The 56,975-nt window shown below is 52.7% G+C and carries 53 protein-coding genes and 2 pseudogenes; 37 read left to right on the top strand and 18 right to left on the bottom strand.

Going from position 1 to position 56,975, the window contains the following annotated elements; translation table 11 throughout:
- Nucleotides 1-92: 92 nt before the first annotated feature.
- Nucleotides 93-425 (top strand): DUF2790 domain-containing protein, encoded by a 333-nt coding sequence (locus QMX91_RS03330; RefSeq protein WP_032872197.1) that lies wholly within the window; start codon nt 93-95, stop codon nt 423-425.
- Nucleotides 426-730: 305 nt separating this feature from the next.
- On the opposite strand, the gene QMX91_RS03325 is transcribed toward QMX91_RS03330, so the two are convergent.
- From QMX91_RS03325 to QMX91_RS03300, 6 genes and pseudogenes are all read right to left on the bottom strand, one after another.
- Nucleotides 731-1,198 (bottom strand): DUF411 domain-containing protein, encoded by a 468-nt coding sequence (locus QMX91_RS03325; protein ID WP_032872163.1) that lies wholly within the window; start codon nt 1,196-1,198, stop codon nt 731-733.
- Nucleotides 1,188-1,991: pseudogene (locus QMX91_RS03320) on the bottom strand (cytochrome c). Before QMX91_RS03320 ends, QMX91_RS03325 begins: the two are co-directional and overlap by 11 nt.
- Nucleotides 1,992-2,000: 9 nt before the next feature.
- Nucleotides 2,001-2,942, bottom strand: coding sequence for a copper resistance protein B (locus QMX91_RS03315; protein WP_081376980.1), 942 nt, complete (start codon nt 2,940-2,942; stop codon nt 2,001-2,003).
- Nucleotides 2,943-2,946: 4 nt separating this feature from the next.
- Nucleotides 2,947-3,195, bottom strand: coding sequence for a hypothetical protein (locus QMX91_RS03310; protein ID WP_131670796.1), 249 nt, complete (start codon nt 3,193-3,195; stop codon nt 2,947-2,949).
- Between the two features lie 12 nt (nt 3,196-3,207).
- Nucleotides 3,208-5,184, bottom strand: a complete 1,977-nt coding sequence (locus QMX91_RS03305; protein WP_158830531.1) for a copper resistance system multicopper oxidase — start codon at nt 5,182-5,184, stop codon at nt 3,208-3,210.
- A gap of 177 nt (nt 5,185-5,361) precedes the next feature.
- On the bottom strand, nt 5,362-5,568 hold the full coding sequence (locus QMX91_RS03300; RefSeq protein WP_019816895.1) for a co-regulatory protein PtrA N-terminal domain-containing protein: 207 nt from the start codon (nt 5,566-5,568) through the stop codon (nt 5,362-5,364).
- 383 nt (nt 5,569-5,951) lie between these two features.
- On the opposite strand from QMX91_RS03300, the gene flgB reads away from it, so the two are divergent.
- Nucleotides 5,952-6,365 carry a flagellar basal body rod protein FlgB gene (flgB, locus tag QMX91_RS03295; RefSeq protein ID WP_019816894.1) on the top strand — a complete coding sequence of 138 codons (414 nt, stop codon included), beginning with the start codon at nt 5,952-5,954 and terminating at the stop codon, nt 6,363-6,365.
- A gap of 110 nt (nt 6,366-6,475) precedes the next feature.
- Here the strand turns inward: flgB and QMX91_RS03290 are convergent, their stop codons facing one another.
- Nucleotides 6,476-6,676, bottom strand: a complete 201-nt coding sequence (locus QMX91_RS03290; protein ID WP_019816893.1) for a heavy-metal-associated domain-containing protein — start codon at nt 6,674-6,676, stop codon at nt 6,476-6,478.
- A 361-nt stretch (nt 6,677-7,037) separates the two neighbouring features.
- Between QMX91_RS03290 and QMX91_RS03285 the strand changes: the two genes are divergently transcribed.
- The 4 genes from QMX91_RS03285 to QMX91_RS03270 are packed head-to-tail and all read left to right on the top strand — an operon-like array spanning nt 7,038 to nt 8,886.
- Nucleotides 7,038-7,313 carry a metal/formaldehyde-sensitive transcriptional repressor gene (locus tag QMX91_RS03285; protein ID WP_019816892.1) on the top strand — a complete coding sequence of 92 codons (276 nt, stop codon included), beginning with the start codon at nt 7,038-7,040 and terminating at the stop codon, nt 7,311-7,313.
- A gap of 20 nt (nt 7,314-7,333) precedes the next feature.
- Nucleotides 7,334-8,272 (top strand): CDF family Co(II)/Ni(II) efflux transporter DmeF, encoded by a 939-nt coding sequence (gene dmeF, locus QMX91_RS03280; protein ID WP_282412215.1) that lies wholly within the window; start codon nt 7,334-7,336, stop codon nt 8,270-8,272.
- 39 nt (nt 8,273-8,311) lie between these two features.
- Nucleotides 8,312-8,683 (top strand): hypothetical protein, encoded by a 372-nt coding sequence (locus QMX91_RS03275; protein ID WP_045061253.1) that lies wholly within the window; start codon nt 8,312-8,314, stop codon nt 8,681-8,683.
- 2 nt (nt 8,684-8,685) lie between these two features.
- Nucleotides 8,686-8,886 (top strand): DUF1289 domain-containing protein, encoded by a 201-nt coding sequence (locus QMX91_RS03270; RefSeq protein WP_282412214.1) that lies wholly within the window; start codon nt 8,686-8,688, stop codon nt 8,884-8,886.
- Between the two features lie 20 nt (nt 8,887-8,906).
- Here the strand turns inward: QMX91_RS03270 and QMX91_RS03265 are convergent, their stop codons facing one another.
- The 3 genes from QMX91_RS03265 to QMX91_RS03255 all read right to left on the bottom strand — a co-directional run bounded on the left by QMX91_RS03265 (nt 8,907) and on the right by QMX91_RS03255 (nt 12,490).
- Complete coding sequence (locus QMX91_RS03265) at nt 8,907-11,264, bottom strand: heavy metal translocating P-type ATPase (protein WP_166495143.1); 2,358 nt, start codon at nt 11,262-11,264, stop codon at nt 8,907-8,909.
- Nucleotides 11,265-11,445: 181 nt separating this feature from the next.
- Complete coding sequence (locus QMX91_RS03260; RefSeq protein WP_019816982.1) at nt 11,446-11,979, bottom strand: plastocyanin/azurin family copper-binding protein; 534 nt, start codon at nt 11,977-11,979, stop codon at nt 11,446-11,448.
- A gap of 157 nt (nt 11,980-12,136) precedes the next feature.
- A complete protein-coding gene (locus tag QMX91_RS03255) occupies nt 12,137-12,490 on the bottom strand; it encodes a co-regulatory protein PtrA N-terminal domain-containing protein (RefSeq protein ID WP_024616841.1) in 354 nt (117 codons plus the stop codon).
- Between the two features lie 204 nt (nt 12,491-12,694).
- On the opposite strand from QMX91_RS03255, the gene QMX91_RS03250 reads away from it, so the two are divergent.
- The 12 genes from QMX91_RS03250 (at nt 12,695) to QMX91_RS03195 (ending at nt 27,865) form a co-directional block, all read left to right on the top strand.
- The gene (locus tag QMX91_RS03250; protein ID WP_019816984.1) at nt 12,695-13,381 is read left to right on the top strand and encodes a heavy metal response regulator transcription factor; all 687 of its coding nucleotides are present in this window, start codon (nt 12,695-12,697) and stop codon (nt 13,379-13,381) included.
- Complete coding sequence (locus QMX91_RS03245) at nt 13,381-14,769, top strand: heavy metal sensor histidine kinase (RefSeq protein WP_070411942.1); 1,389 nt, start codon at nt 13,381-13,383, stop codon at nt 14,767-14,769. The genes QMX91_RS03250 and QMX91_RS03245 overlap by 1 nt, the downstream gene beginning before the upstream one ends.
- A gap of 360 nt (nt 14,770-15,129) precedes the next feature.
- On the top strand, nt 15,130-15,513 hold the full coding sequence (gene copC / locus QMX91_RS03240; RefSeq protein ID WP_074759363.1) for a copper homeostasis periplasmic binding protein CopC: 384 nt from the start codon (nt 15,130-15,132) through the stop codon (nt 15,511-15,513).
- Between the two features lie 3 nt (nt 15,514-15,516).
- Nucleotides 15,517-16,455 carry a copper homeostasis membrane protein CopD gene (gene copD, locus QMX91_RS03235; RefSeq protein WP_158830534.1) on the top strand — a complete coding sequence of 313 codons (939 nt, stop codon included), beginning with the start codon at nt 15,517-15,519 and terminating at the stop codon, nt 16,453-16,455.
- A 73-nt stretch (nt 16,456-16,528) separates the two neighbouring features.
- Entirely contained in the window at nt 16,529-16,870 is a 342-nt protein-coding gene (locus QMX91_RS03230) for a hypothetical protein (protein WP_074759366.1), read from the top strand.
- A 100-nt stretch (nt 16,871-16,970) separates the two neighbouring features.
- Complete coding sequence (locus QMX91_RS03225; protein ID WP_034115515.1) at nt 16,971-18,227, top strand: TolC family protein; 1,257 nt, start codon at nt 16,971-16,973, stop codon at nt 18,225-18,227.
- Nucleotides 18,224-19,708, top strand: a complete 1,485-nt coding sequence (locus tag QMX91_RS03220) for an efflux RND transporter periplasmic adaptor subunit (protein WP_034115514.1) — start codon at nt 18,224-18,226, stop codon at nt 19,706-19,708. Before QMX91_RS03225 ends, QMX91_RS03220 begins: the two co-directional genes overlap by 4 nt.
- The gene (locus tag QMX91_RS03215) at nt 19,705-22,848 is read left to right on the top strand and encodes an efflux RND transporter permease subunit (RefSeq protein ID WP_034115513.1); all 3,144 of its coding nucleotides are present in this window, start codon (nt 19,705-19,707) and stop codon (nt 22,846-22,848) included. Before QMX91_RS03220 ends, QMX91_RS03215 begins: the two co-directional genes overlap by 4 nt.
- Nucleotides 22,849-23,200: 352 nt before the next feature.
- The gene (locus QMX91_RS03210) at nt 23,201-24,367 is read left to right on the top strand and encodes an SAVED domain-containing protein (RefSeq protein ID WP_060480363.1); all 1,167 of its coding nucleotides are present in this window, start codon (nt 23,201-23,203) and stop codon (nt 24,365-24,367) included.
- Nucleotides 24,368-25,618, top strand: a complete 1,251-nt coding sequence (locus tag QMX91_RS03205; RefSeq protein ID WP_158830535.1) for a nucleotidyltransferase — start codon at nt 24,368-24,370, stop codon at nt 25,616-25,618.
- The gene (locus tag QMX91_RS03200) at nt 25,602-27,386 is read left to right on the top strand and encodes a ThiF family adenylyltransferase (RefSeq protein ID WP_086794037.1); all 1,785 of its coding nucleotides are present in this window, start codon (nt 25,602-25,604) and stop codon (nt 27,384-27,386) included. The genes QMX91_RS03205 and QMX91_RS03200 overlap by 17 nt, the downstream gene beginning before the upstream one ends.
- On the top strand, nt 27,383-27,865 hold the full coding sequence (locus QMX91_RS03195; RefSeq protein ID WP_034115605.1) for a Mov34/MPN/PAD-1 family protein: 483 nt from the start codon (nt 27,383-27,385) through the stop codon (nt 27,863-27,865). Before QMX91_RS03200 ends, QMX91_RS03195 begins: the two co-directional genes overlap by 4 nt.
- A 28-nt stretch (nt 27,866-27,893) precedes the next feature.
- On the opposite strand, the gene QMX91_RS03190 is transcribed toward QMX91_RS03195, so the two are convergent.
- Nucleotides 27,894-28,442, bottom strand: coding sequence for a 3'-5' exonuclease (locus QMX91_RS03190; protein WP_158830536.1), 549 nt, complete (start codon nt 28,440-28,442; stop codon nt 27,894-27,896).
- A 227-nt stretch (nt 28,443-28,669) separates the two neighbouring features.
- Between QMX91_RS03190 and QMX91_RS03185 the strand changes: the two genes are divergently transcribed.
- Nucleotides 28,670-29,302: an antitoxin Xre/MbcA/ParS toxin-binding domain-containing protein gene (locus QMX91_RS03185; RefSeq protein WP_080963325.1), complete on the top strand. Its 633-nt coding sequence runs from the start codon at nt 28,670-28,672 to the stop codon at nt 29,300-29,302.
- Nucleotides 29,303-29,590: 288 nt separating this feature from the next.
- Here QMX91_RS03185 and QMX91_RS03180 read toward each other — a convergent pair whose 3' ends face one another.
- Complete coding sequence (locus QMX91_RS03180) at nt 29,591-29,998, bottom strand: helix-turn-helix domain-containing protein (RefSeq protein ID WP_042562261.1); 408 nt, start codon at nt 29,996-29,998, stop codon at nt 29,591-29,593.
- Between the two features lie 95 nt (nt 29,999-30,093).
- Between QMX91_RS03180 and QMX91_RS03175 the strand changes: the two genes are divergently transcribed.
- Nucleotides 30,094-30,534 (top strand): disulfide bond formation protein B, encoded by a 441-nt coding sequence (locus QMX91_RS03175; protein WP_042561910.1) that lies wholly within the window; start codon nt 30,094-30,096, stop codon nt 30,532-30,534.
- The gene (locus QMX91_RS03170) at nt 30,531-31,175 is read left to right on the top strand and encodes a thioredoxin domain-containing protein (protein WP_042561909.1); all 645 of its coding nucleotides are present in this window, start codon (nt 30,531-30,533) and stop codon (nt 31,173-31,175) included. Before QMX91_RS03175 ends, QMX91_RS03170 begins: the two co-directional genes overlap by 4 nt.
- Nucleotides 31,176-31,256: 81 nt before the next feature.
- Here the strand turns inward: QMX91_RS03170 and QMX91_RS03165 are convergent, their stop codons facing one another.
- A complete protein-coding gene (locus QMX91_RS03165) occupies nt 31,257-31,781 on the bottom strand; it encodes a hypothetical protein (protein ID WP_162184570.1) in 525 nt (174 codons plus the stop codon).
- On the opposite strand from QMX91_RS03165, the gene QMX91_RS03160 reads away from it, so the two are divergent.
- From QMX91_RS03160 to QMX91_RS03145, 4 genes are all read left to right on the top strand, one after another.
- Nucleotides 31,723-33,816 (top strand): heavy metal translocating P-type ATPase, encoded by a 2,094-nt coding sequence (locus QMX91_RS03160; RefSeq protein WP_158830574.1) that lies wholly within the window; start codon nt 31,723-31,725, stop codon nt 33,814-33,816. The genes QMX91_RS03165 and QMX91_RS03160 overlap by 59 nt on opposite strands.
- A 177-nt stretch (nt 33,817-33,993) precedes the next feature.
- Nucleotides 33,994-34,371, top strand: a complete 378-nt coding sequence (locus QMX91_RS03155; RefSeq protein ID WP_208101337.1) for a zf-TFIIB domain-containing protein — start codon at nt 33,994-33,996, stop codon at nt 34,369-34,371.
- 136 nt (nt 34,372-34,507) lie between these two features.
- Nucleotides 34,508-35,422 (top strand): cation diffusion facilitator family transporter, encoded by a 915-nt coding sequence (locus QMX91_RS03150; RefSeq protein ID WP_042561907.1) that lies wholly within the window; start codon nt 34,508-34,510, stop codon nt 35,420-35,422.
- A gap of 61 nt (nt 35,423-35,483) precedes the next feature.
- A complete protein-coding gene (locus tag QMX91_RS03145) occupies nt 35,484-35,999 on the top strand; it encodes an ATP-dependent zinc protease (RefSeq protein WP_155401179.1) in 516 nt (171 codons plus the stop codon).
- A 239-nt stretch (nt 36,000-36,238) separates the two neighbouring features.
- Here the strand turns inward: QMX91_RS03145 and QMX91_RS03140 are convergent, their stop codons facing one another.
- Both QMX91_RS03140 and QMX91_RS03135 read right to left on the bottom strand, forming a co-directional pair.
- Nucleotides 36,239-37,924, bottom strand: a complete 1,686-nt coding sequence (locus tag QMX91_RS03140; protein WP_158830538.1) for a phosphoethanolamine--lipid A transferase — start codon at nt 37,922-37,924, stop codon at nt 36,239-36,241.
- Nucleotides 37,925-37,980: 56 nt separating this feature from the next.
- Nucleotides 37,981-38,124, bottom strand: coding sequence for a hypothetical protein (locus QMX91_RS03135; protein ID WP_155401178.1), 144 nt, complete (start codon nt 38,122-38,124; stop codon nt 37,981-37,983).
- 952 nt (nt 38,125-39,076) lie between these two features.
- On the opposite strand from QMX91_RS03135, the gene QMX91_RS03130 reads away from it, so the two are divergent.
- Complete coding sequence (locus tag QMX91_RS03130; protein WP_047297377.1) at nt 39,077-39,754, top strand: heavy metal response regulator transcription factor; 678 nt, start codon at nt 39,077-39,079, stop codon at nt 39,752-39,754.
- Between the two features lie 596 nt (nt 39,755-40,350).
- Here QMX91_RS03130 and QMX91_RS03125 read toward each other — a convergent pair.
- Together QMX91_RS03125 and QMX91_RS03120 are read right to left on the bottom strand one after the other, a co-directional pair.
- Nucleotides 40,351-41,790 (bottom strand): heavy metal sensor histidine kinase, encoded by a 1,440-nt coding sequence (locus QMX91_RS03125; RefSeq protein ID WP_042561904.1) that lies wholly within the window; start codon nt 41,788-41,790, stop codon nt 40,351-40,353.
- On the bottom strand, nt 41,787-42,461 hold the full coding sequence (locus tag QMX91_RS03120; RefSeq protein WP_080896080.1) for a heavy metal response regulator transcription factor: 675 nt from the start codon (nt 42,459-42,461) through the stop codon (nt 41,787-41,789). The genes QMX91_RS03125 and QMX91_RS03120 overlap by 4 nt, the downstream gene beginning before the upstream one ends.
- Nucleotides 42,462-42,870: 409 nt before the next feature.
- Here QMX91_RS03120 and QMX91_RS03115 point away from each other — a divergent pair, with 409 nt between their 5' ends.
- The 5 genes from QMX91_RS03115 (at nt 42,871) to QMX91_RS03095 (ending at nt 49,430) form a co-directional block, all read left to right on the top strand.
- On the top strand, nt 42,871-44,100 hold the full coding sequence (locus tag QMX91_RS03115; RefSeq protein ID WP_225138954.1) for a TolC family protein: 1,230 nt from the start codon (nt 42,871-42,873) through the stop codon (nt 44,098-44,100).
- 88 nt (nt 44,101-44,188) lie between these two features.
- Entirely contained in the window at nt 44,189-45,412 is a 1,224-nt protein-coding gene (locus QMX91_RS03110) for an efflux RND transporter periplasmic adaptor subunit (RefSeq protein ID WP_042561903.1), read from the top strand.
- A 26-nt stretch (nt 45,413-45,438) separates the two neighbouring features.
- Nucleotides 45,439-48,606 carry a CusA/CzcA family heavy metal efflux RND transporter gene (locus QMX91_RS03105; protein WP_158830539.1) on the top strand — a complete coding sequence of 1,056 codons (3,168 nt, stop codon included), beginning with the start codon at nt 45,439-45,441 and terminating at the stop codon, nt 48,604-48,606.
- 142 nt (nt 48,607-48,748) lie between these two features.
- Nucleotides 48,749-48,946 carry a co-regulatory protein PtrA N-terminal domain-containing protein gene (locus tag QMX91_RS03100; RefSeq protein WP_042561901.1) on the top strand — a complete coding sequence of 66 codons (198 nt, stop codon included), beginning with the start codon at nt 48,749-48,751 and terminating at the stop codon, nt 48,944-48,946.
- Nucleotides 48,947-49,097: 151 nt separating this feature from the next.
- Nucleotides 49,098-49,430, top strand: a complete 333-nt coding sequence (locus QMX91_RS03095; RefSeq protein ID WP_042561900.1) for a DUF2790 domain-containing protein — start codon at nt 49,098-49,100, stop codon at nt 49,428-49,430.
- 373 nt (nt 49,431-49,803) lie between these two features.
- Here QMX91_RS03095 and QMX91_RS03090 read toward each other — a convergent pair whose 3' ends face one another.
- The gene (locus QMX91_RS03090) at nt 49,804-51,129 is read right to left on the bottom strand and encodes an OprD family porin (RefSeq protein ID WP_042561899.1); all 1,326 of its coding nucleotides are present in this window, start codon (nt 51,127-51,129) and stop codon (nt 49,804-49,806) included.
- A 327-nt stretch (nt 51,130-51,456) separates the two neighbouring features.
- Here QMX91_RS03090 and QMX91_RS03085 point away from each other — a divergent pair, with 327 nt between their 5' ends.
- The 6 genes and pseudogenes from QMX91_RS03085 to QMX91_RS03060 all read left to right on the top strand — a co-directional run bounded on the left by QMX91_RS03085 (nt 51,457) and on the right by QMX91_RS03060 (nt 56,830).
- Nucleotides 51,457-51,630, top strand: a complete 174-nt coding sequence (locus QMX91_RS03085) for a hypothetical protein (protein WP_230679402.1) — start codon at nt 51,457-51,459, stop codon at nt 51,628-51,630.
- A gap of 141 nt (nt 51,631-51,771) precedes the next feature.
- A pseudogene (locus QMX91_RS03080) lies at nt 51,772-52,331 on the top strand (arsinothricin resistance N-acetyltransferase ArsN1 family B).
- 107 nt (nt 52,332-52,438) lie between these two features.
- Complete coding sequence (locus QMX91_RS03075; RefSeq protein ID WP_140396033.1) at nt 52,439-52,831, top strand: hypothetical protein; 393 nt, start codon at nt 52,439-52,441, stop codon at nt 52,829-52,831.
- A 252-nt stretch (nt 52,832-53,083) separates the two neighbouring features.
- On the top strand, nt 53,084-54,010 hold the full coding sequence (locus QMX91_RS03070) for a LysR family transcriptional regulator (RefSeq protein ID WP_223007071.1): 927 nt from the start codon (nt 53,084-53,086) through the stop codon (nt 54,008-54,010).
- A 102-nt stretch (nt 54,011-54,112) separates the two neighbouring features.
- Nucleotides 54,113-54,739, top strand: coding sequence for a glutathione S-transferase (locus tag QMX91_RS03065; protein WP_210556242.1), 627 nt, complete (start codon nt 54,113-54,115; stop codon nt 54,737-54,739).
- A 60-nt stretch (nt 54,740-54,799) separates the two neighbouring features.
- Nucleotides 54,800-56,830, top strand: a complete 2,031-nt coding sequence (locus QMX91_RS03060; RefSeq protein ID WP_223007070.1) for a pyridoxamine 5'-phosphate oxidase family protein — start codon at nt 54,800-54,802, stop codon at nt 56,828-56,830.
- Nucleotides 56,831-56,975 lie beyond the last annotated feature (145 nt).

Here is a 56,975-nt window from a genome sequence, read left to right as displayed (position 1 = left end):
ACATTAGTAACCTTCGCGGCAGCTTTCTGAAAGCTTTCACTTGTTACTCTTTAACTCAGTAAATTGAGCTTTAGGAGAAAATCATGAAAGCAATGACAGCAGTGAAAGCGTTTTGCGCCGCTTCGATTTTGACCTTATCTTCATTAGCCATGGCTGAAGGTGGCGGTGACCGCGTGTATGGTCGAATGATGCAAGAGAACCAACAAGCAATGGAGCAATATGCCTCAAGGAACGGCAAGACTCCTCCTGAAGTTGTTCATTATGAATATGGTATGAACCTCGATATCCACAAGGTCGTCAGTGTCACGCAAGCCAATAAAACCTGTGGGGTTGCTCCTTCGCGCATGACCTATGAAGACTCTACGGGCAAGCTTAACACCGTGGAATATAAGGTCATGGCCGACAACTGCCCCCATGGAAGCTAGACAATGAAAATTATTTAAGAACTGCATAATTCTCCTTTGTCCGAAACTAGCTTACTGCTCGCTGACGTAGAAGTAATTTTCAGGAAAGGCTGAAGTTATCCATTTTATGAAATCATGTCCGTCAGTTGAAGTGTTTCTAACGTACAGTAAACAATTGCTCGACCACCTGATACATCCCGCCTCCTTGTTTTTCCTTTGGTTTGGGAGGTGGTTTAGGCGCCCTAGTGGCGCCTTTTTTACGTTCGAAATGAGCTATGTCCTCTGCACGGCCATGACCTTCACCATGCAGGAGTGAGATTAGAAGATCAGTTTTCGGGGTATTCAGCAACGACGTGGTCTGTGCCTGCCTTTGACAAGCCGATTACGTTATACGCGTCATGTTTCCCGTCCACTTCCATTCCTGGGGAGCCGGCCGGCATGCCTGGAACGGCAATCCCGAGCAGGTCATCACGTTTGCTCATCGCAATGATTTGCTCGGCGGGCACGTGACCTTCAACAAACTTTCCGTTGATGGTTGCTGTGTGACAGGACGAGAGCTCAGGAGAAATCCCGAGACCGCGCTTGATCGCGCTCATGTTGGTTTCCACGTGATCAACGACGGTAAAGCCGCTGGCTTCAAGGTGCTGGACCCATTTCTTGCAGCATCCGCAATTAGCGTCGCGATGTACATCGATCGTCAATGGCTCTGCTGCGTGACTGGCTGAACTGATGAACAGAGCCACGAGAGCAGCGAGACGAAGTGCCCGTCTGCGACGAAGAGAATTATTTCGCATGGGTATGTTCCTTCCCATCAGTATGTGTATGTGATTTGGGCTGTACGGTTGGAGTCGGGGCCGCGTCATCTGAAGCTTCCCTACCCTTATGATCGGCGTGGTCCGCAGGCTCCTTTGCAGACGGCGCTGCGGAGGGGCCATGGGCATGTGCCGTGTTTTTCTCGTCATCATTAGCGCGGACTTCCGCCCTTTGGTTGGCAGCACCTGCGCCACTTTGCCCCTGGGTCGTTCCATGTTGACCCTCATGGTTGTGCATCACGCTTTCGCCACCACCGTGTTGATGGCCACCGCTACTCGTGATCAGGGCTTTGTATTGCTCTGTATCAAGTGACGGAAGCTGCTGGAGAAATGCGACCATCCCCTATATGTACGGATCGGCCATGCTTTTGCCCCACGCGGGCATGCCGGTGGATTTGATGCCGTGCTTGATGATCCAAAAAGCTGCGGCTGGGTGCCCATCGACGCCCAGTTTTGAAAGGTTCGGAGGTGCGGGGTAAAGGCTGTTACTCAGTTCGGTGCCTGTAAGGCCCGGAGCCAAATGGCAACCGACACACATCGAGTTGTAGTTGCCAGCACCTTCACGGATGAGGGCTTCTTGGCTCAGGTCGGGGACCTGAATGTCGCGCGAGCGCACTTCGATCGAGCGATCCCGAGCAATAGAAAGTAGCGCGTAGACAGGGGCAGAGTGGGGATCATCCGCCCCGACATTGATCACGCCGAAATATACCACGCCGGCAGCCGCTGCTACGGTGGCCAGACCAGCAGCTATCAGTGCCTTCAGTGTAATCTTCATGCCCGGTTCTCAGAACCACATCCGGATACCGGCGACAAAGCGTGCCTCGCTGGCATCTTCACCTTCCTCACGTGCAAAGTCTGCCGTATTGCCATAGGAACGGCTCCAACTCACCCCGATATAAGGGGCAAATTGGCGGACAATCTCATAACGCAATCGGAGCCCCACTTCGGTGTTGGCTAATCCGGACCCGATGCCGCGCTGAGGGTCATTCTTCCCATAAAAATTGACCTCGGCCGTCGGCTGCAAGATCAATCGATTCGTCAGCAGAATGTCGTAATCGCCTTCCAGTCGAGCAGCCGATTGACCGTTCTCACCGATGTAGGCAGTCGCTTCGGCCTCGAAGTTGTAGAGGGCCATGCCCTGAATGCCGAGTGCGGCCCAGGTTTGAGGAGACCCTGGTTTGAAATCCTGTCGTACACCGGTGACGACGTCCCACCACGGTCCGATGGAGTGCCCCCAGAGCGCGGATAATTCAGCACTTTCCGTCACGCCATTGGTACGTTCGCCTTCCGAGCGCAACCACAGTCGATCAATGTCACCGCCGATCCATCCTTTCGCATCCCAAGCCAACGCACTACCGTTGTCAGCATCCTGGTATTCAAACTTATCCAGCAGCATGAAAGAGTTGATTGTTTTGTCGTGGACACCATGACCAGCGACATCTGGAAAGGCGGCTGCACGGTCAGCATCGGTAAGTACGGGGACAGGGGTTCGACTGGTTGTCGTCGTCCCTTCATCCATACTTTCCATGCCGGTCATTTGACCGTCGTCCATTTTCATCTTGCTGTGGTCCATAGCCCCCATGTTGCTATGGTCCATCGCTCCCATGGAGCCATGGTTCATCTTCGAGTGATCCATCTCTTCAGCGGCGTGAGCCACGGCAAAGAAGACAGGACTCGTAGAAACTGCCAATACCATCAACGTTGGGCGTAAAAAATTCTTGGTCATGATCTCAATCCGCCTTCTTGTTTTCATGGTCATGATCCATCGACTCATGGCGCATCTTGGTATGAGGTATCGTCGCGTGATTCGGCGTTGCCTCGTTTGACGTGGTCGCAGTCTTGTTCGGCGCATCCGCAGAAGTAGCAGGTGAAGGATCACCACGTTCTTCGACTGCCAATGCTACGCAGGAGAATCCACCCATCAGGCCAAAAGCAAAGAGGCAACCGATCAGCGATTTACGATTTAGGTGTGTGCTCACAGATCGTCTCCTTTACTCATCAACCCGTACTTCACGGAACATGCCCATTTCCATATGGAAAAGCAGGTGGCAGTGATAGGCCCAGCGACCTAAAGCATCGGCGGTTACTCGATAGCTGCGCTTGGTACCCGGTGGCATGTCGATTGTGTGCTTACGTACCATGAACTTGCCGTTTTCATCTTCAAGGTCGCTCCACATTCCATGAAGGTGGATGGGGTGCGTCATCATGGTGTCGTTTACCAAGGTGATGCGAAGACGCTCCCCGTACTTGAGACGAAGGGGCTCAGCATCAGAAAATTTGATGCCGTTGAAGGACCAGGAAAACTTTTCCATGTGACCGGTCAGATGCAGCTCAATGGTGCGATTGGGCTCTCGGCCATCAGGGTCCTGGAAAGTGCTCTTCAGATCTGAGTAAGTGAGCACCCGTCGACCGTTGTTCCGCAAACCGATACCTGGATCGTTCAGTTTTGGCGTTGGGTTCATGGCCTGCATGTCAACCAACGGGTTGTTGGTTTCGGACGCTGGGTGAGATTGCATCTCGCCTCCCATACCGCCCATCCCTGCCATCTGGCTGTGGTCCATGCCGGCCATGTCGGACATGTCGCCTTTGTCCATCCCCGCCATCTTGCTGTGGTCCATGCCGGCCATGTTGGACATGTCACCTTTGTCCATCCCTGCCATCTTGCTATGGTCCATGCCGGCCATGTTGGTCATGTCACCGCTGCCCATGCCGGTCATCCCGGTCATGTCACCTTGGTCCATTCCCTGCATCTTGCTGTGATCCATGCCAGCCATACCTGACATGTCACCCTGTTTCATATCGCCGCCGCCCATGCCAGCCATGCTGCCATGGTCCATGCCAGCCATACCGCCCATGCCCATGTCATCCATGGTCAACAGCGGACGCGGATCGATCGCCGGTACCGGTGTTTTCAGTCCTTCACGAACTGCCAAGGTCCCCCGCGCATAGCCGGTTCTATCCATGGACTGGGCAAAGATTGTGTAAGCCTCCTCGGTGGCAGGCTCAACAATCACATCATAGGTTTCTGCCACGGCGATTCGGAATTCATCGACACTGACTGGTTGGACATATTGGCCGTCGGCCGCCACCACGGTCATTTTCAAACCAGGAATGCGAACATCGAAATAGCTCATCGCTGAGCCATTGATAAAGCGCAGGCGTAGCTTCTCGCCAGGCTTAAAAATACCGGTCCAGTTGCCGTTCGGCGCTTGGCCATTCATGAGGTAGGTGTAGGTATCCCCGCTGACGTCTGCCAGATCAGTTGGGTTCATTTTCATTTCGGCCCACATTTTCCGGTCGGCGACGGCAGCAGACCAACCTTGCTTGCTGACGTCGTCGATGAAGTCGCCCACGGTACGTTTGTGGTGGTTGTAGTAGTCCGATTGTTTCTTGAGTTTGGCCATGACGCGCCCAGGATCCTCATCGGTCCAGTCAGTCAGCATCACCACATAGTCGCGATTGTATTGAAACGGCTCAGGCTCTTTCGAATCGATGACTATTGGCCCGTAAACACCTGCCTGCTCTTGCAACCCAGAATGGCTGTGGTACCAGTACGTGCCGTTTTGATGCACCTTGAACTTGTATTCGTACATGCCGTCGGGCGCGATGCCGTGGAAGCTCAAACCCGGTACGCCATCCATGTTGGCAGGCAAAATAATGCCGTGCCAGTGGATGGAGGTGTCTTGATCCAGACGGTTCTTCACGCGCAGAGTGACCGTCTCCCCTTCGCGCCAACGCAGCAAAGGCCCCGGCAACGAGCCATTGATGGTCATGGCTGTGCGCGGCGAGCCAGTGATGTTTACCGGCGTTTCACCAATAAACAGATCAAATTCGTTGCCGGTGAGGACGCTCGGCAGGCCGGGACTGGTCACTGCCCATACAGGAGTGCGCCACAGACCAAGGCCGCCAAGGATGCCGCCGGCGGCCAGGCCTTTAACGAATGTCCGTCTAGAGGTTTTGGAATGCATGCCGTTTATTTCCAATCAGTCAAAAGGGAGCCGTTCAAATCAACCCGTGAGTTGGCAAGATGAGCTTCGCGTACCGAAAAAAAGACGAATTTTTCATTGCAAGCGAGCTCAGAAATTGCCACATCTAAACCACCTTCGTGATTACATTTCTGTCAGCTTGGCCGCGTGCCTGATCGTTCAGCAGTTTTTATGGTCCATCGCTTTGGCTTTGCTTTCAGCGACAGGCGGTTGAGCGCTCTGCGTTTGAGCTACCTGGTACGATTCCATCGAATTCGTCCTGGCCACTTCCATACGTGCGAAAGTCCGGTCACCACCGCCTTCAGCCATGGCCAGAGTGGAAACAGTCAGCGCTGCGACGACGAACAAGGTTTTGATGGTGTTCATATGGGCTACCTCAGATGTGTGAAAATATCCCCTCTGAATCACATCATGGATTGGACTCTTTGGGGGTGAGCAAAAGACTCAGTTGGACTATAAGAGACACCCCCTGTCAGGAAGCTTAGGCCAATATTACAGTTGTGTCAGTTTGGAATATTTTTCTTGAAGTACACGCTATTTAATACGTATGGTCTCCATCTTTTCGCATTGCGCGACTTTTATTGAATATAAGATTGAAGTGTAATCATTGCTTTGGGTTCCATTAATTCTCACGGAGGCGATGTTCTAGGTCTCTGCATTAAAATTAATAGGAGACTTGAATGCTCTGCTGCAACAGCTGGGTGTTCAATGATCAAAGAAGATAGTAATGCCACCGAGGGTGATTAATTGTGAGTATTAATTTTGAGAAAGCATTAGGCTCCGCAGAAAGAGCGTTAGTTTATCGTGGCCAAAGAGCTGAGATCTTAAGTAACAATATCGCGAACGCTGACACTCCGAACTTCAAAGCCCAAGACTTGGATTTTTCTACTGTGCTCGCCAGCCAAACCAAAGAACCTGCTACCACTGCGTTTTCTTTGAAAACAACAAACGCAAAGCATTTTCTTAAGAAAGAATCGGCGGTGGCTATATACGGGCGCGACTTGCTTTACAGCACGCCGGCTCAGCCTGCCTTGGACCAAAATACTGTCGATCAGCAGGTCGAGGTCGCGAAATACACGGAAAACGCGATACGTTTCGATGCCGCTTTTACTCGGCTAAATGGAGCATTCAAGGGTTTGCTCAAAGCTCTGCGCGGTGACTAGCAGCATAGGCGCATGCGAGCCAACTTTGGCCGATACAGCGGCTCAGGTACTTTCGGATTCAAAGGTATTCACCATCAGACGACGCTCTACTCAGGAGCAGGCGTCTCCATTCAATGGCTGATCTTGGAAGGAAAACCAACAGCCTCCACAGCTTTACGGAGCTGTTCAGCGTTTTCGCTACTTTCAACACTCACCTTACCGGTTGATCGATCGACGGAGACCGTAGCGTTGTCGTCCAGTGCCTGGATCGCTCTGGTGATTTTGCCGACGCAGCTGCCGCAACCAATGCCTGATACATCTAAGACGACCATGTGAATTACCCTCGTGCTGAGCGGTGTCTTTTCCCCGCAGCGACAGCATCGACGTTGACACCATGGCAAGGTCAACGATTATCTAATCAAAGCCGTGAGCGCAGATTTCGAGAAGTTTTACGGGACTTGACCACTCGGCTGCTAATTAGCTCGCTACCATTTGAACGGTTTCCAGGAGTGCGCCCTATTGTTCTCGTCGGTAAAGGTCGGCTAACGGCAACATTGCGGCTCTCTCGCTTGATCCAACGATTTTGTATGCCTCTCGTTTCGTCAACGGCTTTGATCTGTCCTCCCGCGAACCTTGCATAGGTATAGGGGGGAGGCCTATCATGCGACCCTATATAGGTAGGGGGGGTATAGCGTGGGTCATATCGCATCACACAAAGACGATCTTCTTAAACGTGTAAAACGTATTGCCGGGCAAATTCAAGCTGTTGAACGAGCATTGGAATCGGACTTCGACTGCGCCAAGACACTACATCTTGTTGCGGCCACTCGGGGTGCCATCAACGGGCTGATGGAGGAGATCATCGAGGATCACGCACGAGCACATGTCGCGAACCCCGCGCTCAGCGAAGAAGAGCGTAACAAGGGCGTCGAAGAGCTTCTTGAAGCTATCCGCCGGTACTCCAAGTGAATGCATCCAGGTAAACACGTATGAGCAGGACCGACATCGATTACACACACGACCACGTGTTTCTAGGCTCAGCGCACGATGAGAATGCCAAGCGTACGCTTTGGGTTGTAGCACTCACGGTGGTAATGATGATCGGGGAGATCACCGCCGGCTATATCACGGGTTCGATGGCGTTACTGGCCGATGGCTTCCACATGGCAACCCATGCCGGCGCATTGGGCATCGCGGCGGCCGCTTACGGATACGCAAAACGCCACGCTACCAGCCAGCGCTACAGTTTCGGTACAGGAAAGGTTGGAGACTTGGGCGGGTTCGCCTCGGCGCTGATTCTTGGCATGATTTCGTTGGGCATTGGCGTTGAATCGTTCATGCGTTTGTTGCAGCCAACACCGGTTCAGTTTGGCACCGCGACCCTCATCGCCGTTGTCGGTTTGCTCGTCAACATTGTCAGTGCCCTGCTGCTGGGTCATGGGCATGGGCATGGGCATGGACATGGACATGGACATGGGCACGACCACGATCACCCTCATGCCTACAACGGAAACGACAACAACTTGAGGTCCGCCTATGTCCACGTCGTTGCAGACGCGCTGACGTCGATTCTGGCCATCGCTGCCTTGCTTGCCGGTCGATATCTGGGTTGGGTGTGGCTCGACCCGGTCATGGGTATCGTCGGCGCTATCGTTATCGCGCGTTGGGCCTGGACCTTGATGGGGGTAACTGCGGGCGTGTTGCTCGATCAGACCGACGCGCACGTTGCCGAGGAAATCCGCGAACTCGTTGAGAAACCTGGTGGCGCTACCATTACAGACTTGCACGTTTGGAGGGTGGGACCTCAAGCGTGCGCGGCGATCGTCAGCGTTCTAGGTGAAGCCACTGTGAACGCCGAGAGCATTCGTGAGCGTCTCAAAACAGTTCACGAAGTCAGCCACCTGACCGTCGAGTTCCGGCAGACATGACTCAGCGCCTGTCCAGCACAACCTCTATAGGACACACCGATGCCGCCCGGTAAACGTGAACTGGCTCGGATCGAGCGCCAGTTGATCGTCACGCTCACCGACGCGTGCGAAACAGCAAAGGACGAGATAAAGGGGTTTATTTGGCTCACTCACACCGCTGACCTAAGTGCGTTGGCTGAAACCCTGAAGGTCATCTGGGTGTTCGAAACCCTGGCTGACAGGAAGCGGGCCGAGATTGACGCGAAGGCCCGCATCTTTGAGTTGACGGCGATCGCCTTGAAAGAGGCCAATCTTGACCTGCCTGTTTCAGACCGCAATGTCCGCTTTGACTCGGAGCAAGAGTGCCAACGCACGCACATAGGCGACTGGAAACGTCGCGTGGCTCAACTACATAAAGCTAAGGGGGACTGACCATGGCAAAAGAAATCGAGAATCCTTGTATCTCGGTTTGCCAACTCAGTGGTGATCTGTGTGTGAGCTGCGGGCGGAATAAGGAAGACATCAGAAAGTGGAAGCGCATGAAGCGGCCCGAAAAAATGGCCGCAATGCAAAGGGCGAATGCGCGCTTAAAGGGATTGAAGAAAGCACATGGATCGCCATTCCCCCCGAGTTAAAACCGCTGCAATTTTGAAGGTCAGTCAACTCGGGTATTCCTCAGCCTCAATGCATTGAAAACTACCGACGCGGAACTGACGCTCATGGCTATGGCAGCGATCATTGGCGACAGGAGGTGCCCCGTCAATGGATAGAGCAAACCAGCGGCAAGAGGTATACCCATTGAGTTGTAGAGAAAAGCAAAGCCCAAATTCTGGCGCATGTTTTTAACTGTGGCGACCGAAAGAGCTCGTGCTCGTAAGATCCCCATCAGGTCACCTTTGACCAGCGTGAGTTGCGCGCTATTCATCGCCACGTCAGTCCCCGTTCCCATGGCTATCCCCACATCTGCTCGCGCCAGGGCCGGAGCATCGTTGATACCGTCACCTGCCATGGCCACTTTTCGCCCGTGTTGCTGTAGGTCTGCCACCAGACGTTCCTTGTCTTGGGGTTTGACTTCACCGTGGACCTCTTCAATCCCCATCTCCCTGGCGACAGCCCGAGCGGTAGTAAGCCCGTCCCCAGTAGCCATGATGATTTTCACGTTGTGAGCCTTAAGCTTGGTGACGGCCTCTTTTGAGGTTGGCTTGATCGGATCTGATACGGCCAACAAACCTGCCAATGCGCCGTCGACGGCGAGGTAGATAATACTGATGCCGTCAAGTCGCAACACCTCAGCGCGCTCTTGTAGGGAGTTGGTGCTCACGCCTGCGGCTTCCATCAACGCTGTGTTCCCCAGCTGGAGCTTCTTGCCATCGACAACGCCACTGACGCCGATACCCGAATCCGACTCAAAGGATTCGGGCTTGGTGAGCTTTATGTTCTCGGCTCGGGCGTGATCGACGATCGCATGTGCTAAAGGATGCTCACTGCCCTGATCAAGGCTGGCAGCCAGGTGAAGGACGTCGTCGGGATTGAAGGTGGGAGTGGCCTCCACGCTGTGAAACACGGGCCGTCCCTCTGTCAGGGTGCCTGTCTTGTCGACAATCAGCGTGTCGATTCTGCAAAGGCTTTCAATTGCACTGGCATCTCTGAACAAAACACCCATGCTGGCTGCTTTACCTGTCGACACCATGATCGACATAGGCGTAGCAAGTCCCAACGCACAGGGACAAGCGATGATCAGCACGGCGACAGCGTTGATTAGACCAAACACCCAACTGGGCTCAGGGCCGAAAAGCCCCCAACCGATAAATGTCATTATCGCAATCGCGATAACACCCATCACGAAGTAGCCGGCAATCGAGTCGGCCATTCGTTGCATCGGCGCCTTGGAACGCTGAGCTCTCGCGACCATCTGTACGATCTGGGACAGCATGGTTTCGGCACCGACCTTCTGGGCCTCCATCACCAGGCTCCCATGCGTATTCAGCGTGGCGCCGATCAGGCTATCTCCAGCTTTCTTCATTACCGGGACTGGCTCGCCAGTGAGCATCGACTCATCCACCGCACTTTCACCCTCAAGTACCGAACCATCAACTGGCACCTTTTCACCCGGTCTGACCCGTAAGTGGTCTCCCAGGTGCACATGTGTGAGAGGAATGTCTTCCTCCTGGCCATCGGCATTGATCCGGCGTGCAGTTTTGGGCGAAAGGCCGAGAAGAGACTTAATGGCGGCGGAAGTTTGTGATCGGGCTTTGAGCTCAAGGATCTGGCCAAGCAACGTGAGCGAGATGATGACCGCTGCCGCTTCGAAGTAAACGCCGATACGTCCATCTTGCATGAAATTGGAGGGAAAACTTTGGGGGAAGAGCGTTGCTATGACGCTGTACAGATAAGCTGCGGCGGTGCCCAACCCAATCAGAGTCCACATGTTGGGACTGCGATTTTTAACCGAGGCCAGTCCCCTTACAAAAAAAGGCCATCCTGCCCATAAGGTCACGGGTGTCGCCAGAGCGAACTCGATCCAGTTTTGAGCTGAACCATGAAGAAGTTGTAACGAGTGACCCGCCATCGCGAGCACGGTTACGACCACGGTTAAGGGCAGCGACCACCAGAAGCGGCGATTGAAATCCCGGAGTTCAGGATTTTCTTCTTCATCAAGCGCCGGCATGACAGGCTCTAGTGCCATGCCACATTTAGGACAGTTACCGGGTCCGGTCTGCCGTATTTCAGGATGCATCGGGCACGTAAATTCAGCGCCCGTTTGTACCGCAGACTCCGGCGTTGTGCTGCCTGACTCGTCGCGCACCACGTGGCCACTGTAGCGCTCAGGGTCCGCTCGAAACTTCTCCTGGCATTTCAGGCTACAGAACCGATACGTCTGTCCCTGGTAAGTCTCAGCAAATTTACTCGACGAAGTGACTGCCATTCCACACACCGGGTCATGTAGATCAGCATCATCCCGGGAAGCAGCATGGGTGTGATTATGGTCGTGATGGCCAGAGGTGGTAGGCATGTCTATTCCCCTTGTAAGGTGCTACTAGAAATGAGCATATTCAGTACAACGATTATTTGCGGCTCCACAGTGGTGCGGTGATGTTTCCGCACGGACCCCGGCTGAGTAAGCGTTGCTATGTTACTTGCGACTTAGCGTAGCCAACTCTTGCGTCGGGCCGGCAGAAATAGCCGACTCCGGTTTATTTCAGATCAAACTCGCCGACCATTCCCGATTGGTAATGCCCCGGCACGTTGCAGGCAAACTGAAGCCCTGCACTGTCGTTGAAGGTCCAGATCAGCTCTTGGGTTGAGCCAGGCTCAATCAGGACACTGTTAGGGTCGTCATGCTCCATTGCGACCATCTTCATTCCGCCCATGCCGTGGCTCATGCCGCTCATCTTCCCGGTACCGGTAGGGCTTAGTGTTCCGTTCTTGAACATGCTTGCCATTTCTTTCTGGTGTGCTGCATGAGCAGCGGCTTTGCCGATGTTGAACTCATGCAGCAGCGAACCCTCGTTGCGAAGGACAAAGCGGATTGTTTCACCAGGTTTTACGTCGATGCTTTTAGGCTTGAAAAAAATGTCGCCCATCTCGACCTCAACCGTGCGGGTAACGTCAGAGGCCACACCAGGCTGGCCTATGTCGTCTTGTCCATGCCCTGCATTAGCCATAGCCGTGGCAGCGAAAAACAGGGTCATTGCTGCGATGAACGGAGTAGCGAGCGTAGTTTTCATGGTGACCTCAGGAATACGTGGGAACATTGGCTATGCTAATGATGCTCAGCTGCCAGCTAACTGACTTGGGCATTACTTCTTTGTCAGTTTTCTAAATAGATACGGCGTCCAATTGACGCCGCAACAAGATGCTGACAAGAACTTATCCAGGGGGCGTTTATTGATGGTTTTCTGAAAGCATCAATTTGTGCTCGCGCTGCATCTGGCGCAAAACGTCATCAACGATTTTGTCGTGCTTCTCCATCCAGGCTAGATGCTCTTGGGGTGACATTGAGGCATCTGGGTGATCGTTGTGGAGCTGGCTCATGATGTCCCCAAGCATCTTCATGTGTTCTGCCATGTGGACGTGACGCTCTCCTTCAGGGGCTTGTTCAGCTTTCATCAACGTGGCTTCGGCCTTGTCGCGCAAACCTTCCATACGCTCAATGACTCGATCTCCGCCGCTTTCAGCCCACACAGAAGCCGAGACCAGTATCGAGCTTACAAAAAACAGCATTTTCAGGCGGTTCATAGGGGTAGCTCCTCATGAGGGAATCCGACTTCCATACGATTCATCGCTCAGAGGTCGGTCGAGCACCAATAAAGTACTCATGTCTGAACCCTAGCCAGCACTCGCTGACATCTACCTGAAGCCAAGATTACTTTTCTGTCAGTTGCTGGTTGGCTGCCAGTTTTCGTTGCAGACTCCGCTTAACCATTATCTGAGAACGACCTCATGAGACTTCTTGTCGCTGAAGACGAACCAAAAATAGGTATCTATTTGCAGCAAGGGCTCAACGAGGCCGGGTTCAATGTCGACCGTTTCACGAATGGAAAAGAGGCGCTTCAGCACGCTTTGAGCGAAGCCTATGATCTGCTGATTCTCGACGTCATGATGCCGGGTTTGGATGGCTGGGAAGTCCTGCAGAAGGTTCGCGCTTCCGGGAAAGACGTCCCGGTGCTTTTTCTCACCGCCAGAGACCGCGTTGAAGACCGAGTGAAGGGACTTGAACTCGGTGCGGATGACTATCTGATCAAACCCTTCGCGTTTTCTGAATTGCTTGCTCGAGTCAGAACGTTGCTGCGTCGCGGTAGCAGCGCACCTTCGCAAACCTTTATGAAACTGGCTGACCTTGAAGTGGACCTGCTCAAGCGTCGAGCCATCCGAGGAGGCAAACGCATAGACCTTACGGCCAAAGAGTTTGCGTTGCTTGAGCTTCTGCTGCGTCGTCGAGGGGAGGTGCTGCCAAAGTCTCTTATCGCCTCCCAGGTTTGGGATATGAACTTCGACAGCGATACCAACGTTATCGAGGTTGCAGTGAGACGGCTCAGGGCCAAGATAGACGACGATTTTGAGGTCAAGTTGATTCATACCTCAAGGGGAATGGGTTACATGCTCGATGCACCAGATTCGGAGTCGTGATGAACCGGATGTCCCTGACGACTCGTATGAGTCTGATGTTTATGCTCGCGGTAACGGCTGTGCTCACGGTCGCCGGACTCAGTTTCAATAACCTCAGCCGGCATCATTTTAAGATGCTGGATCAGCAGGCATTGTACGAAAAACTCCACTCGACTCAGCGGATCTTGTCCGGGCTGAGCAACATCGATCAATTCAGCGAGGCTAAACCGGAGTTAGAAGCGCTGCTGGGCGCACACCGTGATTTGACTGCGCTTATCATCGATGGCGACGGCAAGGTGCTGTTTGCGGATCCCGGCCCGGTCGACGTTCCGAAGGCGTTTCGCACAACCACAAACACAACCGTCTGGGAATGGCGGGAGCAAGAGCAGATGTTCCGTGGTGTGACTGCCCAATCCGTAGTGACGGGACAAGAAAGGCCATTAACTGTCATGTTGATTTTTGACGTTACTCAGCATATGTCCTTTTTCGAGACGCTCGAACGATGGTTTTGGATAGGGTTGGTGATCAGCGCATTGGTCAGTGCTGCACTCGGCTGGATGGTAGCTAGCAGTGGCATGCGGCCTATCCGCCAGGTCACACGGGTAGCTGCCTCCATGTCAGCAAAATCACTCAAGGAGCGTATTCCCCTGGCACCCGTTCCGAAAGAGCTTCAACAGATGGTGTTGTCGTTCAACGCCATGTTATCCAGGCTCGACGATGCATTTGTCCGGTTATCCAACTTTTCGGCAGACATTGCCCACGAACTACGGACCCCCGTGAGCAACTTGATGACCCACACTGAAGTGGTGCTTTCGAGAAAAAGAAACATCGAGGACTACGAAGACAATTTGTACTCCAATCTTGATGACTTGAAGCGCATGAGCCGGATGATTGATGACATGCTTTTTCTGGCGAAATCTGACAATGGTCTAATTACGCACGAGAACAAGCCAATAGACCTGGTGGCTGTCGTGGAAAAATTGCTTGAGTACTACCGCCTGTTGGCTGATGAACGAGGGATCGAGCTTAAGGTTTCAGGACGGGGGAGCGTGCGAGGTGATGTCCTTATGCTCCACCGAGCGATTTCCAATCTACTCTCAAATGCGCTGCGCTACACCTATGAAGGGACGTCAATCAGTGTCGATATTCAGCACAAGGACGCGTCGGTAACGGTTGTCGTGGAAAACCATGGTGAGCCCATTGCCCCCGAACATCTTGAAAAGCTGTTTGATCGTTTTTATCGCGTGGACCCAGCGCGGCGAGAAGGAAGTCCGAGCAACGCAGGGCTAGGTCTGTCGATTACCCGATCAATTGTCGAAGCGCACAATGGCAAGATCTGGTGTACGTCAGGCGACGGGAAAACGGCTTTTCATCTTGAGTTTCCGGCCGTCGATTCCACGGTTAGCTGAGCGAGGAAACATTTGTGATCAACGGCGTCTTGGCGTTCTGCGGTTAGCTACGCCTCTGCGAATTTGCGGAGTGATTGAACTCCCCGGTCCTGCGGTACGCCGTCTCTTCTCCAGGCCTTGCTACGCTCAACGATTAGATGCCAAACATCGTATCAAGCTGACTGAAATGTAATCGAACAGTTTGTGATCGTGTGGCATCGTGTTCTCGCACTGTGACGTTAGGGCTAGCGAGTTTCTCCTGTTCAACTTGGCGAAGAGGACGGGGGCTCCGAGTTAATCAACAGTGGTTTTTAACGAAATTAAAAACTAGTTCCTCCCAAAAAACCTCGAATCAACAGCGCTTGCTGTGAGGAGTCTTGCATGTCATTCCTTAAAACTACGTCCGTGGCGGTTGCAATCACTGCTGGTTTGCTTCTGAGTGCAGTGGCCCAGGCACATCCAAAACTTCTTGCTTCCACTCCGGCAGAAGGCTCGGATGCGGCGGCTCCGTCGAAAATCGAACTGCATTTTTCTGAGAATCTCACCACTCAGTTCTCCGGTGCAAAGCTGATCATGACCGACATGCCTGGCATGCCTAACTCACCAATGGGTGTAAAGGCCGCCGTCGCTGCTGGTGGTGATCCGAAAACTATGGTGATTACGCCGGCTGCACCGCTGACCACCGGCACCTACAAAGTTGAATGGCGTGCAGTGTCCTCGGATACTCACCCGATCACCGGCAACTTTTCATTCAAAGTGAAATGATCCATGAGCGACTCATTAAATATCGTGGTTCGCTTTACTCTCTATTTTGACCTGATGTTGTTATTTGGACTGGCCATATTTGGCTTGTACAGCCTCAAGGGAAAGGAAAGGGTATCGGGCACGGTCTTGAACTTTGAGTCGCTTCTTTACGGTACCTCTGTTGCAGGTGTAGCTCTGTCCCTTGCTGCGATGTTGTTGCTTGCAAAAGCAATGAGCGGTGTATCGGAGCTTATGGAGCTACATCATCACATTTTTGAAATGGTCATCATGGGCACCGATGTTGGGTTGACCTGGATGGTTCGGATAGCCGCCTTGGTGGGGGCAATTCTGGGCGTCGCGTTGAATAAACGATTTCCGACACCCAGCCTCTGGATCGTCACCGTCTGTGGAGCAATCGCGTTGGCCACGCTAGCCTGGACAGGGCATGGTGCCATGGACGAAGGCAGCCGCCGCTACTGGCATTTTCTCAGCGATATTTTCCATTTATTAGCGGCGGGTGGCTGGTTGGGTGCTCTAGCGGCCTTCGCCCTACTGCTGCGGTTGAAATCACTGAAGGGTGAAGAGGAAGCACGAATTCTTGCCCGCGTGCTGACTGGCTTTGAGTCGGCCGGCGGTGTGGTCGTTGCGATCATAAGCGTAACGGGAGTAGTAAATTACCTTTTCATCGTCGGTCCCAACCTTGATGAGGTCATGCTGAGTACCTATGGTCAGTTGCTGTTTTTGAAGATCCTGCTCTTTGCTGGAATGATCGTTTTAGCCACGCTGAACCGCTTTCACTTAAGCCCGCTATTGGAGCGCTCAGTTCGCAATGGTCAATACTCTGTAGCGGTCAATGCCTTGCGCCGCAGCATGAAATTCGAATTCCTGATGGCAATCCTCATCATCTGTCTTGTCGCATGGTTAGGCACGCTAAGTCCTGAAATGGAAATGAGCGCGGAATAGAGGTGTCTGGCACCTAACCAAGAAGCCTGGAACGTGATTGTTAGCACCATTTCTACTGGCTACACTTCAGCACATGACACGCTATCTACGGCTTTGCTTGATTTTACTGATTAGCCTTGCGCTTCCCCTCAGCGGGATGGCGGGTGTTCAGGCGCCGACAGAGCCGTGCCCCATGCAAACCATGGGCATGGCAATGATGGACGGCATGGGCCAAGACTGCTGCCATGACATGAAAAGTCCCACCGAGCACGGAAAACCCTGTAAGCCGGGCCAGGAGTGCAAGACCGGCGGCATGCTGCAAGTCTCCATCGTCAAGCCTCCGGTGACCCTATCTAGCCCCCTCGAAGCGTCCATCTCCATAGATTCCCATCCTGTGCAAACCCCATCAGGGGTATGGCGACCTCCCCGCATTTGATTCCTGTACCACACTGAGCCTCATTCCGCGTCATGCGGGATGGCATATCTGCGCGCATGTCTCATGAGGCGCGCGGTGGATCATCACAGGAATCGTGACCATGAAATCCAAGTGCTATTGCACAGGGTGGCCCCTCGTGACCATCTTGGCGGCAAGCGTACTGGCCTTGCCGAGTCTCGCTGCTGCATTGACACTCGATGAAGCTTTGCAGCTTGCTGAAAACAATGCGCCGTCGCTGACTGCACAAGACGCGAAAATTCAGGCTGCCAGTAGTGCGGCCATCCCCGCTGGTGAACTACCCGATCCCAAGTTGCTGCTAGGCGTACAGAACTACCCCATTGGGGGCCCGGATCGTTGGAGCATCGACCAGGACTTCATGACTATGCGAATGGTCGGAGTCAGTCAGGAGATGCCCAACAGCGCCAAGCGCAAAGCCCGAGTCGAGGTCGCTGATGCGGCCATTGACCGCGCAGCCGCTGAGCGCCGGGTCGAACGTCTAAAGGTTCGTCAGGCCACGGCGTTGGCCTGGATCAACAGCTACTCGGTTGAGCGCAAAGACACGCTGTTTCAGGACTTCTACAAAGAAAACCGTCTGCTGGCCGATACCGTCCGGGCACAAATTGCCGGCGGCGGCGCTCAACCTGCTGATGCAGTAACGCCCAAACAGGAAGCGGCACAACTGGAAGAGCAGCAGGACGATCTGATTCGCCAGAGAGCGCAGGCCCGAGCGGCCCTGAAGCGCTGGATTGGACCGGCCGCCAACGACAAACCTGTGGGTAGCTTGCCTGAATGGCCTGTCGACGCATCTGGTTACTCTCATAAGCTGCAACATCACCCAGAATTGGCAGCGTTTGAACCAATGACCCGCGAAGCGCAAGCCAAGGTCCGTGAAGCCGAAGCGGAAAAACAGTCGGATTGGAGCTGGGAAGTCGACTATCAGAATCGCGGCCGAGAGTTCGGCGACATGGTCAGCGTGCAATTTTCATGGGATCTACCGCTGTTTCCTGACTCACGACAAAACCCCAAAATTGCAGCCAAGCACGCGGAACTCAACCAGCTTGAGGCTGAGCGTGAAGTCCTTTCACGCGAGCACACCCAGCAACTAGAAGATCAGGTGGCCGACTATGAGCGCCTGAATCGCGCCGTCCATCGATCCCAGAGCAGTCTGCTCCCTTTGGCTAAAGAAAAGGTCGAGCTCACTATGGCTAGCTATCGCGCCGGCAAGGGCGATTTGAACTCCGTCGTGGCCGCTCGGCGCGAGCTTATCGAAGCCCGACTCAAGCAGATTGATGTTGAAGAGCAGCGTGCTCTCACCAGCGCTCGCCTGTATTTCGCCTATGGGGAGTCCGCTCAATGATCTCTCGAACATGGAAAGGGGTTTTTGTTGTCAGCATCTCAATTGCTTTGGGAGTCGCCGGTGGTTACTGGTTGGCCCAACCGAGGGTGAGCGCAGTACCGGATGCAGCATCGGAGCAGAAGCCGAAGCCATCAGTCGATCGCAAGGTTCTGTATTGGTACGACCCCATGTACCCACAACAGAAATTCGATAAGCCGGGTAAGTCGCCCTTCATGGACATGGAGATGGTCCCTCAGTACGCGGATAGCAAGGGGGACAGCGCCACTGTTCGCATTGATCCAAGCCTGACCCAGAATCTTGGCGTGCGACTGGCTACTGTCAGTCGAGGTGTGTTTGATTCGAGTCTGGATGTTGTGGGTGTATTGACCTTCAACGAGCGCGACGTTGCCGTCATCCAGGCCCGTACGGCGGGTTTCGTCGAGCGTGTGTATGCCCGCGCTCCTGGCGATGTGATTAAAGCCAACGCCGCTTTGGCGGATATTCTTGTCCCGGAGTGGTCTGCGGCTCAGGAGGAGTTTCTCGCACTCAAGCGTAGTGGCGATGCGGGCTTGCTGGCAGCGGCTCGCCAGCGTTTGCGGCTCACCGGGATGCCGGCGGCATCGATTGCTCAAGTAGAGCGCAGTGGCAAAGTCCAACCAAACCTGACCCTCACCAGCCCCATCAGTGGGGTGTTGCAAGAACTCGATGTGCGCGAAGGTATGACAGTTGCTGCCGGCGAAACACTGGCACGCGTGAATGGTTTGAGTAACGTCTGGCTGGCTCTGGCGGTCCCGGAGACTGAATCGGGGTCGATTCAGCTGGGGCAAGTGGCTGAGGCGCGTTTGCCCGCGTTCCCAGGCGTCGTGCTCAATGGCGTGGTAAGCGCGATTCTTCCAGAAACCAATCCCGATAGTCGCACCCTTCGCGTGCGCGTCGAATTACCTAACCCAGAAGGCCGTCTAAGGCCGGGTATGACTGCACGAGTGAGCCTCAATCGCTCAACGGAGCAAAGTGTGCTGTGGGTGCCGAGCGAGGCGGTCATTCGCACCGGTCGACGTGCCCTAGTGATGCTCGCTGAAGGCGCCGGTCGCTATCGTCCCGTGGAGGTGCAACTTGGGCAGGAAGGCGATGGCAAGACGGCCATATTGAAAGGGTTGGAAGAGGGCCAGAAAGTGGTTAGCTCTGGCCAGTTCCTGCTCGACTCGGAGGCCAGTCTTAAGGGCATCGTGGCCAAATCAGAGGAACCTTCACCCACCAGTGCAGCTGCCGCGGGTTTGCATGAAGCGGATGGGCAAATCGTTGAGATCAACGATAAGGAAGTCACTCTCGCTCACGGCCCTTTCAAGACGCTGGGCATGCCTGGCATGACGATGACGTTCCCGCTCGCCAATCCCGCTCTGATGCAGGGCCTTAAAACGGGCGACAAGGTCCGGATAGGCGTGAATCAGACCGACGACGGATTGCGTGTTGAGCGTCTGGACAAATCAGGGGGCCAGCCATGATTGCTGCCCTTATTCGTTGGTCAGTAACCAACCGATTCCTGGTGCTACTGGCGACGCTGTTTATCACGGCCTGGGGCCTTTGGTCGGTGCAGAGCACGCCCATTGATGCGCTACCAGACTTGTCCGATGTGCAGGTGATCATCCGCACCCCTTATCCGGGACAAGCACCCCAGATTGTCGAGAACCAGGTCACCTATCCGTTGGCCACCACCATGCTCTCAGTACCAGGTGCCAAGACGGTGCGTGGTTATTCCTTTTTCGGTGACAGCTTTGTCTATGTGCTTTTCGAAGACGGCACTGACTTGTACTGGGCTCGCTCGCGGGTGTTGGAGTATTTGAGCCAAGTACAAAGCCGCTTGCCGGCCAGCGCCAAGCCGGCGTTGGGGCCAGATGCGACAGGCGTAGGATGGATCTTCCAGTACGCGCTGGTGGATCGCAGTGGCGGGCATGATCTGGCACAGCTACGCGCCCTTCAGGACTGGTTTCTCAAGTTTGAACTCAAGACCCTGCCCAATGTGGCGGAAGTGGCCACTGTGGGCGGCATGGTCAAGCAGTACCAGGTACAGCTAGATCCGCTCAAATTGGCCAGCCTTCGTATTACGCAGGCCGAGGTGAGCGAAGCGATCGGCAAGGCTAACCAGGAAACTGGTGGTGCAGTGCTGGAGATGGCAGAGACCGAGTTCATTGTGCGGGCTTCCGGCTACTTGAAAACGCTCAATGATTTTCGGGCGATCCCACTCAAGCTGGGATCGGGCGGTGTGCCGGTGAACTTGGGCGATGTCGCCACGATCCAGTTGGGGCCGGAGATGCGCCGTGGCATCACCGAACTCGACGGCGAAGGCGAGACGGTTGGCGGCGTGGTGATTTTGCGCAGCGGTAAGAATGCTCGCGAGACCATTGCGGCGGTCAAAACCAAACTCGACGAACTGAAAAGCAGCCTGCCGGCCGGGGTGGAAATCGTCACCACCTACGATCGCAGCAAGCTGATCGACCGTGCTGTGGAAAATCTCAGCCACAAGCTCATCGAAGAGTTCATCGTTGTCGCATTGGTTTGCGGGATCTTTCTTTGGCACCTGCGCTCGTCCCTGGTGGCGATCATTTCCCTGCCGGTCGGTGTGCTGATGGCCTTTATTGTCATGCGCTACCAAGGGATTAACGCGAACATCATGTCCTTGGGCGGGATAGCCATCGCCATCGGCGCCATGGTCGATGCTGCTGTGGTAATGATCGAAAACGCACACAAGAAGATTGAGGCCTGGCACGTCGCCAATCCTGGTGAGGAACTGAAGGGTGAGCGTCATTGGCATGTAATGACCGAAGCAGCGGCTGAAGTTGGACCAGCTCTATTCTTCTGTTTGTTGATCATCACCCTTTCGTTCATTCCGGTGTTCACCCTGCAAGCGCAAGAGGGGCGGTTGTTCGGCCCGCTGGCTTTCACAAAAACCTACGCCATGGCCGCCGCAGCAGGATTGTCAGTGACCTTGGTGCCGGTATTGATGGGCTATTGGATTCGAGGACGGATTCCTAGTGAAAAAAACAATCCGCTGAACCGCTGGCTCATTCGGATCTACCAGCCGGCTCTGGATGCAGTGCTGCGGCGACCGAGGATCACGCTGCTGGTGGCAGCGTTGGTGTTTTTTAGTGCGCTTTGGCCAATGTCGCGCTTAGGTGGCGAGTTTCTTCCGCCTTTGAATGAAGGCGACCTGCTCTATATGCCTTCGGCTCTGCCTGGATTGTCCGCACAGAAAGCGGCCCAACTGCTGCAACAGACCGACCGCCTCATCAAAACCGTGCCGGAGGTCGAACATGTCTTCGGTAAAGCGGGACGTGCCGAAACTGCCACCGACCCGGCGCCGCTGGAGATGTTCGAAACCACTATCCAGTTCAAGCCACAGGAGCAATGGCGCCCAGGCATGACTCAGGAAAAACTGGTGGAAGAGCTGGACCGAGTCGTGCGAGTTCCTGGGTTGACCAATATCTGGATACCACCGATTCGCAACCGAATCGATATGCTGGCTACGGGGATCAAAAGCCCCATTGGTGTAAAGATTGCCGGCACCAATCTGACGGAGATTGATTCCGCGACTCAGGCGGTCGAGCGAGTGGCCAAGAGCGTACCCGGTGTCAGTTCGGCGCTGGCCGAGCGATTGACCGGTGGACGTTACATCGACGTGGATATCGACCGAAAAGCCGCCGCCCGATATGGACTGAATATCGCCGATGTGCAGTCGATCGTGTCCGGCGCTATCGGCGGTGAAAATGTCGGCGAGACCATTGAAGGGCTTGCACGCTTCCCAATCAACGTCCGTTACCCTCGGGAATGGCGGGATTCGCTTGGCGCTTTGGAGCAGTTGCCAATCTACACCCCGCTAGGCAGCCAGATCACCCTTGGCACAGTGGCGAAGATCAAGGTCAACGACGGGCCGCCGATGCTCAAAAGTGAAAACGCACGGCCTTCAGGCTGGGTGTACATCGACGTGCGCGGCCGGGATATTGCCTCCGTAGTCGCCGATTTGCGCCGGCTCGTCAGCGAGCAGGTCAAGTTGCAGCCCGGCATGAGCCTGAGCTACTCAGGTCAGTTCGAATTTCTTGAGAGGGCCAACGCACGACTAAAACTGGTGGTCCCTGCCACGCTGCTGATCATCTTCGTCCTGCTTTACCTGACATTTGCCCGCTTCGACGAGGCCCTGCTGATTATGGCCACGCTGCCATTTGCCCTCACGGGCGGTGCATGGTTTCTTTATCTGTTGGGATTCAACCTGTCGGTTGCCACCGGGGTTGGCTTTATCGCCTTGGCCGGCGTTTCTGCCGAATTTGGCGTGATCATGCTGCTCTACCTGAAAAATGCCTGGGCCGAGCGTCAAGACCTCGGTGACAACACAGAACGCGGGTTAATGGCCGCGATTCGTGAAGGCGCTGTGCAGCGCGTTCGCCCCAAGGCCATGACCGTGGCGGTGATTATCGCTGGTTTGTTACCTATACTTTTGGGAAGCGGTACCGGCAGCGAGGTAATGAGCCGCATTGCCGCCCCGATGATTGGCGGTATGGTCACGGCGCCTTTGCTGTCGCTGTTTGTGATTCCGGCTGCCTATCAGCTCATGCGCCGTCGAAACCTATCCGCTGAGCTTGGCAGGGACTGACGCGGAGAAAATGCACAAAAGGGGCTGCTCTTGCAGCCTCGTTTGAGCTGCACAGCTCGTTTTCATCAGGCCTGTGCGCGATGTGTATTGAAATTAGCGAGTTTATGTCTTTTGCATAAACTCGCTAATTTCGATACATACGCTGTGGTCAGTGCCATTAACCCACCAGCACTTGCCAGAAAACGAACGCTGCCACCACTGCGTTTCGATGGGCCAAGAGCATTCTGGCTCAAAGCCGACTCAGCATTCGTCACCCTCATATCTCTCTTGAAATTGAGGCAAATGACCTTAATATGATCTTATCTTGCCATCATCGTTTTCAATCATGGATGTTTCTCGGGGGTAGGTCGGAATGGCAGAACAAGAAGACGCTAAGCCCGCAAGCGGGCGCTTCAACACAAATGATGAGACGAAGCGGATCGTATGGACACAGACCGCTGGTCATTGTGAACTGTGCGGTACGGATCTGACGTTCGACTATCGTGCCGGCAAGCCAATGAGATGGGGCGAAGTGGCGCATATTCTGCCCGCCAGTCCCAAAGGCCCTCGGGGACGCGCGGATCATGATGCTGAGGCGCACACAAACGATACCGCTAATCTGATGCTCCTGTGCCCAGGTTGTCATGACAAAATTGATCGTGACGCAGATGGGTATCCTGAAAATGATTTGAGTGGTTTACACCAAGCGTACCTGGAACGCATCCGACTCGCCGCAACGACCCCCGATGGTGGTAGAGCCATTCCTCTCATCGTCCAAAGTCAGCATTTTCAGACAATCAACGATATTCCCGTTCGCGATCTGTTGACTGCGATGTCCGCCGAGGGATTAACCGCCTTCGATCAAGGCATCAAAATCACTTTCCCTGCGCCAGGACCACGCGGCCGCGACACTACCTATTGGCTGAACGTCAAAGACAGCATCCAGTATGAGCTGGAACAGCAACTCAAGCGTCGCGGCGGTACCTACGGCGACTCGCCCGCGCTGGCAGTAGTCGGCTTGGCCGACATCCCGGCTTTGATGATGCTGGGCCAGAGTATCGGCGACCGTTCCAAGCGCTTGATCTTCTCCTTTCACCGCGAACATCGTTTGCGCTGGCCCGATCAGTCCGCTGAGCCGCCCGTTTTTTTGTTTACACCTCCCCCCGAAGGCGACGGGCCACTGGCGCTGGTGCTCTCCATTTCTGCGCAAGTCCCAGTTCGCGACGTGACCGACGCTCTGCCGGGTGCACGTATTGCAGAGCTGTCGATCCCAGAACCAAGCTATGCGATGGTACAGAACCGTCGAGTGATTCATGCCTTTCGCGACGCACTTCAAATACGACTGAGTCAGCTTGAAGCTCTGACTCCTGACCCTATCCACGTCTTCGCCGCTATTCCTGCGGCATTGGCCATCGAGTTTGGCGCGTTGCTCACAACGCAGCATCAACATACGTACCTGATCTTCGATCGGGACAAAGAAAACCAGGATCGGTTTACGCAAACACTGCAATTGGGCTCGGTGGCCCAGGAGGCTAGGTAAATGCTATTGAGCAACGAACAGACCAAGCGCAGCAGTTGGGAATATTTTCTGCTTCGCGCCGCGCGGGAAATCTCGCTGTCGGAAGCGCAGTACGAAAAAATAAATGACCGCTACTCCCAACTGGAAAAAATCCTCTCGGCTTCCGACAACCCGCTGCTCGCTGAGGCCCATATCTTCGTTCAAGGCTCGATGCGGCTGAAAACGACCATCAAGCCAATCCCCGGCGCGCCTGCGGATCTGGACACCATTGATGCGGACGCGATTATCTGGCTCCCTCACGCTCAAGGCGCTAGTGCGAAGGAAGTTCTAGAGGCGATTGAGCAGCGTTTTAGGGAAGGCTCCCGCGTTCAGGAAGAAGTTAAACAATTACGTCGGGGCATCCGCATCGTTTATGCCGACGAAAATCCAGGCTTCCACATCGACGTCACACCTGCACGCGCGATCAACGGAAATGGCGAAGCAAACGGCGAGGGTAAGCTGGAGGTTCCGGATCGGGTCACAGGGTGGAAAGCAAGCAGCCCTATTCCTTACTCGAATTGGTTGCAGGTCGCTTCCGCCCAGGAAATCTTTCTGGAAAGCTTGGTGATTGCCAAAAGCCAGAGAATGCTTGATGCCGCGACACAAGATCCTTTGCCGCACTATCAGGATTACATCGATCAAGATCCCCTGCGCGCGACCATAAAGCTGCTGAAGCGGCATCGCGATGAATGGGCTATCAAGACAAAAAGCGCTGATACTCGCCCAATTTCTGCGGTCATTACGACCCTGGCCACTCACGCATACCTGGATGTCGTGAAAGAGTCCCAGTCAAAGCCATTGGCACCGCTCGATGCAATTTTGGAAATCGTTCGCAGAATACCGCAGCACATTGCGTATAGAGGTAGCGATTGCTTTGTCTGCAACCCTGCCGATAACGGCGAAAACTTTGCAGAGAAGTGGAATCGACCGGGTGAGGGGCAAGGCTATCGTCAAGCATTTTCCAAATGGCATGCGGACGCCAGTGCTTCTGTGTCATTAGGTTTGGAAAGTTTTGAATCCAATGATTCTTTTGCCGAGGCAGTGAAAAAGAACTTCGGTATTGCGCCGGCGTTCATCACAACAGTAAACAATGAAATCCCTGCGAATTGGACGATGCCTGGCCGACCGGATGGCACTACTCGAAACTCTGCTTCGATGGGTTCGCTCTTCGGAGGGGCCAGCGGTGGCGGAACCTCTCAGTCGAGCGTAAAGCCAGTTGGACGCCTTGGCTGATCCTCTTAAGACGCCATTGCAGCGCGGAATCGCCGCACTGCGAGATACCCTAGGTCAGGATGCAGCTGATGCATTGCTCCAGCCCGCACCCATGCGGGCTGACGAAGCGGCGTGCTTTCACTTCCCCTTGCCCATCGATTACACGGGGCAGGAGCGGCGACTGCGTATTGGTTTCCCCTCCAACTTTCCCCGTGGGCTCTTGCGGCTGAACGTCGAACCTTCTCCATGGCTGGTTTGGCCGCATGCCACTAAGTCGGGGCTTTGCCTTCATGGCTTTCAGGAACGCCCCATTATGGGCTCCCCGGAGGTCGTGGTAGAGGACAGCCTTGCTCGCTTGGCCCAGATCGTTTCGTTGTCCAAGATGGGATCAAGTCAGGCAGCGCGCGATATCGAATTTCAGAATGAGATCACTACCTACTGGTCTTTTCAGCACGGACAGTCGTACCAGAACCTTTTACTTTTGGATCGACCTCAGGCTGCCTCGCAGTTGTTTGCTCTCAGCGATCCGCGCCGGGCTGTGCCATCCGGTCAGGAAACGGTTTGGCTAGCATCGAACATAGCTGCACTCAAAGGGCATTACCGACGGGTTGTCGGGCGCTCCGCTGTCATTCGCGCGGCCGAAACTCCTGGTTTTTACGTTAAGCTTCAGACTTATCCGGATATCCGCACCCCGGATCCAGAAGATTTATTGCTGTGGCTCACGCCACACCTTCAACCAGACGATGCCGAGCAATTGCTGGCATGGTTTGAGCTGCATGGAACGTTGGCGAGTCGATGGATTGTCCTGGAGCTTCCTGGGGGGACGGATGCTCCAACTTATTGCCTCAATGTGCGCTCGCTTGGCGTACAGCAAGAGCGGGGGGCAAAGTTTGGCTTGCGCACAGCGCGCCGCCGGCCAGCCATCGCAAATGCACATCCTCCGGCACTTGTCCGCGCAACTGCCCTAGACGTGCTTGATCGTGCGTCCATTCTGTCCCGCGATATAAGCGGCACTGCAAAGCACCTTGAAAATGCTCGGGTCGTTTGTGTTGGCGTTGGCTCGTTAGGCAGTGCGGTGGCAATACAACTGGCACGCTCCGGTGTCGGCCACCTTACCCTCATCGACCCTGACACTCTGGTGTCAGCCAATCTGGGTAGGCACGTTCTGGGAGCGGATAGCCTAGGGAGGCTGAAAGCCTCAGCGTTGAGGGACAAGATTCTGTTAGATCTTCCGACTACAGAATGCACCGCTTATTCGACTTTCGCCGAAGTAGTTATGAGCAGCAAACCAGAAGTGTTCGATAACGCAGATCTTGTGGTGATTACGACAGCGGACTGGCAGTCGGAGGTCACTGTATGGCGAGCCAAATCCAGCGGCGTTTCTTGGGGACTTTTACAAGCCTGGAGCGAACCGTATACCCAGGTAGGCCACGCGCTATTCGCACCAGCCGGTACCTTTGATGGCCGTCATTTATTCACGGACATCGGCGATTTTCTTCATAAGTTTACCGAGTGGCCGGGAGGAGGTGTGGTTCCACTGCCCGCTTGTGGGGAGAGCTTTATTCCAGGCGGATCGCTGGGGATGACCAATATCGCCTCTATGGTGTCGCACACGGCTTTACGTGCATTGACCTGCAACATCACCACTGCATCTTGGGTCAGCAGTATCTACAGGCCTGAAGATGTGCCGAGCCTAGGAGGCCAATACCATGGGCCCAAACTTCCAGAGGGGGCGCAGCAACTCCTACTCGAGCGCGGATGGCCGGAACATAAGGATGAAATGGTATGACGGATATCGCATGGCGCTGGCGATGGCCGGAGGTGAATACCGAGCTATTGGTGTCCCAAGCTGTCGCGAACATCTTCGATAGTCATCGGCAGGGCCTTTTTGGCGTGGAGCGAGGGGGACAGTTATTCGTCAATCCGGTTGATCCGAAAGGTCTGCTGTTGGCCTTGGCCACGGTGCCTCATCGCGCCGATCGGTCAGGTTGGTCTTGGCTAGAGTTGGATGCGGAGCGGTGCCGTCAGGAGATCAGGGCTGCCAACGAACAAGGGTTACGTCTGGTGGGCTACTGGCATACACACCCCCAATCCGTTCCGGTGATCTCTCCGGCAGATATCGGAAGTTTCTCCAAATTTGCTGCACGTTACACGCAGGATTTGCCGCACCCGATAGCCGTTATTGTCGGCAAGTCCGAAAAACCTGAAGGTATCAAGGCGTGGTCGTTCAGGGACGGCCGATATGTTGAGGCAGCCTGGGTCAGATGAGCTTTAAGTCCGTGAGGTGGAAGGCAGGTCAGCGTTTATCTTTACCCGCTAGCATCAGGGCGAAGAGCTCTGCCTGAAAGCGGGCATCATCCAATGCGTTATGGTTCGGCTCGCTGAGTGGCTTCAGCGCAGCGGTCATCTTGGATGATTTTGTTTCCTGCCAGCTGCAACCTAAAGCGCCCATAAAGTAGGCCTTCATGTCGATGGCGGTAAAACCAAAGGGGTTGGTTTCCAGGTATTTGTGGAAGTAGTAATTGACGAATGACCAGTCAAACGGCGCATTGAGTCCTACGAAAATGACCTTTTGCCCCGTTTGGCAGGACGATTTCAGCCATTCACCAAATGTCAGCATCGCCTGTTGCGGAGTGAGTCCTTCGCGCTCCAGCTTCTCCAGACTCAGCCCCGATACTGCCAGTGCTTCTGGGTCGTGTTTTGGACTGTCAGGTCGTAGTTCAAGATAGATGGACGTGGCAGGTTGATCTACAAGGCAAGCTCCAATGGAAAGCAGGCTGTATTCGCCTGGTATAGGTCCAGAAGTCTCGACGTCGACGGAAACATAAAGCTCATCAGGGTTCATGTCATATCCTTTTCGTGTAGTTGCCAGATCACGCTCAAGCTCGTAACCATGTGACGGTGGAAAGGCGGCAAAGCCATTGCCCCATTTTTTGCTGTTGCACTCGCTATCCGGCGTTCGAGCAGCGGCAGTGCATGTCTACTGGAGGAGTGCACGTTCCTTTGGTCAGCTCTGCGCCCGAGCATAATGATGTGTGTCATTCTCTAGTCGCGGATGAGGGCCGGACAATCATGAGCGAGCATTGGATAGTCAAGTGCCAGAATACTGAGGACGGTACTGGCGACATCATCATTGACCTACCTCCAGAGTTGCTTGACCAAATGGGGTTAGGTGTTGGTGATCATTTAGAGCTAACGATAGCGAATGGCACATTAGTGCTGACGCCCATGAACAGTGCAATATCAGTACGGCCGATGTTTGCTGGAGTCCTGCGTGAGGATGCCTATCATGCTTACCGCAAGCGGTTGGCTGCGTATCTCCATATCCCTTCCAACGCTTCGGATCAAGACATTCACGACATGATAGTAGCTGGCTTTTCGGCCGGCCTGATTTCATCGCTTTGTGCTGATGGCACCGTAAATCCGCAAGAACGCGACATAATCATTCACCCCAAAACGCTCAAAACAAAATTGGCAAGCGATCAGCTTTTAACGTCGGATGAGAGCGATCGCCTGTTCCGGTTCGCACACATTACCGCCATGGCCGAGATCATGTTCGGGGACGAAGGGAAGGCCAAACAATGGCTTTCCAAACCCAAAGCCCGTTTTTTGGGAAAAAGCCCACTGGCAATGGTCACTACGTCTCACGGCACACATCTAGTTGAAGAAATGCTGATTCAGGTGTCTGAAGGCATGTCATTTTAATCCTGCCACAGTTAACAGTGTGGACGGAAATAACGGGCAGCAGCATGCCCACTTCTATGACTATCACTGAATCTGAGAGTCAATCACTATGATCAACGCAAACGCTCTAGCCGGTATAGGCATCAAAGCCCAAGCGTTGGTTCATCCCTCAACGGCGTGCGTTACGTCATTGCACCTGCGACTCTTGATACCGCCAAGACGGAGTCGAAACCACCACATAGTCGATATAAATGATCAGTTCATTCAACAGGACTCCCGCCAAAATTGTGGGGTGGCCGGTTAGCATCCTTAACGGGGATTGGACATCGACTCGATAATACGGCACTGCTCGATCACGCCGCCCTCGCAACAAGCAATCAAACGCTCCAACTCCACCTCCAAGCCTTGCAGGTCTCGGATGCGCATTCGAACCTGCTCTAACTGCCCCTCGATTTTTGCGTCCACCCTGGCGCAGGAAGCGTCGCGGTTATCCGCAAAGCCCAGCAACTCTCGAACATCGTCAAGGCTGAAGCCCAGTGTGCGGCTACGTCGGATGAACAATAGACGGTCGCGCTCCTCGTCGGTGTAGAAGCGATAGCCTGATGCTGAACGCCCTGCAGAAGGCAGGAGGCCGACCTGCTCGTAATAGCGGATGGTCACCGCTTTGGTATCAGTCGCCTTCGCCAGATCACCGACTGTGTATTTGGTCGAACTCATTTCGCTTGACCTTATAGTTGCTAGAATCTTCATTCTACGCGCCTTAGGCGATAAGCAAATCTGCGTGCGCTCAATAGAAAAGTGGACTGAATCCTATGGAAGCCCCCTTAAAACAACATCAATCCGGAGCTTGGGCGCTGTTGCTCTGTGCCTGGTTGCTTGCTCTGGTATCAACAATCGCCGTGCTATTCGTTGGTGAAGTCATGGGGCAACTGCCCTGTGTGCTCTGTTGGTTTCAACGAGCCTTCATGTTTCCACTCGTCCTGGTATTGGGCGTCGCCTGCTGTTTATCGGACACCGGTGTTTGGCGCTATGCACTGCCATTAGCAGTCATGGGTTGGCTCATCGCTCTGTATCACAACCTGCTTTATTTCGGACTGATTCCTGAAAGCATCAAACCTTGCGGGGCCGGCCCTTCCTGCTCCGGTGCCGACATGACCATCCTCAGTGGTGTTCCGCTGCCACTTTTATCGCTGGGCGTGTTCAGCCTGCTGATCATTTTTCTCGTTCTTATCCGTCGGAGATTTACCGTATGAGCAGACGCGCCGTCGTCCTCTCCATCAGCGTGCTAGCCATCGTAGGCTTTGCCGTCGCAGCATTTTTCTACAATCGTGCTGCCACTGTGCCCCAGGCTACAGCACCTGTACCGCAAACCAGCGCGCTAGTGCGGTTTAACTCACCAAGCTTCGGCCCTGCCGACGCCCCGGTGACAATCGTAGAATTCTTCGATCCATCTTGTGAAAGCTGCCGTGCCTTCTACCCTATCGTCAAAAAGATGATGTCACAACACCCAGGCGATGTTCGCTTAGTGCTGCGCTATGTGAAGCTTCACGTAGGGTCTGAAGAAGCCATACGTCTGCTCGAGGCTTCACGTAAGCAGGGTGTTTTTGTGCCGGTACTTGAAGCTGTCCTCGCTGCTCAACCGCAGTGGCATGACGATGCGAAAGCATCAGCAGCTTGGGACGTAGCGGCCCAAGCGGGCTTGGACGTGGCTAAGGCTCGTGAGGACATGATGTCGCCGGAGATCACCGCCACGATAGAAAGAGATGCCGCTGATGCCAAAACTGTAGGTGTGAAGGGAACACCGACATTTTTCGTTAACGGTAAACCCCTGACTAACTTCGGCGCTCAACAGCTCTACGATCTGATTTGGAGCGAAATCAACCAAGCTCGTTAATAAGGGCGCGTGCGGAATGCGGAATGAAAAAAGCTCACCGGGCTCGACAATCCGCTTGACCTTATAGTGGCTATAGGGTGTTCACTCTTCACAATAAATTGTGGAGAGTGCCTTTATGAAAAGCTGTTGCGGTGATGAACAAACACCGAAAAGTGACGCCGCCGTTGAGGTATTTGACCCGGCAGCACCGACCGGCTGCTGTGCACCTGCCGCGACTATGTGTAATACAACTACAGCACAGTCCAACAGTAGTTGCTGCTCCGCGAAAACTTTGGACGTCAGCTCAGCGCCTTCTTCAGTAAAGGGCGCGGGTTGCTGCTCCCCCGGCTCCGATATCAGTAAATCGAACTGCGCTGTCGTAGCACCGCCATCTGCCCTGTACAGCCTTGCCGAGCCGAGCCAGCCTGCTGCTACGGTTGATAATGACCTTTTTATCGATGCTTGCTGCCCACCATCTGCTGCGGGTAGTCCCAAAGTCGGCATCGAAAACGTGTCTCCCACCAATACCGACGAAGCGACTCGTTTCAGCAGTTTCAGGATTGGGCAGATGTGCTGTCCTTCCGAGCAGACCATGATCGAGGACAAGCTCGCGAAGATGAGCGGCATTCAAAAGCTCGAGTTCAACATGATGAACCGCACGATGGCTGTCTGGCACGAGCTACCCGACACCTTGGGTATCGAGGCAGCAGTGCTATCGCTGGGCATGCACGCCGAACCTTTGACGGCTAATGGCAATGCAACCAGCGCAGATACGCCAGAAGTCCTTCCCCAGGCGGAATCACCTAAGAGCACATGGTGGCCATTAGCGCTTTCCGGTGTCGCTGCCGTGGGTGCTGAAGTCCTGCACTTCACTAACTCCGCGCCTGAATGGGTGATAGCGGTCATAGCCTTGTTCGCCATCGTGCTCTGCGGGCCTACGACCTACAAGAAGGGTTTGATCTCGATCAAACACCTCAACCTGAACATCAACGCGCTGATGAGCATCGCGGTTACCGGAGCGGTGTTGATCGGACAGTGGCCAGAAGCCGCGATGGTCATGTTTCTCTTCACCGTTGCGGAAATGGTCGAAGCGAAATCGCTGGATCGTGCGCGCAATGCGATCAAGGGGCTGATGGACTTGACCCCTGAACGAGCTACCGTGCGCCAACCCAACGGTAGTTGGCTGGAAGTCGATGTAAAAACGGTCGAGATTGGGGCCTTGGTTCGTGTCCGCCCCGGCGAACGAATTGGCCTGGATGGTAAAGTCTCTTCTGGTAACTCTACTGTTAACCAAGCGCCCATCACGGGCGAGAGCTTGCCCATCGAAAAAGATGTCGATGATCCTGTCTATGCCGGCTCCATTAACGAATCCGGCTCCTTCGAGTATCGAGTGACAGCTGAGGCCAACAATACGACCCTTGCTCGAATCATTCACGCGGTTGAAGAAGCCCAAAGTTCGCGAGCTCCAACCCAGCGGTTCGTTGATAAGTTTGCCAAAATTTATACGCCAGGGGTGTTCTTTTTCGCCGTCGCGATTGCGGTATTCCCACCACTGTTTATGGGCGGATTGTGGACTGACTGGATCTATCGTGCACTGGTGCTTCTGGTGGTTGCTTGCCCTTGTGCGCTGGTCATTTCCACTCCGGTGTCCATCGTCAGTGGTCTGGCGGCAGCGGCTCGCAAAGGCATTTTGGTTAAAGGCGGCATCTACCTGGAAATAGGCGCCAAGCTGAGTTTCGTCGCGCTCGATAAAACCGGCACCATTACCCATGGGAAACCGGTTCAGACAGACTACATTCCGGTAGCCGAAGACTCAGAGGTACATCCTCAGATTGTTGCCGCCAGCCTCAGTGCACGCTCGGATCACCCCGTATCACAGGCAATTGCCAAGTACGAAGGCTCGGACGCATCAACGTTCCTGCAAGTGGAGAGTTTTGAGGCCCTTCCCGGTCGCGGGGTAAAGGGGATGATTGAAGGCCAGCTCTTCTACCTGGGCAATCACCGACTGATCCAGGAGTTGGGGCTCGGTACTTCGCAGTTGGACGAATCTCTGACTAGCCTGGAGCGCCAAGGCAAAACAGTCGTAGCCTTGACCAGCGCCAGTCAGGTTTTTGCGTTGTTTGCTGTAGCCGATACCGTAAAGGACTCAAGCCAGACAGCGATCAAGGAGCTGCATGCATTGGGTATCAAGACCATGATGCTTACAGGCGACAATTCGTACACGGCTGATGCGATTGCCAAACGAGTTGGGATAGATGAGGCGCGGGGAAACTTGTTGCCCAGCGACAAGCTTTCAGTAATTGATCAATTGAAGGGCCGTAAGCACGTGGTGGGGATGGTCGGTGATGGGATAAACGATGCACCTGCATTGGCCAAGTCTCAGATCGGATTCGCCATGGCCGCGGCTGGCACGGGAACCGCTATTGAAACGGCTGACGTTGCTTTAATGGATGATGATCTGCGCAAGATTCCGGCCTTCGTCCGCCTGTCACGCGAGACAGCTGTGATTCTTAAGCAAAACATTTTGTTCGCCTTAGGTATTAAGGCCATTTTCCTTGTGTTCATCCTCATGGGTTTGGCCACCATGTGGATGGCTGTTTTTGCAGACGTTGGAGTGAGCATACTTGTCGTGCTCAATGGACTTCGATTGCTAAAGAAGTAGATCGCGAGGTGAGGATGAAAGATAAAAGCGTCTTCGCCCGGCCAAGCAACTTTGTGGATGGCTCTTTTCGCCGATATGGGGACGAGCCCGCTTGTGGTATTCAATGGACCACAACTATTGCGGTATTGATTCGAAAGCTACATTGTCAAAATTGATTACTCACATAAGGAATTAAATATGCAATGTCCTATCTGCAAAGATATAGCTTTAGTAATGACTGAGCGCCAGAGCATAGAAATTGACTATTGCCGCAATGCCGCGGTGTCTGGCTTGACCGAGGTGAACTCGACAAGATTATTGAGCGTAGTCAGCGACAAGAGACCGTTAGATTGCTTCCACAGAACCTCACATCACCTGTCCAAAGTTCGACGCCAGCAGAACAACCTGGTTACAACCAGTACGGGAATAAGCATGGTCATGGAGATCGAGGGAGCCACAGCGGTGGATGGAAAGAAGGTGGCCATCAAAGTCAAAGTGGGCATCAGGGACAACCGAGTCGCAAAAAATCGTTTTTGCAGGAACTATTTGATTAAGATGGCGATTTCTCGCTTATGATCTGAATACTACATCAAACCAGTATCCACCTTTGAATGATTGGTTTGATGATATGGAACGGTTTGGGTGCTAGTAGGTCTTTATATTCTACAGTCCACTCGTTGGATCTTCATTAGGCTACATTTGGGGAAAAATCATGAGTTCAGGGCACAGTCACGGTCAAGTACGTGCGGGTCATGAAAAGATGTTATGGATCGCACTCGCCCTGACGACAAGTTTTATGATTGCTGAGGTCATCGGAGCCTTTGTCACGGGCAGCCTAGCCTTACTGTCGGATGCTGCGCATATGCTGACAGACGTTGTGGCTTTGGCAATATCCTTGCTGGCTATTCATATTGCCAAACGCTCTGCTGACAGGAAGCGCACGTTCGGGTATGCACGATTCGAAATACTTGCAGCCACATTCAATGCTGTCTTGTTGTTTTTAGTCGCTATATACATTGTCTATGAAGCGTATCTTCGACTTAACGCCCCCGCAGAAATTCAGTCGACGGGCATGTTAGTAATTGCAGTGATGGGACTGATAGTTAACCTCATTTCAATGCGTCTGTTGAGTGCCGCTAGTGGGGAAAGTCTCAATGTGAAGGGCGCTTATTTAGAGGTTTGGAGCGATATGGTGGGGTCTATTGGCGTCATCATTGCAGCGCTTGTAATCCGCTTCACCGGTTGGAGTTGGGTTGATTCACTTGTTGCAGCAGGTATCGGATTCTGGGTGCTGCCTAGGACTTGGTCACTGCTCAAGGAAAGCATGAATATATTACTGCAGGGCGTTCCAGAGGGCATCGATATTCAAAAGGTGGAGGCGAAAATATACGGAATCGTAGGAGTAAAAAATGTGCACGATTTGCATATATGGGCTTTAACCAGTGGTAAGAGTGTAATGAGCGTTCACCTGGTCGCTGACTATACCTCCCGCAGTGAACAAGATATTTTAACTGAAGTCACGTCGCTTATGAGTGAAGAGTTTCAGATCAGTCATACTACTGTACAAATGGAAAAAGCAGATTTCCATAGCCAATTAGTTGACGATTATGAAGGCAAGGTCCACTAATTGAGTTCCATTTTTAAGACAAGTTGTTATTTCGGGGATCCACCCCAGAGGGCTAGTTAAAATGAAAAAAATTATTTTAAATTGTGCTCTGCTGATAATGCTTTTGTCTCTAACAGTAGAGCCGGTTTTGTCGAGCCCGGCTAGACCAGAAAAGGTATTCGGGTGGATTGAAGAAGGGATACTTTTACCAGAAAATATCGCCGTGAAAATAAAGTTGGATACTGGGGCTCTTACGTCATCCATGGATGCGAAGGACTTAAAAAGATTCCAAAAAGATGGAGAAGAATGGATTCGGTTTAACGTTAAAGTCAAAGACACCAAAACTAAGAAGGTGAGTAGCGCACTCTTCGAACGACGGATTGAACGAAATGTAAAAGTTAGAGGTGCCGGCGGCGCTGAACATCGTCCAGTCGTCATGATGACGATGTGCATAGGAGATAAAATTTATAAAGAGGAATTTTCTCTGAAAGATCGAGGCGAGATGAACTATCCCGTACTGATAGGACGCCGAACATTGGAAGCTTTGGGAGCGGTCGATGTTTCGCGCAAATTCACCGAGGAACCCCACTGCAGTTAATTTTAAATATATTTATATTATAGTTTTAGAGTTACTTTATTTGCAAAGCACCTGGAAGGCATACTCGTATTGAGTGTTGCAAAGGCCGACTGAATCGTCAAATAAAAAGACGGACAGTCGGTCGCAGTTTTTTTAGATGCTTGAAAACTTACCATTCTAATATGAATGGCTCTGAGTGGAGTGTGCGTTAATTTTAATGATGATCTTTAGACTTCATTCTTGCCACTAGTTGGCTGCTATTACTGCTGCTGGCCAGTCATTGAAGTAAGTTTTAATGAGGCCAAGGCTTTGGATTGACATGCGCTAAACAGATCAAGCTCAGGTCGATATGCCGAAGTTTGGATATTCATCAATCCTAATATCGAATGGAATAAGTTGTCATGGGATAGTGATGCGCCTCGCTGTTCCCTCAAGCATTGAACGTCTAGTTTTTGACGAGATTGCATGTTTTTGGAGATCCAGAGAACCATGGGAATGCTAGTCTGCTCTTTGGGCGCCATAGCATAAGGCAGTCCGTGCAAGTATATCCCGTTCTCGCCGAGAGACTCACCGTGATCAGAGACGTAAAGCATAGCCGTATCAAAGCGCTCAGCGTTGCGCTTTAGCAAGTCAATCGTTTGTCCAAGTACATAGTCTGTATAGACGATACTGTTATCATAGGCACTGACTATGCTCTCGCGCGTACATCGCTCTAGTTGGTTATTATCACAAACGGGACCAAATCGCTCGAATTCGCGTGGGTAGCGCTTGTAGTAGGATGGGCCGTGACTACCTTTCATGTGGAGAACCACGACTGAATCACCCTGTTGTTGATCCAAGTAAGCTTGCAGGTCTTGCAATAAGACTTCGTCGTAACACTCGCCTGCTCTGCATAATCCTGATGTTTTCTGATTGTTCAATTTCTCATTTTTTACTCGGTCACAAATACCTTTACAACCCGAATTGTTATCTCTCCAAAGTACCGATACTCCGGCCCGCTGCAACACGTCTAATAAGCCTTCTCTCCGTAACGCCATACCGTCTTTATAGCCTTGTTTACCCGCATCCAAGAACATGCAAGGTAAGGAGATTGCCGTAGCTGTTCCACATGAACTGACATTGGCAAAACTTAAGACACCACGCCGAGTCAATTCCGGATTGGTATCGCGTGTGTAGCCATTAAGCGAGAAGTTCGCGGACCTAGCGGTTTCACCCACAATTAACAACGTCAGGCGTGATTTTTTTACACTCGCAGTAGTTTCTCCTTGGCGGGCATCAGCACCAATGATTTTTAGTTCTGTGGGCTGTGCTAGCTGGCGACGCATATACCCATGGATTGCCGAAACCACATTCGAAGGAACTAACATCAATCTGAGTTCGCGATGGTTACGTACGAGCGATGCATAAGATTGGTAAAGCGTAAATACGATGATTGCCAAACAGGTAAGTGCTACCGCCAGCCCCATCAATCGATGAGCAAGCGCGCGGGTGCGCGATCGTTGTATCAAACGGACTCGGGTGATAAGCAGCACCGGTAGAACACCAAAACCCAGCATCCATCGCAGTAACTCCCAGTTCAGCAGGTCCGTGGTCTCAGAGATGTCTGTTTGAATAACATTCGTTAGCATGCTGTAGTCAATTACAATGCCGTAGCTATTCATAAAGTAACTCGCTGCTGCCGCAACCAACAGAACAATGGCTAGCACAGGCTTTATGAAGCGTCCCCAAGCCATCGCGCTGAGTAACACGTACAGCCACATCAACACGAACCAAGGCAGGCTAAGCACAAATAAGATGCTTCCGTCTTGTAGGCCTCCCACGCTTTTCCAAACAACTCGCCAAAATGGCCAGTTACTGAACAACAGAAGCCAAGTTGAAACTGCAATAATTAATTGATTGCTACTGAGTATAATTTTCGTACTCAGAATTGGTATTTTTTTATTCATGGGTATCTCGGAATATCTCGACATGATCGTGCGCGCAAACTGTCACTGGACTGCCGCTACGTTTTAGGGAAGAAAAAATCAGCAACAGAGCGATGTAATTCATGGATGCACCAGTGACCCTCAACGCTTTCCTCGGTTGGTTGAAGCTCCACGATTAGCCAAACCGCCAAAACGCCAAAACCGATGAGGATTTTTTTCATGAGATGCCCCCCAAGTAAGTGTTGTACTGATAGATCCGCTCGACTTGACTTAAAAAACAATTTTTTTTGGAGCGAAATGATGGTGGTTGGGTCGCGGGGGTATGGTTTTCTTGCTGACGTTGCGCATCTGTCTTAGTATCGAAGGCATAGGTGATGACGTTGTTTAGATCACTATTCTGATAGGCGCGACTAGTTGTCTAAAAAGGAATTCTAGTTGCGGATGAGAGACCAAAGCGGTCTTGATGCGCTTACCAAGTTCACCACTTTCGAATGCCGATAATCCTCATTGCGCGAAACATCGCCGTACTCGCATAACGCACACTCCTCGGAGTCAGGCGACGCCTTGCAGTTGATTTCAAATATTCGTTGAAAGCTTTGGCAGCCGTTTTTAGTACGGCATCGGGGTTCAAACTCTGTTAAAGCCTGGCTGCGCTATTCTGTATTTCCCGCTCGGCGTCTGCGAGTCTTGGCTCATTTGATAATACGGGTTGGTGACTGTTCCTCGTCTTACATTGGCTGGCTCATGCGCGGTCGTCATCAATGATTCCCGAGGCAGGGAATCAGCCGACCACAACATTTTTCTAATGCGAGATGGCATCACAAAATTTTCGCCCCCAAGGCGCGCCGTTTTCATCGTTTAACAGTAGGGACATCTGCAGCGTCTAGAGTGTTTAGATATATTGCATGCTCAATGTACTGCATAAGAGTTATCGCGAGGGTGACTGAAGAATTACAAATTTGTAATAAGACCATCTATCGTCATCAAGTAGTCTAAAATCTATTTGCCGTATGGTCGTGTGTCTCAATTCACTCATTTAACAGAAACTGAAAAAATGCGCGATATTCTGTAATGGCTTAACTCATCCAGTTGAGATGCTAAAGTGAACCGGTGAGTAAAGTTGCCTAAATGAGTGTGGTGGTATTTTCAATTAGTATCGAGACTTTATAATAAATGCGTATCTTGATAATAGAAGACGATCCGAAAACCGCTCATTATTTGCGCCAGGGTCTGACTGAAAGCGGCTTTATCGTTGATTGCATACAAAACGGAATCGATGGCATAAACTTAGTCTCCCAACAGGCTTATGACCTTGTAGTACTAGACGTAAACCCCCCGCAAAGTGACGACTGGGATCTACTTGTAAGTATTCGCGAGGTAATTATTACCCCGATCATGATGCTTACCGAGAAAGGTAGTGTTGAGGATAAAGTCTTGGGTTTTGATCTAGGCGCTGACGATTACATGGTCAAACCAATTGAGTTTCCTGAGTTGTTAGCTAGAGTCCGTACTTTAATGCGTCGAACTGGGTCGTCGGCATCGCTAAATGTGCTTCGCGTTGGCGATTTGGAGCTCGATCTGGGTAGGCACAGGACCTTTCGCGCTAACCAGCGAATTGACCTGACTAACAAGGAGTTCGCCTTGCTACACTTTTTGATGTGTCAATCAGGCACGACGCTATCGCGCACGCAGATTAAGTCTTCTGTCTGGGGTCTGAGTAGTGATTGCGACACGAACGTTGTTCAAGTAGCAATGAGGAGGCTTCGAGCTAAAATTGATGATCCTTTTGACGACAAGCTTATCCATACATTGCGAGGTGCTGGATATGTCCTTGAGTCGCGTGCCCATTAACCCCGTTTAGCCATTCTTATTTTGATATTGTGCGAAATAATTGGATTGCACTAAATTAAACGCGCTGAAAATATTGATTATAGAAAGGCAGTTATGTAATCTCTAAAATTGTCTCAGGAGGCGGAATGGTTCTGCAGTAGGGATTTAATTTTGCACCAAGCGCTTAAGATAACGTTAAAATCTAGATTGCACGAAAGTCTATACGATTTGCAGTTTAGAATAAACATGCTGAATTTAGCTTAATTCCGAAGTAGGGGGTTGCGACGCTATATCTGCAAGACCACACACTCTCGAGTGATTATCCATGAAGGCATGATCAACCTGCGTAATAGGTGGGTGTCACAAAGATCGGTACCAATAGATGTTCACGTTGGATTGCTCTTGGGCACTAGTAATGTATCTTGACGAAGGTTATATTTTGCACAGGGCTATTAAATCTTCACTATCCATTGGTGAGTCATCGGTTTCATCTCTGGCTGAGCAAAAAGAGTAATGTTGTCTTTGGATTTTTAAGCATCGATCCCCACTCATATATTACCTAGTGATCTGACTCGTGCAGCCAAGCTGTTTTATATTGCTTTTGATTAAATTAAATCCTAACTAAAAACCTCCCCTGGTCTTTGAGAGTTTAAGTTACTAGTTGAAATGTTCTTCGGGAATGTAATTCTGAAGGTTGTCGGATGCCCTGGTATACTAAAGACATCTGCTGTTCCATGATGGAGGCTCATGATAGATCGGACAATAGCCAATCCTAATCCAGTGCCACCTTCAGCTCGTGAGCGACTATTATCCACTCGATAGAAACGATCGAAGATATTAAGCAAGTGATGGCGTTCAATTCCCACTCCGGGATTGCTTATTGAAAGGGAGACTTCTTCGGTTCGCGTTTCAATGGAAATAACAACCGACTCTTCTATCGGGCAGTGACGAATGGCGTTTGATAAAAGATTCGAAATGGCGCGCTGAATCATGAGTCGATCGCCTGAAACTTTGCCCTGACCACTGACGGTTATGCCGACGCACTTTTCTTCAGCCGAAAGAGAAAAAAGATCAATTACTTTTAAAGCTTCGTCTTCCAGCAAAATGTTTTCGAATGGTACAAGTGCGGCTGGGTGACTTACTTGGGCTAAAAAAAGCATATCAGATATAATTCTAGTGACTCGCCCCAACTCTTCGGTGCAAGACTCTAGTACAGACTTATACTCCTTTACTGAGCGATCACGAGAAAGAGTTACCTGTGCTTTCCCCATAAGGTTCGTAATCGGTGACCGCAACTCATGCGCCAAATCATCTGAAAACTGAGTGAGTTGTTGGACTCCGCTATCAAGTCGGTGAAGCATGAAATTTATGCCATGAGCTAGCTCACTGATCTCTTGGGGCATATTGACAACGGAGAGTCGGTGACTGAGATCTTGGGTTGATACCATTCCCGCAACTTCACAGAATTCCCGGAGTGGGGACAATCCGCGTTGCACTATCGCCCAAGCACTGATACCAATAAGGATCAACAACAGCGGAACCGCTACGATGGTTGAACTCAAATAAGAGCTTAACAGTGATTCATCATTCGAGCGGTCCATAGTCAGCAAGACTGATACGAATTCACCATCTTTTAGCCTCATGAGTTTCGCTGCTGTGAGGATGTGATTTTCGCTTTCCTGTGCCGAGGAGTAGTAAGAAATCTTAGTGCTATCGGTTGCTCCGATTTTGCTCCTAGAAACTACGGTTATATCTGCTCCAAAACTCAGGACAGGGACACTCAGATTTTCATCATCAAAAATAGTGAGATTAAGATTGTCATGCCCTAGCACTTGATCTAATAGTGCGTGTGGCTTTAGGCTCATGTTGCTAGTACTGATATCCATCAGTAAACTGTGCTCAATTTGATTCATTTTCTTTTCTAAGCTGTTTTTTGCACGCAAATCAAGCTCGTGGGTAAGCGCTAAATAGGCCAGAATCGCTAAAGAAACTACTAGTACTGCTCCCATTATACTTACTGTCAAACCCAATCGCATTGACAGGCTGACTTGCTTCATTTTCTCTCCTCCAGTACATAACCTACGCCGCGGAGCGTATGGATTAATTTAGTTTCAAATGGGTCATCTATTTTAGCTCTGAGCCTACGTATCGAAACTTCGACAACATTGGTGTCGCAATCAAAATTCATGTCCCAAACCAATGAAATGATCTGAGTACGAGATAACACCTCTCCAGATTGACGCATTAATAGATGGAGCAGTGCGAATTCTTTCGTCGTCAAATCTATGCGTTGTTTTCCGCGAAATGCGCGATGCCTTCCTTGATCAAGTTCAAGATCAGCAACTTTTAACACTTCTTGAATTGGTATGTGTTCGCTACGACGCATTAGAGTGCGTACTCTTGCCAGCAACTCTGGAAATTCAAATGGCTTGACAAGATAGTCATCAGCCCCCAGATCCAATCCTCTAATTTTATCTTCTAAGCGTCCTCTTGCAGTAAGCATCATTACCCTAGTACTGCTAGACCGCCGAATATTTTCAAGAACGTCCCATCCGTGCATTTCAGGAAGATTTACGTCAAGTAATACCAGATCATAAGCTTGCTGCCGTGCCAGATGGAGTCCATCAGCTCCTGTCGATGCGCAATCTACAATATAGCCACTTTCAGTTAGACCCTGATGTAAGTATTCAGCAGTCTTTGGCTCGTCCTCTATCACAAGAATACGCATAGGAATTAACCCTTCTTAAAGTGGTTCGTAATGGCTCTTTTCGTTGAATCTGTTTAAAGTTAACCATCTGTTTAAATGTTGGATTCTGGTTGCATTTTTAATTTTCTGGGATCATAGAGTTTAAAACTAACAAGGTTTCGTGCGACCCTCGTCACCTTGTAGTACAAGAGCCGCCTCCCGTTTTTGTCTAGGGATGTCGCTTGGTGCGAGCACTTATTGCCCTAATCCTAATGCATTAAGTGAGGCTTATTCGTTAGATAACGTATTTGTAATTCTTCAGTCACCTTGTTGATAGGTGTGCGGAATTATATTTGCCTCATGGGAAATTCTTTTTGTATAAAGGTTTTGGGGAATGATGGAATTACTTCGGTTTAGAAAGTTTATTGCTCACCCAATCACGCATAAAACCATGCTACAAGCAGGTCTTATTTCGATCCTTGCTCTTTTGAATGCTCCTTTGTTAGCCGCAAACGCTCAAATGCTCACAATGGATCAAGCGCTTGAAACTGCATTTTCCAACAACCCAGACCTAGCGGCCGCTCAATGGGAGACAGGTATTGCTCAGGGAGAGCGACAGCAGGCTGGATTGATTCCAAACCCTGAGGTTTCCTGGGAGGCTGAAGATACTCGGCGAAACTCGCGCACCACGACGGTAATGATCAGCCAGCCGATAGAGCTTGGCGGTAAGCGTGGAGCTAGGATTGAAGTGGCCAATAGAGCTCAGGACGCAGCGGGGATTGAGTTGGAGCGCAAGCGTAACGTTCTGCGTGCCGATGTCATTCAGGCTTTTTATAGTTCCTCAACGGCTCAGCAAAGACTGCTGCTGTCACGTCAATCACTTGAGCTCGCCGAGCGCGGTTTGCGTGCAGCGCAAGGTCGCATCAAGAGTGGCAAATCCTCACCCGTTGAAGGTACGCGCGCAGAGGTTCAGCTATCAGAAGTGCGCCTAGAGTTGAGGCGGGCTGAGCGGGATGAGGCCAGTGCCTACCAGAGACTCGCTCAGGTCATGGGGGCGCCTTTGCCTGCATTTGTGTCCGTGGGTGATCCAAATCGGTCGATGCCAACCGTGCCCGATTCGTCGCTGCTGTTTAGCCGAATTGGTGAAACTGCAGAGCTACGATTAGCAAAACTGCAAATAGATCAGCGGGAAGCCTCTCTTGGTCTTGAGAAGGCTCGTCGAATTCCGGACCTGACCGTGAGTATCGGGAGTCAATACGACGAGCGTGAGCGCGAGCGGGTGAATGTCGTAGGGCTATCTATGCCCATCCCGTTGTTTAACCGTAACCAAGGCAACGTACTGGCCGCAGCCCGCCGTGCCGATCAATCTCGCGACCTTCGGAATGCCAGTGAGTTACGACTGCGCACAGAGATCCAAACCACCTTAGATCAGTGGCTGACTGCTAACACTGAAGTGGCGTCGTTCAATCAAACCATCCTGCCTGCAGCGCAAAGTGCCGTCGATACCGCTACCCGAGGTTTCGAAATGGGTAAGTTTAACTTTCTCGACGTGCTCGATGCTCAGCGCACATTGATTAGCGCTCGCACGCAATACATCCAAGCCATCGCCGAGGCGACAGACGCCTGGGTGCGTATCGAGCGAATTTTCGGTGATGTTGCCATTCTCACTCGTACCCCGTGAATTTCATATAACGCTTTTTTTACCGCTGCTCAGTATCGCAATACCACGTTAATCCGTGAATGCCGACTGGGTTGCGCAGGGAGTCTCCATGGATAAAAAACTAATCCTCGTCTCGGCACTAACCTTGGCAATAGGTATAGGCATCGGTTCGTTTTGGATGACAAGCCCATCGGTGCCTTCAGCTGAAGCTCAGACTCAGGAGGGCAAAGGCTATGACGATCACGGCGATGAAACTGCTGACGGAAAACCGGCCGAGGGCGAACACGCAGAAGGCGAAGCTGAAGAGGGTCATTTGACTCTGAGCGAAGAGCAGATCAGCTCTGCCGGCATCCAACTGGTTGAAGCGAAAGCGCAGAGCATCAGCCTTTCATTGCCCTTTCCTGGAGAAATCCGTTTTGATGAAGACCGCACTGCGCACGTGGTGCCCCGCGTACCTGGTGTCGTTGAGTCGGTTCATGCCAATCTTGGTCAACCAGTGAAAAAAGGTCAGTTGCTGGCCGTAATCGCTAGCCAACAAATTTCTGATCAGCGCAGTGAACAAGCCGCTGCGCAACGTCGTCTTGAGTTGGCGCGTACTACCTACGAGCGAGAGCGACAGTTATGGCAGGACAAAATCTCTGCAGAACAGGACTTCCTGCAAGCCCGCCAGGCTTTGCAAGAAGCTGAAATTGCTCTCAGCAATGCTCGGCAAAAAATTAGCGTACTGAGTGGTAGCTCGGTCGCCAGCGGGGGTAATCGATATGAATTGCGTGCGCCGTTTGACGGGGTTGTAGTCGAGAAACATTTGGCCCTCGGTGAAGTTGTCAGCGAAACCACCAATGCCTTTACGCTCTCCGACTTGTCGCGTGTGTGGGTGACCTTTGGAGTCTCACCAAAGGATTTGAACAAGGTACTCGTAGGCAAATCGGTCAAGGTCAGTGCGCCGGAGTTGAATGCTGAAGTCACTGGAACCGTGGCCTATGTCGGCAGTTTGTTGGGCGAGCAAACCCGTACAGCCACGGTCCGCGTGACATTGGAAAATCCACAAGGTGCATGGCGTCCGGGGCTATTTGTGACCGTGCAGGTTGACACCGGTACTCGGCAGACAAAGGTCGCTGTACCTGAGGCGGCTCTTCAGACGGTCGAGGACAAGCAAACTGTTTTCGTTCGAACGGAGGACGGGTTTAGAGCTCAGCCAGTGGAGACAGGTGGTCGTTCGGCGGGTCTGGTCGAGATCAAGGAAGGCCTGGAGCCCGGAGCTCAAATCGCCGCCGCCGGTAGTTTCATTTTGAAATCAGAATTGGGTAAAGCCTCGGCTGAACACGCCCACTGATCCGCCATTTCCACGAGAAGGTTCTCATGTTCGAACGCCTGATCCAATTTGCCATCGAGCAGCGCATTATCGTACTGCTCGCGGTTTTCCTCATGGCCGGCCTCGGTATAGCAAGCTATCAGAAGCTGCCGATCGACGCGGTTCCCGATATCACCAACGTCCAGGTGCAAATCAACACGGGGGCAGCAGGTTTTTCACCACTGGAAACCGAACAACGCATCACGTTCCCCATCGAAACAGCAATGGCTGGTTTACCGGCTCTAGAACAAACTCGTTCGCTGTCACGCTCGGGTTTGTCGCAAGTTACTGTTATTTTCAAAGAGGGCACGGACCTCTTCTTCGCTCGGCAATTGGTCAACGAACGATTACAGGTGGCCAAAGAGCAACTGCCAGAAGGTGTGGAAGCTGTCATGGGACCGATCTCAACCGGTCTTGGTGAGATTTTCCTGTGGACGGTCGAGGCTGAAGAGGGGGCTGTCAAGGAGGACGGCAGTCCCTATACGCCGACCGACCTGAGGGTGATTCAAGACTGGATCATCAAGCCTCAACTGCGCAATGTTCCTGGGGTCGCCGAAATCAATACCATTGGCGGGTTTGCCAAGGAGTATCAGATTGCGCCCGATCCAAAACGCTTGGCCGCTTACAAGCTCACGCTGACTGACCTTGTTACAGCGCTGGAGCGCAACAACGCTAACGTCGGTGCCGGTTACATCGAGCACAGCGGCGAACAGTTACTGATTCGTGCACCTGGTCAAGTAGCAACCACCGACGATATCGCCAATATCGTCATGGCCAATGTCGACGGTACGCCAATACGTGTGAAGAATGTTGCAACCGTGGATATCGGCCGTGAATTGCGCACGGGAGCAGCGACCGAAAACGGTCGTGAAGTGGTGCTCGGCACAGTGTTCATGCTAATCGGCGAGAACAGCCGCACCGTGGCGCAGGCCGTTGCCAACAAGCTTGAGCAAATCAACCGTTCACTGCCAAAAGGGGTTGTAGCAGTCACTGTCTATGACCGTACCAATCTTGTGGACAAGGCGATTGCCACGGTAAAAAAGAACCTGATCGAAGGTGCAATCCTAGTGATTGCGATTCTATTCCTGTTCTTGGGAAATATACGTGCAGCGCTGATCACTGCCATGGTTATCCCGCTCGCTATGTTGTTCACATTCACCGGCATGTTTACCAATAAAGTTAGCGCCAACCTGATGAGCCTTGGGGCTTTGGACTTTGGCATCATCGTCGACGGTGCGGTGGTAATTGTTGAAAACGCCATCAGGCGTTTGGCCCATGCGCAGCAACACCACGGGCGCATCCTCACTCGCTCTGAACGTTTTCACGAAGTATTCGCTGCTGCCAAGGAAGCACGCCGACCATTAATTTTCGGTCAGTTGATCATTATGGTCGTGTACCTACCGATTTTTGCGCTTACTGGCGTCGAAGGAAAAATGTTCCACCCGATGGCCTTCACCGTAGTGATCGCCTTACTGGGGGCGATGTTGTTGTCAGTAACTTTTGTCCCTGCTGCGATTGCGATGTTCGTGACCGGCAAGGTCAAGGAAGAAGAAAACGTCATCATGCGTGGCGCCCGCCGGATGTATGCTCCAGCTTTGGACTGGGTCATGGGCCATCGATCGTTGGCATTCGCCATGGCATTAGGCGTGATCACAATATGCGGTGTGGTCGCAAGTCGGATGGGTAGTGAGTTTGTGCCGAGTCTCAGCGAAGGCGATTTCGCGTTGCAAGCATTGCGTGTCCCAGGTACCAGCCTGACGCAATCGGTAGAGATGCAGCAACGCCTGGAAACCCTGGTATTGGCAAAAGTACCGGAGGTCAAACGGATGTTTGGTCGTACAGGTACTGCCGAAATTGCCTCCGATCCAATGCCTCCAAACATTTCTGACAGCTATGTGATGCTCAAGCCGAAGAGTCAATGGCCTGATCCGAATAAATCAAGGGAGGCATTGATAGACGATATTCAAAAAGCTGCAGCTGCGATGCCCGGAAGCAACTATGAGCTTTCTCAGCCTATTCAACTGCGTTTCAACGAGTTGATTTCAGGCGTACGTAGTGATGTGGCGGTCAAGGTATTCGGTGATGACATGGCGGTGCTCAACGGCACCGCTGCAAAAATCGCCGCATCAATGCAGAAGATCAATGGTGCCTCCGAGGTCAAAGTTGAGCAAACGTCGGGACTGCCGGTACTGACCATCAACATCGACCGCGACAAAGCCGCCCGTTACGGACTCAACGTAGGCGACGTGCAAGACACCATTGCGGTGGCAGTTGGCGGTCGACAAGCCGGTACGATGTATGAGGGAGACCGCCGATTTGACATGGTGGTGCGTTTATCCGACGCGATGCGTAAGGATCTCGAGGGATTGTCCACATTGCTAATCCCGGTACCGGCGTTGCTCAACACCAATGCTGACCAGATCGGATTCATAGCTCTTTCAGAGGTGGCGACCCTCGATCTAGTGTTGGGACCTAACCAGGTCAGCCGAGAAAACGGCAAGCGTCTGGTGATCGTCAGCGCCAACGTGCGTGGGCGTGATATCGGCTCTTTTGTACAGGAGGCCAGTAGCGCCATTGATAAGGAAGTGCAAATCCCATCCGGTTACTGGACCACTTGGGGAGGGCAGTTCGAGCAGCTCCAATCCGCTGCCAAGCGACTACAGATTGTAGTGCCGGTTGCCCTGCTTCTGGTGTTCGCACTCTTGTTCATGATGTTCAACAACCTCAAGGATGGCCTACTGGTGTTTACTGGTATTCCGTTCGCATTGACAGGGGGTGTCATGGCTTTATGGCTGAGAGACATCCCGCTATCGATCTCGGCAGGTGTTGGTTTCATCGCGTTGTCGGGAGTGGCGGTGCTAAACGGTCTGGTGATGATCGCTTTCATACGTAATCTACGCGAGGAAGGACATTCTTTAAGTTCCGCAATTAATGAAGGGGCTCTCACACGTTTACGTCCGGTGTTGATGACAGCTCTCGTGGCCTCTCTTGGGTTTATTCCGATGGCACTGGCAACCGGAACGGGGGCAGAGGTTCAAAGACCTCTAGCTACCGTAGTAATCGGGGGAATCCTATCCTCAACTGTGTTGACTCTGCTGATACTGCCTGCTCTTTATCAATGGGTGCACCGCCGAGACGAGGAAGAAACCAAAGACGACAAAATAGCATCCATATAATTTAGTTTTCTCAAAGCCTCCTATCGAGATTCGATGGGGGGCTTTTTTATGTGCGCAACATAACGAATCTGTAATCTAGGCGCCACCGTGTTGATAGGTTCGAATTGATACCCTAAGAGTGTCAACTAGATGAGGTGTCAGTATGAAAATTGCTCAAATTTTTGCTCTTGCGAGTGCTTTAGTCCTTTCTTCAGTTGCTTTAGCCGAAGGTGGCGGAGACAGAACCTTTGAGAAAATGATGGTCGCAAATGATCTAGCAATGGAGAAGTACGTGGCTAAAGAAGGAAAAATCGAGCCAGTAGTGTCAAGTGATGCTAAAGATGAGACTGATGAAATGTAAATGTAGCAGTACGCTGAATAAAAAAAACCGCTTCCGGTTTCCGGTTGCGGTTTTTTTTGGATGGCAGATTGGACATCGGTAATCCTGGCGCCACACCTACGCAATGTTCTAGTTGATATTCTGGTAACTGTTAATATATGAGGTACTCAATATGAAATTCATGAGCATTATTACTCTCGCTGGAACTCTGGCGTTATCCTCTCTTGTCTCTGCTGAAGGGGGAGGAGACAAAACCTTTGAGAAAATGATGGCGGCTAATGCTAAAGCTATGGAGCAGTATGCTATTAGCCAAGGGAAAAGCGCACCTGTAGCGAAACAATACGAGTACGGAATGAAGATGGATGTTGTGAAAGTGATCAGTGTGGTGCGGCCTGCAAAAGTCTGCGCGGTGGTGCCAGCCGCCATGACTTATGAAGATTCAAATGGGCAGCTAAATACGATTAGGTACACTGTGGCTGGAGAGTGTCGCAAACGTGGTGGCTAGTAGCTATCCTACTATCTGAACAATCTATAACGCTCGACTGATATGAAAAATAGGAATCGGGCGTTTTTTAGATTCGCTTCGAACAGGTATAAAAAAGACGTCCCGAGGGACGTCTTAAAAATTCACCCTTTTCCGAAGGAGCTTCTAAAGGTGAAATTGTAGCTTTAACTGAACAACAATGAGTTTCCAGATTTTCACAGGCTTGCTACTTGTCTGTAGAGATCTAACCAGATGCGCTAGCTAGATTCCTAATAACTCCCACTCACTATAAGCAATCCTAGTTAACGTGGAGATGATTGAAAAATTACAATTTTGAAATTTTCAATCAAAAATGGGACAATTTAGAAGAACCGAGAATTTTCCCGTTTAGGTATTACAGAATGGCGAGTGGGTACTCAACAATCACACGGACCTCATCCAGATCCGATTCAAAAGCGGTTGCGCGAGTATTCGCTTGCCGCAAGCGGAAAGACATATCTTTCAAGGAACCTGTCTGAACGACGTACTTCACCTCAATGTCGCGCTCCCAACGTTTCTGATCTGTCAACGGGTTCCCGTCTGCATCGCGCCTCATGTATGTTGCGTTAGCGTTGGAATAGTCAGCGTCGGTGCCGCGACCATAACGTGTCATAAACGACAGGCCTGGTACGCCGTACGAGCTCATGTCGAGGTCGTAGCGAACCATCCACGAACGTTCTTTTGGCGAGTTAAAATCGCTGTATTGGATCGAGTTGTCGAGAAAGATAGAGTCCGACTGACGCAGATAGTCGAAGTCGTCATTACCATTATTTCGCTGGTGAGAAAGTGCAAGTGAGTGCGCACCATACTTCACGCCAACTTTAGCGCTCCAAATATTGTTGTCGAATTCTCCCAGCAGTTTCTTTCCTTCATCAACGGCCTTGTAGTAATTCACGCCACCGAATACAGAAAGCTGATCAGACAGTGAGTAATTCAATCCCGTGCCCGCATAGTATTGATTCCAAGCGTCTTTGAGGCGACTGGAATAGAGACTAACGATGATATTTTTGTTAACGTTGTAGTCGCCGCCGAAATAGCCTACCCAAGGTGAATTAACAGGCCCTGCATAGAATGTCGCGAAGTTGTCGCGCATATTGCTGGAGACTGGTTGGCTCATGGCGTGCAGGCGACCACCTTGAACAGTCAGTCCTTCAATGCTGGTATTGGTCGCGGTTACACCGCGGAAACTTTCGGGTAGTAGTCTTGAGTCGCCAGAAGCCACGACGGGGTTCGCTGGAAAAACATCACCAACTTTCACTACTGTGTCAAAAGCGCGAACCTTTGCTGCCCCACCGACTTTTGTGTACTCATCTCGAGCCTCACCATCGCCATTGACAGGCAGTACATCGAACGAACTACGACCACCATTTCGACCGTCACCCGTATCAAGCTTCAACCCAATCATCGCGAAAGCATCGACGCCCACACCGACAGTGCCTTGAGTAAAACCGGATTCAAATTTACTGATGATCGCGTGCGACCAAGTCTCTGAATAACCATTGCCTGTGGGGCTTGATTGCCCGTTACGATGGTCACGATTGAAGTAGAAATTTCGATTTAGCACGGAAAGACTACTATCTTCGATAAATCCCCCAGTCTTTTCCTCTGCGAATGCCATGGAAGGCCCAGAACTGACAACCAACGCTAAAGCGGCCATTGAGAATTTTGTATTGTTATCCATTAATCACTCCTTAGGTTTGGCAGAACTAGTAAGTTCTTCGGCTGGAATTATTGTTTACGGAAAGCGCGTTGCGCTTTCGTATCGTCGCCGACTTGTATCGTTGCAATTTGAAGATAACAGGGAGATGATTGAAGAATTACAATTCTGTAATGTCTGTATTTTTTTTTCAAAAAAATATTTCTGCGGCACATACCCACCGATGAGTGGCTCCTATTTACAACGAATCTTCGCATGTGTCTCCTGACGGGCGGCATGATTTAAACTTGAAGCGCATGCGTAGGGTCCGACTGGTTTTTAAGTGCGAATCCGGCGGTGACGATTGCTCGCGTGTTCACCAATACATTCTCGGGGATACGGATGTCAGACGTAGCGCTGTTCATCATCGCGCAGTTTTTCGGTGGGTTAACGGCGCTGTTCCTGGCGAAGGTTCTCGGTGCTAAAGACGTTGTCGTGGATATCCCGCAGCCTAGTCCCCATGAGCAAAAGCTCACAATTCACTGAACGGTGCTCTCTACGGTTCGTGGATGCGGTAAGCCCGCTCAAGGCGTAGTTCACGTTCCTATCGCGACATCCTGAAGGGCTAGGCCTTAAGGTGGTTCAGCCTTTCAAACGCGATTTTTTAAAGGGGCAGTAAGGAAAGACATGAATTACAAAGTGAGGGTTGCTACACCATCTGATGCCCCTGCCATCCAGACTATCTATGCTCCAATGGTTTGAACTCAGTCATCTCGTTCGAGCTGATACCACCGACTGTTGATGAGATGGCATCAAGAATAACCGCAACACTACCGCCGCATCCCTATCTGGTAGCCGAGGTGGAGGGCAACGTCGTTGGATACGCTTACGCAAGCGAGCATCGAGCGAGAGAAGCCTATCGATGGTCGGCGGATGTCACCGTGTATGTTGATCCGGCTGTGCACCGAAAAGGGGTTGGTCGTGCGCTTTATCAGCAGCTTCTACCAGTTCTAGAGAAACAGGGGATTCATGCAGCCTATGCCGGCATTGCCTTACCCAACGCAGGAAGTATAGGTATCCATGAAGCACTCGGGTTCACCCACATCGGCACCTACCCAGAGGTTGGGTTCAAGCACGGCCAATGGCATAGCGTGGATTATTGGCGTAAACCGCTTTGTGCTGTGACGCCGCCAATAGAAATCATCCCGTTCAGTGAGATAAAGGGAGAGTTGAGAAACCAGGTGTGAGGCGACCTGGCTACTATTCGTCGCCATCGGTACCAGGCTGTTCGCTGAGAGCTATGCTTATGGATGATTCACGTTCGAGTCAGTTTACCGACCGGCTGGAGGGATGAATGAATTTGGCGGCGTTTACCTCGCTGCTTTCCGCAGGCGAAAACATAAACGGGTGCCCACTCCCCGATTTAGATGCAGTGACATTCGCAGGTCTGCATTTTCCTTCCCGTGCATATTGCCTTGTTGCTGATTGGGTAATCTTGGATCTCGAAGTTACAACACGTCAACGAATAGCCATCACCGATAGAGGGCTTATCCCTGCCTTGGTTTACGCATTGACGGTTATCCAAGATAGAAAAGGTCGTTTTGCGCCTGGTGATTGGGTCAGATCAACGTTGGGGGTTTCCTTCACTCACAACTGCTTGTTTGAGACGAAAAATACGGTTTATGTGCTTATGGGAGCCGGCCGTAGGTTGCGCACAGATTTAGACATCGCACTGAGCTTGTGCTGAAGACCGCAGATTATGCTGCTCCCCTCCTGACCGCTTACTTCAGTTGTTGGTGTCACACTATGTTGGGAGCAGCCCGGCCCTGTATTTGAAGCGCAGCCCATCTGTGTCAATCTATGTTGCTGTTGTCTTTATCGCGAATCATCCTACAGACCCCGATTTACGCGATGGGTTGTGTCAAACTATGTTGTTGGTACCCAACCCGCAAAAATCGCAGCCTCGGCTGCGATTTTTGTATCTGAATCGAGGACCTCCATGGACCGCTTCCAGGAAATGCAGATCTTCGCCACCGTGGCCCAGGAGCAGGGCTTCTCGGCAGCGGCGCGGCGTCTTGGCTTGTCCGCGGCCAGTGTCACCCGCGCGGTAGCAGCGCTGGAGCAGCGTATTGGCACGCAGTTGCTGATCCGTACCACGCGCAGTGTGCATCTGAGCGAAGCGGGTCAGCGTTATCTGGAAGACTGTCGGAGAATTCTCGCCGAGGTGCAGGAAGCTGAGGATTCGGCGGCGGGCAGTCATGCCCAGCCTCGTGGGCAATTGACGGTGACGGCGCCGGTATTGTTCGGCGAGCTGTTTGTCACACCGCTGATGGCGGCTTATCTGACGCAATACCCGGATGTTTCGATCAATGCGCTGTTGGTCGATCGGGTGGTGAGCATGGTCGAGGAGGGCATCGATGTCGCGGTGCGCATTGGTGAGTTGCCGGACAGCAATCAGCATGCAATCCGGGTCGGCGAAGTGCGACGGGTGATCTGTGCGTCGCCGGCCTACCTGGCCCGGTACGGCCGCCCCGAGCATCCACAGGCGCTGGCCGGCGCGCCGGTGGTGGCGACCTCGGCCATCGGCCAGTTGCGCAGTTGGCCGTTTGTGGATCAGGGCGAAGCGATCAGCGTGCGGCCAGAACCGAGGCTGGTGGTCACCGCCAACCAGGCGGCGATTACTGCGGCTTGCCTGGGCTTGGGGCTGACCCGGGTGTTGTCCTATCAGGTCGCCGGCAAGGTGGCTTCCGGTGAACTGGAAATTGTCCTCGCCGATTTCGAACTGCCTCCGCTGCCGATTCATGTGGTGTATCAGGGCGGGCGCAAGGCACCGGCGCGGGTGCGCAGTTTTGTCGACCACGCGGTGAAGGTGCTGCGAGAACATCCGGCGCTGCAGAACGCGGCGTTATTTCATCCAGTGAAATAATTGATTGCGATTGCTGGTGATTCTGTTGATTTGAAGATGGGTGGAAGATGGCCTCCATCGGCGCTGCCATCCCGAACGGCGCCCTCTCCAGCGGAGTCGACCATGCAAGCGATCAAACTCTACAACTTCCCGCGTTCCGGCCACGCCCATCGGGTAGAACTGATGTTGTCCCTGCTGCAATTGCCGACCGAATTGATCCTGGTCGATCTGGCCAAGGGTGAGCACAAGCAGGCGCCGTATCTGGCGATCAACAGTTTCGGCCAGGTGCCGGCGATCGACGATGACGGTGTGGTGCTGGCCGACTCCAACGCGATTTTGGTGTATCTGGCGCTCAAATACGGCAACGGCCGTTGGCTGCCAACCGATCCGGTCGGTGCGGCGCGAGTGCAGCGCTGGTTGTCGGCCGCTGCAGGGCCGATTGCTTTCGGACCTGCTGCTGCACGATTGGTAACGGTGTTTGGCGCACAGTTGAATGCTGAAGAAGCGATTACCCGTGCGCACAACCTGCTCAAAGTGATGGAGGTGGAACTGGGCAAGACCCCGTATCTGGCCGGCAGCGAGCCGACCATCGCCGACGTGTCCGCCTACAGCTACATCGCCCATGCGCCGGAAGGCAACGTGTCGCTGGACGACTACGCCAACGTGCGCGCCTGGCTGGCGCATATCGAGGCCTTGCCCGGTTTTGTCGGCATGCCGCGCACGGTCGCCGGTCTGCAAAAGACTGCCTGAGAGGTCGGCCCGATCTGATCGAGTTATCCACAATGCGCCGGCGGCGCGGGGAGATGCGTGATGGAACGTTCACCGTGGCACGCTGGCGAGCAACAACTGCAGACCCATGTCGGCGTTGCCGAGCGCATGGAGGCCTTCGGCCGAAAAGTGATTCGTGACTGGATGCCGGATCAGCACCGCGCCTTTTATGAGCAGTTACCGTTCATGCTGTACGGCGCGGTCGATACCGACGGGCGTCCTTGGGCCAGTGTGCTCGAAGGCGCGCCGGGGTTTGCGCATTCGCCTGATCCCGAGCATCTGCATTTCGCCAGCCAACCCGCTGCCGATGATCCGGCGCAATTGCGCAATGGCGAGCCGATCGGGTTGCTCGGCATTGAATTGCATACCCGCCGCCGCAATCGCCTCAACGGTCATGTCGACAATCTGACCGTGCAGGGTTTCGAGGTGAGCGTGGATCAGGCTTTCGGCAACTGTCCGCAATACATTCAACTGCGCCAGTTCCAGCGCGTGCCGCTGAGCGATCCGCAGACGCGGCCAGCGCAGCACGACGACGGTCTTGATGACGCAGCCAGAGCCATGATCGAAGGCGCCGATACCTTCTTTGTCGCCAGTTACGTCGATGTGGACGGACAACGTGCGGTGGATGTTTCCCATCGTGGCGGGCAGGCCGGGTTTGTCCGGGTTGAAGGTAATCGTCTGACCATCCCGGATTTTGCCGGCAACCTGCACTTCAACACGCTCGGCAACCTGCTGCTCAATCCCAAGGCCGGCCTGCTGTTCATCGACTTTTCCACAGGCGATGTGCTGCAACTGAGCGGGCGGACCGAAATCATCCTCGACGGGCCGCAGATCGAAGCGTTCCAGGGCGCCGAGCGCCTCTGGACATTCGAGGTCGAGAGACTGGTGCGGCGCCCGGCGGCACTGGCCCTGCGCTGGCGCTTCGACGGCATGTCGCCCACCAGTCTGCTGACCGGCACCTGGGCCCAGGCCGATGCACGTTTGCAGGCCAAAGCGCTGGGTGACCGCTGGCGGCCGCTGCGGGTGACCCGCATCGAAAGGGAGAGCCAGCACATCCGCTCGATTTATCTGCAACCGGACGATGGCGCAGGGATGCCGGTGTTTCAGGCTGGCCAGCATCTGCCGTTGCGCTTCACTCTGGATGGTGAAACGCATATTCGCACTTATAGCCTGTCGAGTGCGCCATCGGATGATTTCCTGCGCATCAGTGTGAAACGCGAGGGCCTGGTTTCAGGCCATTTGCACCAGCAGATCCGGGTCGGCGATGTTCTTGAGGCACGGGCGCCACAGGGGCACTTCACGGTGGCGCCACTGGAACACCGGCCGCTGGTGCTGCTGGCGGCGGGGGTTGGCATCACGCCGTTGCTGTCGATGCTGCGTGAGGTGGTGTACCAAGGTCTGCGCACCCGGCGGATTCGGCCGACGTGGTTGCTGCAGAGTTCGCGCAGCCTGGCCGATCAGCCGTTTCGCGAGGAACTCGATCGCGTGCTGGAAAGTGCTGGCGATGCGGTACGGGTGATTCGCCTGCTCAGTCAGCCGGAGGCCGACGTGCATGAAGGCGAAGATTTCGACCGCCATGGGCGCATTGATCGGGCACTGCTGCGTGATCTGCTGGAGGTCGAAGATTACGACCAGATCGATTTTGCTGTCTGTGGGCCCGGCGCTTTTACCCAAAGTGTCTACGACAGTCTGCGCGAGCTGGACATTCGCGACGCGCGGATCCATGCCGAGACCTTCGGCCCGTCGACGCTCAAGCGCCAGCCGGACCCGGATGCGGCGGTCATCGAGCAACCACCGGCGGCCATCACGTCTGTGCCGGTGATGTTTGAGCGTTCGGCCAAAGAGGCGCGCTGGCAGCCGGACGGCGGCAGTCTGCTGGAGCTCGCAGAAAGCCGTGGCCTGCGCCCCGAGTTCAGTTGCCGTGGAGGTTCGTGCGGCACCTGCAAGACACGTCTGGTCAGTGGCGCGGTGAATTATCCACAGCCCCCGGCAGACCTGCCGGAAGCGGGGCAGGTGCTGATTTGTTGCGCGGTGCCGGCGCAGAGTGAGCAGTTGTTGGTGCTAGATCTCTAACGGCTCATTTGAAATCACTACACCCCCCTGTGGGAGCGGGCTTGCTCGCGAAGGCGTCAGATCAGTCGACATCATTGTTTACTGAAAGACCGCTTTCGCGAGCAAGCCCGCTCCCACAGGGTGATGTGTTTAAGCAACGGGATCA

This window comes from Pseudomonas sp. PS01299 (assembly GCF_029960145.1).
Taxonomy (GTDB): Bacteria; Pseudomonadota; Gammaproteobacteria; order Pseudomonadales; family Pseudomonadaceae; genus Aquipseudomonas; species Aquipseudomonas putida_A.
The sequence above is the reverse complement of the archived record's forward strand: the minus strand, read 5'-3'. Positions and strand labels throughout refer to the sequence as shown.

Excerpts from the sequence above, each read along its gene's own strand:
- QMX91_RS03250 (WP_019816984.1), top strand. The coding sequence starts at position 12,695 with ATGAGACTTCTTGTCGCTGAAGACGAACCAAAAATAGGTATCTATTTG.
- QMX91_RS03165 (WP_162184570.1), bottom strand. The coding sequence starts at position 31,781 with ATGCCGCTCATCTTCGCGAGCTTGTCCTCGATCATGGTCTGCTCGGAA.
- QMX91_RS03300 (WP_019816895.1), bottom strand. The coding sequence starts at position 5,568 with ATGAACACCATCAAAACCTTGTTCGTCGTCGCAGCGCTGACTGTTTCC.
- QMX91_RS03145 (WP_155401179.1), top strand. The coding sequence starts at position 35,484 with ATGAAAAAAATTATTTTAAATTGTGCTCTGCTGATAATGCTTTTGTCT.
- QMX91_RS03150 (WP_042561907.1), top strand. The coding sequence starts at position 34,508 with ATGAGTTCAGGGCACAGTCACGGTCAAGTACGTGCGGGTCATGAAAAG.
- QMX91_RS03095 (WP_042561900.1), top strand. The coding sequence starts at position 49,098 with ATGAAATTCATGAGCATTATTACTCTCGCTGGAACTCTGGCGTTATCC.
- QMX91_RS03070 (WP_223007071.1), top strand. The coding sequence starts at position 53,084 with ATGGACCGCTTCCAGGAAATGCAGATCTTCGCCACCGTGGCCCAGGAG.
- QMX91_RS03120 (WP_080896080.1), bottom strand. The coding sequence starts at position 42,461 with ATGCGTATTCTTGTGATAGAGGACGAGCCAAAGACTGCTGAATACTTA.
- QMX91_RS03255 (WP_024616841.1), bottom strand. The coding sequence starts at position 12,490 with ATGAACCGCCTGAAAATGCTGTTTTTTGTAAGCTCGATACTGGTCTCG.
- QMX91_RS03330 (WP_032872197.1), top strand. The coding sequence starts at position 93 with ATGACAGCAGTGAAAGCGTTTTGCGCCGCTTCGATTTTGACCTTATCT.
- QMX91_RS03205 (WP_158830535.1), top strand. The coding sequence starts at position 24,368 with ATGCTATTGAGCAACGAACAGACCAAGCGCAGCAGTTGGGAATATTTT.
- QMX91_RS03215 (WP_034115513.1), top strand. The coding sequence starts at position 19,705 with ATGATTGCTGCCCTTATTCGTTGGTCAGTAACCAACCGATTCCTGGTG.
- QMX91_RS03220 (WP_034115514.1), top strand. The coding sequence starts at position 18,224 with ATGATCTCTCGAACATGGAAAGGGGTTTTTGTTGTCAGCATCTCAATT.
- QMX91_RS03135 (WP_155401178.1), bottom strand. The coding sequence starts at position 38,124 with ATGAAAAAAATCCTCATCGGTTTTGGCGTTTTGGCGGTTTGGCTAATC.
- QMX91_RS03190 (WP_158830536.1), bottom strand. The coding sequence starts at position 28,442 with ATGAACCCTGATGAGCTTTATGTTTCCGTCGACGTCGAGACTTCTGGA.
- QMX91_RS03195 (WP_034115605.1), top strand. The coding sequence starts at position 27,383 with ATGACGGATATCGCATGGCGCTGGCGATGGCCGGAGGTGAATACCGAG.
- QMX91_RS03185 (WP_080963325.1), top strand. The coding sequence starts at position 28,670 with ATGAGCGAGCATTGGATAGTCAAGTGCCAGAATACTGAGGACGGTACT.
- QMX91_RS03060 (WP_223007070.1), top strand. The coding sequence starts at position 54,800 with ATGGAACGTTCACCGTGGCACGCTGGCGAGCAACAACTGCAGACCCAT.
- QMX91_RS03305 (WP_158830531.1), bottom strand. The coding sequence starts at position 5,184 with ATGCATTCCAAAACCTCTAGACGGACATTCGTTAAAGGCCTGGCCGCC.
- QMX91_RS03125 (WP_042561904.1), bottom strand. The coding sequence starts at position 41,790 with ATGAAGCAAGTCAGCCTGTCAATGCGATTGGGTTTGACAGTAAGTATA.
- QMX91_RS03105 (WP_158830539.1), top strand. The coding sequence starts at position 45,439 with ATGTTCGAACGCCTGATCCAATTTGCCATCGAGCAGCGCATTATCGTA.
- QMX91_RS03075 (WP_140396033.1), top strand. The coding sequence starts at position 52,439 with ATGAATTTGGCGGCGTTTACCTCGCTGCTTTCCGCAGGCGAAAACATA.
- QMX91_RS03290 (WP_019816893.1), bottom strand. The coding sequence starts at position 6,676 with ATGGTCGTCTTAGATGTATCAGGCATTGGTTGCGGCAGCTGCGTCGGC.
- dmeF (WP_282412215.1), top strand. The coding sequence starts at position 7,334 with ATGAGCAGGACCGACATCGATTACACACACGACCACGTGTTTCTAGGC.
- QMX91_RS03115 (WP_225138954.1), top strand. The coding sequence starts at position 42,871 with ATGCTACAAGCAGGTCTTATTTCGATCCTTGCTCTTTTGAATGCTCCT.
- QMX91_RS03130 (WP_047297377.1), top strand. The coding sequence starts at position 39,077 with ATGCGTATCTTGATAATAGAAGACGATCCGAAAACCGCTCATTATTTG.
- QMX91_RS03090 (WP_042561899.1), bottom strand. The coding sequence starts at position 51,129 with ATGGATAACAATACAAAATTCTCAATGGCCGCTTTAGCGTTGGTTGTC.
- QMX91_RS03210 (WP_060480363.1), top strand. The coding sequence starts at position 23,201 with ATGGCAGAACAAGAAGACGCTAAGCCCGCAAGCGGGCGCTTCAACACA.
- QMX91_RS03180 (WP_042562261.1), bottom strand. The coding sequence starts at position 29,998 with ATGAGTTCGACCAAATACACAGTCGGTGATCTGGCGAAGGCGACTGAT.
- copC (WP_074759363.1), top strand. The coding sequence starts at position 15,130 with ATGTCATTCCTTAAAACTACGTCCGTGGCGGTTGCAATCACTGCTGGT.
- QMX91_RS03160 (WP_158830574.1), top strand. The coding sequence starts at position 31,723 with ATGTGCTGTCCTTCCGAGCAGACCATGATCGAGGACAAGCTCGCGAAG.
- QMX91_RS03140 (WP_158830538.1), bottom strand. The coding sequence starts at position 37,924 with ATGAATAAAAAAATACCAATTCTGAGTACGAAAATTATACTCAGTAGC.
- QMX91_RS03225 (WP_034115515.1), top strand. The coding sequence starts at position 16,971 with ATGAAATCCAAGTGCTATTGCACAGGGTGGCCCCTCGTGACCATCTTG.
- QMX91_RS03260 (WP_019816982.1), bottom strand. The coding sequence starts at position 11,979 with ATGAAAACTACGCTCGCTACTCCGTTCATCGCAGCAATGACCCTGTTT.
- QMX91_RS03275 (WP_045061253.1), top strand. The coding sequence starts at position 8,312 with ATGCCGCCCGGTAAACGTGAACTGGCTCGGATCGAGCGCCAGTTGATC.
- QMX91_RS03065 (WP_210556242.1), top strand. The coding sequence starts at position 54,113 with ATGCAAGCGATCAAACTCTACAACTTCCCGCGTTCCGGCCACGCCCAT.
- copD (WP_158830534.1), top strand. The coding sequence starts at position 15,517 with ATGAGCGACTCATTAAATATCGTGGTTCGCTTTACTCTCTATTTTGAC.
- QMX91_RS03155 (WP_208101337.1), top strand. The coding sequence starts at position 33,994 with ATGCAATGTCCTATCTGCAAAGATATAGCTTTAGTAATGACTGAGCGC.
- QMX91_RS03170 (WP_042561909.1), top strand. The coding sequence starts at position 30,531 with ATGAGCAGACGCGCCGTCGTCCTCTCCATCAGCGTGCTAGCCATCGTA.
- QMX91_RS03175 (WP_042561910.1), top strand. The coding sequence starts at position 30,094 with ATGGAAGCCCCCTTAAAACAACATCAATCCGGAGCTTGGGCGCTGTTG.
- QMX91_RS03100 (WP_042561901.1), top strand. The coding sequence starts at position 48,749 with ATGAAAATTGCTCAAATTTTTGCTCTTGCGAGTGCTTTAGTCCTTTCT.
- QMX91_RS03110 (WP_042561903.1), top strand. The coding sequence starts at position 44,189 with ATGGATAAAAAACTAATCCTCGTCTCGGCACTAACCTTGGCAATAGGT.
- QMX91_RS03315 (WP_081376980.1), bottom strand. The coding sequence starts at position 2,942 with ATGACCAAGAATTTTTTACGCCCAACGTTGATGGTATTGGCAGTTTCT.
- QMX91_RS03230 (WP_074759366.1), top strand. The coding sequence starts at position 16,529 with ATGACACGCTATCTACGGCTTTGCTTGATTTTACTGATTAGCCTTGCG.
- QMX91_RS03325 (WP_032872163.1), bottom strand. The coding sequence starts at position 1,198 with ATGCGAAATAATTCTCTTCGTCGCAGACGGGCACTTCGTCTCGCTGCT.
- QMX91_RS03265 (WP_166495143.1), bottom strand. The coding sequence starts at position 11,264 with ATGCCTACCACCTCTGGCCATCACGACCATAATCACACCCATGCTGCT.
- QMX91_RS03270 (WP_282412214.1), top strand. The coding sequence starts at position 8,686 with ATGGCAAAAGAAATCGAGAATCCTTGTATCTCGGTTTGCCAACTCAGT.
- QMX91_RS03245 (WP_070411942.1), top strand. The coding sequence starts at position 13,381 with ATGAACCGGATGTCCCTGACGACTCGTATGAGTCTGATGTTTATGCTC.